Consider the following 57671-nt stretch of genomic DNA (forward strand, 5'->3'; position numbering starts at 1 on the left):
CCAGTTTGGTCATGACACTGGCCGGTGCTTGTTTTTCAAACCGCTCTAGAACCTTTTCCCACATAGTTTCGTCGTCCTGACTGGGTTGTTTGGGGGATTTTAAACCAAGACCTTGAAAGGCATGGCTGTAAGAGCGGAACCAATAGCAGCCATAACAAAAATAACGGATATGCCCCCCAACGCTACTGCAAGTTGACAAACAACCCCCCATCCACCAGCAACGAAGCCCCGGTCACATACCGCGCCATATCCGAGGCCAGAAACACAATGGGCCCCGCAACATCATCGGGCTCCCCCAACCGCCCCAGCGGCGTACGCGACGTCATGTACGCGAGCTTCTCCTCATCCGCCAAATCCTCCTTGTTGATGTCGGTAGCGATCGTCCCCGGCAACACCGAATTACAGCGAATCCCATAGGGCCCCAACGCAATCGCGCACGACTGCATCAACGAATGCAGCCCGGCCTTGGTCGGCGTGTAATGCGTTTGCATCCCGCCCCCCACCAACGCACTGATGGAACTGACCGCTATAATCGCCCCACCCGTGCCTTGGTTCTTCATCTGATTGGCCGCCGCCTGCACCGCAAAATAGGCCCCATTGAGATTGGTATTCACCGTCTTCAGATACACCTCACGCGGCATATCCAGAAACGAGTGAAACGGACAAATCCCGGCATTGTTGACGAACACATCAACACTCCCAAACGCCTTCAGCGCCCCAGCCACCAGCTTGTCACCGGTATCCGGATCAGCCGCATCACCGCCCACTTCGACCGCCCGCCCACCAAACCCCTTGATCTCCTCGATCAACGAAAACGCCGCCTCGGTGCCCTGGCCACTGCCACTATGGCCAATCACCACACGCGCCCCCTGACGCGCACATTCACGGGCAGCCGCGCGCCCAATACCCCGGGAAGCACCAGTAATAATCACGGTTTTATCTGTAAGTAACATAACTAAACTCCTCGAAAACAAACGGCCTCAGCCGAGATAGTTGCCGTAACCGACCATGGCGATAGCGCCCAGAATCACCGCGATACCGGCAACCAATACGCTTTTGTTGGTAGCACTGGTGCCTTGCCATTCACGGAAATACAGACCCCAGCAGTTGGACACGATGATGATGAAAGACATATGCAGCACCCACGAACTGGCGTCGTTGTGCAGGCGACTTTCGCCCATGCCATAGAAGAAAAACTGCAGGAACCACAAGGTCCCGGCACACGCCACCAGCAGGTAGTTGCTCAGCAGCGGAGTGCTGCGATCGGTGTAGTTATGGAACGTACGGTTGCGCCAGTTCAGCCACAGGCACCAGATGCCGTTGGTGGTCAGGCCGCCCCACATGATCACCATAAAGGTCACGTTGTTCTGGAACAGGCTGTTGGCACCATGTTCAACGGCGGCGGCAGCCAGCGGACGCCCGGCGGAAATGCCGTAGCTGAAGCACGCGCTCAGTACGCCCGAGATCACCGCCACCAGCATGCCCTTGGTCACCGAGAACTCGCTGATGCTGGCGAACTTCACCGCCTCCGGCACTTCCCGTTCCTTGATCAACCCGGCCTTGCCACACACCGCGATGCCCACCAGTGACACCGCCACACCCCACAGCACCCAATGCCCACCCTGGGAGGCGAGCATCGAGGTCAGGGTGCCTTCGGTGGCGTCGGTGAACAGGTCGCGGTACAGCGCCGGCATCAACGCACCAAGGGCCGAGGTCAGGCCCAGTACCAGCGACATGCCCAGGGACAGCCCGAGGTAACGCATGGTCAGGCCGAAGGTCAGCCCGCCGATGCCCCAGAGCACGCCGAACAGGTAGGTCCAGAGCAAGGTGCTGCTGTCGGCCTGGCGCAGGATGTCGACCCAGCCAGGCACGGTCAGTTGCGCGGCAATCAGCGGCACGATCAGCCACGACACCAGGCCGCCGGTGATCCAATAGCTTTCCCAGGCCCAGCCACGGACCTTCTTGTAGGGGATGTAGAAACTGCCGGAGGCGAAGCCGCCGATGAAGTGCAGGATCACACCGAAGAGAATGATTTCCACGTGTTCGAATCCTTTTTTATTGTTGTGGTAAACGCTGATTCAGCCCGGGGTGAGGCTGAACATCGGGACCAGGTCCACGCTGACGGGCGAGGCGTCCGGGTGGCTTGGCATGATGTCTTGCATGTACTGCCACCAACGTTGCATCAGCGCGGTTTCGGGCAGGGCGTCGAGGCCGTGCTGGTCTTGGTGGGTCATCACGGCGAACAAGGCGTTGCTGGCCTCGTCGAGGAAGATCCGGTAGTCCACCACGCCAGCATCGCGCAGGGCTTGGGCGAGTTCGGGCCAGATCTCGGCGTGGCGCCGACGGTACTCATCGTGCAGGCCAGGGTTGAGGTTCATGCGAAAGGCTCGGGTCTGCATTACTCGCCTCCGTGGGGTGGCGTGGGGCTGTAGATCCGCACTGCGTTGTGCAGGAAGAACTTGCCCTGTACGTCCTCGGGTTTGTTCGCCATGCAGGCTTTCACCAGGCCCAGGGTGGTGGCGAAGTTGGCCAGGTGATCGCTGTTGGGCCAGTCGCTGCCAAAGAAGCAGCGGTCTTCGCCGAAGGCTTCCCACAACACGGCCAGACGGTCGTTGTAGAAGGCCGGATCAAGGATCAATCCATGCGGGCCGACCTGGGGGATTTCCGCGAGTTTGGCGAACACGTTGGGCCGCTCTGCCAGGCGCATCAGGTCGGCGTGATACGTCGCTTCTTCACCGGCTGGAACGCTGGCATTGGGCAGGTGATCGACGATGATTCGAAGCTCCGGCAGGGCATCGCTCAAATGCAGCAGGCCTTTGATCAGGCGCGGGTTGGGGTTGGCACTGTCCAGGCCGCGCCCGCATTCGGCGAGGCGGCGCAGGCCGTCGATGAAGCCGGGGCGCGTCTGGTCTTCGAGCAAATCGCGGTTCCACAGGTTGCCGTAGCGCAAGCCCAGGAACAGCGGTTCATGGGCCAGGGCATTAAGGTCTGCCGCAAAGTCGCTGTGCAGCGGGTCCAGGTTGCCGACGAAGCCGAGCATGCGCGGGTCGCTGCGCAAGGTTTCCAGCAACCAGCGGTTGTCGGCGCGCCATGGGCTGGCTTCCACGGCAATGGCGCCGATCACGTTGTGGTCAGCGGCCAGTGCCCAATAGTCCGCCGGCAAATGCACGGCATACAGCGCGTTGCCCGGTTCGGGCCAGGGAATGCCCTGGGGGCGGTGCGGGTCGAACAGGTGCAAATGGCTGTCGATGATCGGCCCGCTGTAAGGGGTAAGAGGCATTGCGCAATCCTTGTCGGAAGAATTGATAGGGAAGGGCCCGCACGCTACCGCGCAAGAGCCCGTTGCACCACCTCAGCCCTGCAAGTACACCGCATGGGTATGGGTGTACTCATACAGGCCGTGCTTGCCATCGGCGCCGCCGATCCCGGATTTGCGCACGCCGGCATGGAAGCCTTGCATGGCTTCGAAGTTCTCGCGGTTGACGTAGGTTTCGCCGAACGACAACTCGCGTACCGCCTGCATCGCCTTGCCCAGGTCGCGGGTGTAGATCGAGGAGGTCAGGCCGTAGTCACAGTCGTTGGCCATGGAAATCGCTTCATCCAGGTCATCGACGATCTGGATCGGCAGCACCGGGCCGAAGATTTCTTCGCGCATGATCTCCATGTCGGCGCGGCAGCCGGCCAATACCGTGGGCTGGAAGTGAAAACCCTGGCCCAAGTCGGCGATCTGCCCGCCGCTGACCAGCGATGCACCCTGATCCAACGCGGTGCGCACCTTGCGGTTGACGCTGTCCAGACCCTGGCGGTTGATCAGCGGGCCCATCTCTACATCGACCTGGGCGATGGGGTCGCCGTAGCGGGTGGCGGCCATCGCGGCGCTGATGCGCTCGATAAACTGGTCGGCAACCTTGCGCTCTACATACACCCGTTCGGCGCAGTTGCACACCTGGCCGCTGTTGATGATCCGCGAGTCACGAATGGCTTTTACCGCGAGGTCCAGGTCGGCATCAGCGAGGACGATGGCGGGTGCCTTGCCGCCCAGCTCCAGGTTGAGCTTGGTGATATTCGGCGCGGCGGCGGCCATGATCCGCGAGCCGGTGGCAACGCTGCCGGTGAAGCTGATCATGTCCACGCCCTTGTGGGCGGTGAGGGCGCCGCCAACGCGGCCGTCGCCGCACACTACGTTGAAGACCCCGGCCGGCAGGTCGGTTTCGGCCACCAGCTTGGCGAACTCGAAGCAGTTGTTTGGCGTTTCTTCGCTGGGTTTGATCACGATGGTGTTGCCGGTCAGCAACGCCGGGGCCATCTTGCGGGCAATCAGGAAGAACGGGAAATTCCACGGCAGGATGCCGGCCACCACGCCCAGCGGTTTGCGGAACAGGAAGATGTTTTCGTTGGGCCGGTCGCTGGTGATGATCTCGCCTTCAATACGGCGCGCCCACTCGGCCATGTAGTCGAGGTAATCGGCGGTGAAGTTGACTTCCACTTCCGCAAGGCCCGTGACCTTGCCTTGCTCCAGGGTGATGGTGCGCGCCAGGTGGGTGACGTTTTCCCGCAGCTTGGCGGCGATGCGGCGCAAGTGCCCGGCGCGTTCGATGGCCGGTTTTCGCGCCCAATCCTTTTGTGCATGACGGGCAGCGGCCAGGGCCTGGTCGACGTCATCAAAGGTGGACGCCGGGACCTTCGACAACAGGGCGCCGGTGGCCGGGTTCAACACATCAAGGTGCGCATCGCTTGGGGTAAAGCGGCCGTTGATGAAGTTCTGGTAGACCGGTACGGATGACATGCTTAGCTCCTCAGTAAGTACGTGACGGCGCCTGGGCCTCGGCGGCTGGGCGATAGCGGGCCAGGGTCGCCATGGCGCCCTGGCGCAGCAGGCTGATGTCGATGGCCACCGCAATGAACTGGCAGCCCCAGGCTTGATAACGACGGGCGTCGTCTTCGTTGGGCGCGAGGATGCCGCAGGCTTTGCCGGCCGCCAGCGTGGCGTTGACCGCGTGCTGGATGCGTTCTTGCACCTCGGGATGCCCGGGGTTGCCGGCGTGACCCAGGCCAATGGACAGGTCGGCCGGGCCGATAAATACCGCGTCCACGCCTTCCACCGCCGCAATTGCCGCGACGTTTTCAACGCCCAGGCGCGACTCCACCTGCACAATCAGGCACAGCTGTTCATGGGCAGTGTTGAGGTAATCGGCCACGCCGTCCCAGCGGGTGGCGCGGGTCAAGCCACCGCCGACGCCACGAATGCCGTGGGGCGGATAGCGCATGGCGCGCACCAGGGCCTGGGCCTGCTCGGCGGTTTCCACCATCGGGATCATCAGCGTTTGGGCGCCCACGTCCAGCAGTTGCTTGATCAGGTTGGCGTCGCTGCTCACCGCACGCACCACCGGCGCAGTGCCGTAGGGCGCCACGGCCTGGAGCTGGTTGAGCACGCTGGGCACGGTGTTGGGGGCGTGTTCGCCGTCGATCAGCATCCAGTCATAACCGATGCTGGCGACGATCTCGGCGGCATAGGCGGTGGCGAAGCCGGCCCAGATCCCGTATTGCGCGGCGTCTTTGCGCAGCGCGGCCTTGAAAGCGTTGTGGGGCATGTTCATGGCAGGAGTCCTCAGCGGTTATACGGACGATGCAGCTGGCAGTCGGGGTTCAGGTCCACGCCAAACCCAGGCTTGTCCAGCGCTGACAGGCGCATGCGGCCATTCACCGGTACCGGTTCGCCGAGCAGTTGCGGGTGGAACATCGGCACCACTTCATCGGCCTTGGGCGCCATCATCAGGAACTCGGCGAACGGGCTGTTATGACGGGTGGCGACAAAGTGGTAGCTGTAGACCGACGAACCGTGGGGCACCACCAGCGCGTTGTGGGCATCGGCCAGGGCGGAGATTTTCACCAGTTCGGTGAGGCCGCCGCACCAGCCCACGTCCGGCTGGATAATGTCGCAGCAGCCCATCTCCAGCAGCATGCGAAAGCCCCAGCGGGTGGCTTCGTGTTCGCCGGTGGTGACCAACATGCCTTTGGGCACGTTGTTGCGCAGGGCGGCATAGCCCCAGTAGTCGTCGGGCGACAGCGCTTCTTCGATCCATTTCAGGCCGTATTCGTGGGCGCCGATTGCCAGTTTGGTGGCGTAGTTCAGGTCCAGGCTCATCCAGCAGTCGAGCATCAGCCAGAAGTCCGGGCCGACCCGCTCGCGCATGGACGCCAGTTCCTCGAGGTTTTTGCGCAGGCCTTCTTCGCCTTCCGAAGGGCTGTGGTGCAGGGGCATCTTGCCGCCGATAAAGCCCATCTTCTGCGCCAGGTCCGGGCGGGCGCCGGTGGCGTAGAACTGCAACTCGTCCCTCACCGCGCCGCCGAGCAACTGGTGCACTGGCTCCTGGCGGATCTTGCCGAGCAGGTCCCACAGTGCCAGGTCGACGCCGGAGATCGTGTTGATCACCAGGCCTTTGCGCCCGTAATACAGGGTGGACTGGTACATCTGGTCCCAGATTTTCTCGATGTCGGTGACGCGGGCGCCTTCGAGGAAGCGCGCCAAGTGCTTCTCGACGATATACGCAGCGGGCTCGCCACCGGTGGTCACGGCGAACCCGACGGTGCCGTCACTGGCCTCGATTTCCACGACGAGTGTGCCAAGCACATTGATCCCGAAACTGCGGCGGCTCTGGCGGTATTCGGGGTATTTGCTCATGGGGGTGCTGATGTGGTCGTCGATCCAGTGGCCGTCTGCCTGGTCGTGGTAATCCGCGCCGCCGCCGCGCAGCACAAAGGCGCGCACGTGCTTGATAGTGATGTTACCCATGGTGTGACTCCTTGATTAAACAGTGGCCGGCGTGTTCGTCACTTTTTGGCCTGGCGAATGGATACCGAGTACCAGCAAGGCTGCGAGTACAGTGGTGGCGGACAGCAGGTAGAGGCCGGCCGCAGGGGAGTTAAAGGCGGTTTCTGCCCAGTTCTTCAGCACCGGCGCGATAAACCCACCGAGGGCGCCGAAGGAGTTGATCAGGGCGATACCGGCGGCCGCTGCGCTGCCGGCCAGGTAGCTGGACGGAAAGGTCCAGAACACCGGTTGCACGGCAATAAAACCCGAGGCGGCAAAACACAGGGCGAGCATGCCCAGCAGCGGGTTGGCGAAGGTCACCGAGCAGGCAATCCCGGCGGCGGCCATTAACAGGGTCAGCGAGGCGGTTTTGCGGCGCTCGCCAGTGCGGTCGGAGTAGCCGGGAATCCACCAGGCGGCGAACAGTGCACACACCCACGGAATCGCCGAAACCAGGCCCACCATCAAGCCGACCTTGGTGCCCAGCAGGCCGCCGACCTGAGTTGGCAAGTAGAACACCACGCCATACACGCTGGCCTGGATCAGCAGGTAAACCAGGCACAGGTACAGCACGCTGGGCTGGCACAGCACGTTGAGCAGGCTGCGGCCGTGGGTGGTCTTGTGCTGGTCTTCGTGGTCCAGCAGGTCCTGGATCTGGCGACGTTCTGCAACGCTCAGCCATTGGGCATCGGCGGGGCGGTTGTCCAGGTACCAATAGGCCCAGATGCCCACCGCCGTGGCCATCAGGCCTTCCACGACGAACAGCCATTGCCAGCCGTGCAGCCCGTAGAACCCGTCCAGCTCCAGCAACAGACCGGACAGCGGGCTGCCGAAGATGAAGGCCAGTGGCGCGCCAAAGTAGAAGAACCCCATGGCCTTGCCGCGTACCGCAGAGGGGAACCAGTAGGTGAGGTAGAGGATCACGCCGGGGAAGAATCCGGCTTCGGCCACGCCCAGCAGGAAGCGCAACACGTAGAAGCTGGTTTCGTTGTGGGCAAACATCATCGCGGCGGACACCAAGCCCCAACTGACCATGATCCGGCACATCCACAGGCGGGCGCCGACACGGTGCATGATCAGGTTGCTGGGTACTTCCAGCAGCGCATAGCCGACAAAAAACACCCCGGCGCCAAAGGCGAAAGCGGCATCACTGAGGCCCGTGTCGGCCTGGAAGGCTTGTTTGGCGAACCCGACGTTGGCGCGGTCGAGGAAGGCCATGATGTACATCAACAGCAGGAAGGGCAGCAGCCGCCAGGAAATCTTGGCGAGCAGAGACGCAGGCAGGGTCTTCATTGTTCAGTCCGGTTGTTTTGTTCTTATGGGGAGGACTGTACGGCGCCCGATCTATGCGCTACAAATCGAATCTCGCTTACAACTGATAACCTCAGGGTATCGATGACAAGGAAAAAAATGAGTAGTCCCGCGATCTCCCGCAGCCTGTTCAACCGTCTGCGCTACAAGCATCTGCATATGCTGGTAGCCCTGAGTTCCAGCCAGAACCTGCACCGCGCGTCCCAAAGCCTGAACATGTCGCAGCCGGCGGCGACGCGCATGTTGCGCGAGATCGAAGACATGTTTGCCTGCGACCTGTTCGAGCGCCTGCCCCGTGGCATGCGCCCCACGGCGCTGGGCAAGGAGCTGATCCGCTTTGCCGAATCGGCCCTGAGCGGCCTCGACCGCTGCGCCGAGGAACTGATGGTGCGCCAGCAGGGCGGCTACGGGTATTTGTCGATCGGCACCATCATGGGCGCGGCCCCCGACCTGGTGATGGACTCGATTGCGCAGATCAAGACGCTCAACCCGCAGATGCGCATTCGCATCATGGGCGACACCAGCGACCAGGTGATCCAGTTGCTGGAGCAGGGCCGCATCGACCTGGCCATTGCCCGGCGCAACGCCGCCACCGACAGCGAGCATTACAGCTTCGAACCCCTGGGCAATGAACGCATGCTGGCGGTGGTGCACGCCGGCCATCCCCTGGCCCAGCGCGAACATCTGCCGCTGGCGGAACTGGTCAGCGACTGGCCGTGGATCCTGCAACCGCAAACCAGCCCGGCGCGCATCGGTTTTGATGAGGCGCTGCAACACCTGGCACTGCCGCAACCGGCGGACATCATCGAATGCAGCTCGGTGTACTCCATGCAGCAACTGATTCAACTGACTGACGCGATCATGGTGCTCTCGGAAAGCGCCCTGCGCGATTACCTGAAAATGGGCCTGGTAGTGGCACTGCCGGTGGCGCTGGAGGTGCAGCTCGCACCGTTCGGCATCATGCTGCGCAAGGGCGACCCGGTGAGCCGGGAACTGGGGTTATTTATCGACATACTCAGGCAAAAGGGCGCGATGCTTTAAACACTCTGTGCAAAAGAACGTGGTGTGTCGGCGGGATATTAATTAGAATTAATCTCATTTGAGATTAACTCGCGCCGCGCAGGTTACTTGCCATGAATGATGCTGTATTGCCGACGCACTTCGCTGAACCGAGTCTTCACACCTTGTACCGCGACCATCGCAGCTGGCTCGAAAGCTGGCTGCGGCGCCGTTTGGGCAATGCCTGGGATGCGGCCGACCTGAGCCAGGACACGTTCCTGCGGGTGCTGGCCAGCGCCCAGCCGATTGCGCAATTGCAGGAGCCCCGGGCCTACCTGGTGACGGTGGGCAAGCGCTTGCTGATCAATTTCCACCAGCGGCGCAGCCTGGAGCAGGCGTATCTCAACGCGTTGATGCAGTTGCCCGAGGCTTGCGTACCGTCACCGGAACAGCGCTGGTTGCTGCTGGAAACCCTGCAAGCCCTGGATGAGCTGCTCGACGGTTTGCCGCCGGTGGTGCGTCGCGCGTTTCTCTGGAGCCAGCTGGAAGGCCTGGGCTACCGGGAGATTGCCGAGCGGCTCAAGGTCTCGGAGCGTACGGTCAAGCGCTACATGGCCCAGGCGTATGAGCATTGCCTGCTGGTGGAACTGTGAGCCGCACCGCACCCGATCTTGCCCGCGCGGCGGCGCAATGGCTGGCGCTGCTGGAATCCGGTACCGCTACCGAGCGTGATCACGCCAGCCTGCAACAGTGGCGCGACAGCCATCCCCAGCACGAACAGATCTGGCAAAAAGCCCAGTTGCTGCGCCAGCGGTTCACCGACTTGCCGCCGGCATTGGCCATGGCCAGCCTCGATCGCCCGCAACCGGGGCGGCGCGCGGTGCTCAAGCGTGCCTTGGGTGTGGCGGCGCTGGTGCCGGCTGCGTGGTTGCTCAGCCGGCAATTGCCGATCGACGTTTGGCGCGCCGACCTGCACACCGCCACTGGCGAACGCAAGCGGGTGCCGCTGGCCGATGGCAGCAGCCTGCAACTCAATACCGCGAGTGCGGTGGATGTGGTTGTGGCCCGACGCCGTGTGACGCTGGTGGAAGGGGAAATGGCGTTGACCGTGCCTGGCGCCGGCGCGCTGACGGTGCAGACGCGTTATGGCCAGGTGATCGTCAGCCAGGCTGAAGTGTGTGTGCGGCAGTTGTCTTCCGGGTGCCTGGTGTCGGTGCTCAAGGGCGCGGTGCAGGTGCAGGATCTGCGTGGGCAAATGGCGACCTTGCAAGGCGGGCAGCAGGCACGGTTGCAGGCATCCGGGATGGGCGCTGCGGTGGCGTTTGATGCGCAGCAACTGGGGTGGCGCGACGGCGTGTTGACGGCGCAGAACCAGCTGTTGGGCGATTTCTTGCGGGAGTTGGAGCGGTACCGGCCAGGGGTGCTGCGTTGGGACCCGAGCCTTGAAGCGCTGCGGGTGACCGGGAGTTTTCAGTTGGCGGATACTGACCGTATCCTTGCGTTGCTGGCGTCGACAATGCAGCTGGACGTGCAGTCCCGCACGCGATATTGGGTGACGCTGACGCCGCGTAAAACGCTTGCCTGATGCGATCTAAAGAACACTGAAGACCCAATGTGGGAGCGGGCTTGCTCGCGAATGCGGTGTGACAGTCGACATCTACAGCGACTGATCCACCGCCTTCGCGAGCAAACCCGCTCCCACATTTTTGATCTCGGCGTTTTCAGATCACATGCGCCCGTTGCAGTTCGGTCAACGCCAATGCCTTGAGCCGCGACAACAGAGGATCCCGCCGGTCCCGCGGATGCACCAGCTCCACCGCCAGTTCCTGGCGAATACTGCTCGGCCGGTTGTCCATCACCAGCACCCGGTCACTCAGGTACAGCGCTTCGTCCACATCGTGAGTCACCAACAGCAGGGCGATCCCATGGTGCTCAGCCAATTGCAGCAGCAGATCCTGAAGCTTCATGCGGGTAAACGCATCCACCGCGCTGAACGGCTCATCCAGCAGCAACACTTGCGGTCGCGAATACAGCCCGCGAGCAATCGCCACCCGTTGCGCCATCCCGCCAGACAACGCCTTGGGCAATGCCTGGGCAAAGCCGGTAAGCCCCACCTCATCAATCAACTGCGTAACCCAGGCTTTGTCATAGCCGTCGTCATCGCTGAAGCCGATGTTTTGCTCAACCGTCAGCCAAGGCATCAGACGCGGTTCCTGGAAGACAAACGCGACCTCGCCACCGCCTTGCAACAGTTCACCCTGATAGTCCTTTTCCAGCCCGGCGACGATGCGCAGCAAGGTGCTTTTGCCGCAGCCGCTGGGCCCCAGCAAACTCACCGCTTCCCGCGGTTGCAACGCCAGGTGGACGTTGGTCAGCACCGTGGTAGTGCCGAAGTTCTTACGCTCGACGCGAATATCCAGCAGCGGTTCGCTCATGCTCAATGCTCCGGACCTTGGCCGTTGAAGGTGTCGCGCCAGGCCAGGCAGCGTGTTTCCAGGGCGGCCAGCAGGCCGTCGCTGATCTTGCCCAGCAGCGCCAACACGATGATCGCCGCCAGCACAATGTCGGGCCGCGAGGTTTCCCGGCCATCGCTGAGCAGGTAACCCAGGCCCTTGGTGGCGGCGATCAACTCGGCGGCCACCAGGAACATCCATGCCAGGCTCAAGCCGCTGCGCAAGCCGGTGAACAAACCGGGCAGGGCGGCGGGCAACAGGATGCGGCGCACCAGGCGCGTACGGCTGAAGCCATACATTTGCCCGACTTCCACCAGTTTGCGGTCGATGTCGCGAATCGCCGCGACGCCATTGAGGTACACCGGGAAGAACGCGCCGATGGCAATCAGCACGATCTTGGAGGTTTCATCAATGCCCAGCCACAGCAGCAACAGCGGCACCCAGGCCAGGCTCGGGATCGAGCGCAGGCCGGCGAAGGTCGGCTCCAGGTACGCCTCGGCCTCGCGGCTCAAACCGACCCAGGCGGCAAACACCAAGGCCAGGCTGGCGCCGATGGTGAACCCCAGCAGCACCCGCAACAAACTGGCGCTGATGTGTTTCCACAGTGCACCTTCGGCGAGGTCGGTGAGGGTCACGGCGATTTCGCTGGGGGCCGGCATCTGGTAGGACGGCAACCAGCCGATGCGCACTACCACCTCAAGGATCACCAGGATCAGTACCGGCAACGCCAGGCCCTTGAGCCGCCGTGGCCAGGCGCTGCGCTGCGCGGTGAGGGTGGGCGCCAGTGCGACGGGCAGGGCTTCGCTTTTGCTGCTCATGACGCTCCCCTTATGGACGAGGCAAGGCCTGGCCGAAGCTTGGGTCGATCAACTGGTCGATTACCTGGTCCACATTCACCCCACGGCGCACCAGTTCTTCTGATACCAGAATCGGCGCGGCGGCCTTGGACGACACGACGTCCTGAGCGGTCAGCAACGGGCTGCTCAAGTCGGTGCGCGACAGTTGCAGCTTGGCCACTTCCAGGGGCAGCCCGGATTCGTCAGCCAGCAGTTTGGCGAATTCGTCGGGGTGTTTCACCGCCCAATTGCGGGCTTTTTCATAGGCGCCGAGCACCTTGGCGATGGTCTGTGGATGCTCCTTGGCGTACTTATCGGTCACGCTGACCACGCCGTAGCTGTTGAAGTCCTTGTTGCGGTACAGCAGGCGCGAACCTGCCTGGATTTCGCTGGCGGCCATGTGCGGGTCGAGACCGGCCCAGGCGTCGACATCCCCTTTTTCCAGGGCGGTACGGCCATCCGGATGTTGCAGGTGCACCAGCTCCACGTCTTCCTTGGTCAGGCCGGCTTTCTGCAGGCTGCGCAAGGTGAACAGGTAGGGGTCGGTGCCTTTGGTGGCGGCGATTTTCTTGCCCTTGAGGTCGCTGACGCTCTTGAAGGTCGAATCCTTGCGCACCACCAGTGCGGTCCACTCGGCGCGGCTGTACACATACACCGACTTGATCGGGCTGCCGTTGGCCCGGCTCAACACCGCCGACAGGCTGGCGGAGGAGGCGAAATCGACGCCGCCGCTGTTGAGGTATTCCAGCGAGCGGTTGCTGCCCTGGCTCAATACCCAACCGACCTTGGTTTTTGGCAGTGCTTCTTCGAGCCAGCCGAAGTGCTTGAGCACCAGGCTCACCGGGGAGTAATAGGCGTAGTCCAGGTGGACTTCCGCGGGGTCGGTTTCTGCCGCATGGGACACAGGTTGCAGGCTGAGGGCGAGGGCGCAGGCGCCCAACAGGGTGTTGACGAAGGGTTTCATGGAACAGCTCCGGGCAAGGCGGGAAAGAGAAGGCTTTTCTTATATTCAGAAAATTCATATGGCATGTTCCATCATGCGTTATTGGAATATGCAGTCTCTGTGCCAGCAGTCGCGGGGCCGGTTTTATTGAGAATTGGCGGGGAGGTGCTGTGATTGGGGAGGGCACTTTGTTGAATCACTGTTGGCTATGCAACAGCTTGCATATGTTTTTATGGAATAAATAAAGAGTTATTTATTCCTTTTGTTGTTTTCACGAATAGGGCACTTTGAGTGCCTGCGCATTCGTGCGGATTGACCCAACAGACCAAAGGAAAGCCGACATGACCATTAAAGCGATCAACGTGCGCAACCAGTTCAAAGGCGTGATCAAGGAAATCCTGATCGGCGAAGTGGTGTCCGAGATCGACGTGCAAACCGCGTCGGGGATCGTGACGTCGGTGATTACCACGCGCTCGGTGCGTGACCTGGAATTGAAAGTGGGCAGTGAAGTGATTGCCTTTGTGAAGTCGACCGAAGTCTCTATCGCGAAGTTGTGAAACCCATCTAAATGTGGGAGCTGGCCAGCTCCCACGCCGCTTCATTGAGGGGCTGCGCCTTAACGGTGACGCAGGCTGCGTTCCAGGCGGGCAATGCCTTCTTCCAGCATGGCCCGTGGGCAGCCGAAGTTCAGGCGCACGAATTGCTGGCTGTCATCGCCAAACTCCAGGCCGGCGCTGAGGCCGACTTTCGCCTGCTCGAGGAAAAACCGTTGCGGGTCATCCAGGCCCAGGGCGCTGCAATCCAGCCAGGCGAGGTAAGTGCCTTGTGGCGCATGCATCACCACGCCGGGCAGGCGGGTTTGCACGGCGTTCAGCAGGTAATCGCGGTTGGCTTGCAGGTACGCCACCAGCGCTTGCAGCCAGTCGCCGCAGTCGCTATAGGCCGCACGGGTGGCTTCCAGGCCCAGGGGGCTGACGCTGTCGACCATGCCGCAGCGCGCGTGGTTGAAGCGCTCGCGGATCTCGGGATTCTGGATCACCGCAAAGCAGGTCTTCAGACCGGCGACGTTATACGCCTTGCTCGCCGACATCAGCGTGATGGTGCGCTGGGCGATCTCGGGGCTGAGGCTGGCGGTGGGAATATGCCGGCGGCCGTCAAAACACAGCTCGGCGTGGATCTCATCGGAGACGATCAGCGCGCCCTGGTCCAGGCAAGCGGTGGCCACGGCCAGCAGCTCTTCGCGGGGGAAGACCTTGCCCATCGGGTTGTGCGGGTTGCTCAACAGCAACGCACCGGCGCCAGTGAGTGCCTCACGCATCGCAGGCAACGGCGTGAGGTACTCGCGCTCGGCGCTCAACTCAAACGGCACTTCGATCTTCGGCAGGTTCCAGTGGCCGGGCGCCAGGCGAATCGGGCGATAGTTGGGGGTTTGCAACACCACCGGTTGCCCGGGTTGCACAAACGCATGCAGCGCCATGTTGAAACCAGGCTCTACACCCGGCAAAAACAGCAGCTCATCGGGCTGTACGCGCCAGGCGTACTTGGCCCACAGGTCGGCGACGATCGCTTCACGCACGCCATCGCAGGCCACGCTGTAGCCCAGGATCTGCTGATCAAGGCGTTGGTGCAGCGCCTGAAGCACAGCCGGTGGTGCGGCGATGTCCATGTCGGCAATCCACATCGGCAGAACGTCTTGCGGGTAACGACTCCACTTGGTGCTGCCGGTGCCGAGGCGGGAGTGGATCTTGTCGAAATCAAAGCTCATGGGTGGCTCGTGTCAGGGAGGCGGGCGTGGAAATGGCGCTGATTCTAGCGCCATTAATTTTATAGGCCACCATTTGCGCATCTTCATTCGCGACATCCGCCCCAAGCTTCTACCCTGAAGGCATAGCCCTCAGGACGCCAAGCGCTCATGTACAAAGACCTGAAGTTCCCGGTTCTGATCGTACACCGCGACATCAAGGCCGACACCGTTGCCGGCGACCGCGTCCGGGGCATCGCCCGGGAGCTGGAACAGGAGGGCTTCAGTATCTTTTCAGCGGTGGACTACGCCGAGGGTCGCCTGGTGGCCTCGACCCATCACGGCCTGGCCTGCATGCTGATCGCCGCCGAGGGCGCCGGGGAAAATACTCATCTGCTGCAAAACATGGTGGAGCTGATCCGCCTGGCGCGTGTGCGGGCGCCTAACCTGCCGATCTTCGCGCTGGGTGAGCAAGTCACCCTGGAAAACGCCCCGGCCGACGCCATGAGCGAACTCAACCAACTGCGGGGCATTCTTTACCTGTTTGAAGACACCGTGCCGTTTCTCGCCCGGCAAGTTGCGCGTGCGGCCCGCACTTACCTGGATGGCCTGTTGCCGCCATTTTTCAAGGCCCTGGTGCAGCACACGGCGGATTCCAATTATTCGTGGCACACGCCGGGCCATGGCGGTGGCGTGGCTTATCGCAAGAGCCCGGTGGGGCAGGCGTTTCATCAGTTCTTCGGGGAAAATACCCTGCGTTCGGACTTGTCGGTGTCGGTGCCGGAGCTGGGCTCGCTGCTGGATCACACCGGCCCGCTGGCCGAAGCCGAGGCGCGGGCGGCACGCAATTTCGGGGCTGACCACACCTACTTCGTAATCAATGGCACATCCACCGCCAACAAGATCGTGTGGCACTCGATGGTTGGCCGTGACGACCTGGTGCTGGTGGACCGCAACTGCCACAAGTCAGTGTTGCATTCGATCATCATGACCGGCGCCATCCCGCTTTACCTGTGCCCGGAACGCAATGAACTGGGGATCATCGGGCCGATTCCCCTGAGCGAGTTCAGCCCCGAGTCGATCCGCGCCAAGATCGAAGCCAGCCCGCTGACGCGTGGCCGACCCGCCAAGGTCAAGCTGGCGGTCGTCACCAACTCCACCTACGACGGCCTGTGTTACAACGCCGAGCTGATCAAGCAGCAACTGGGCAATAGCGTCGAGGTGCTGCACTTTGACGAAGCCTGGTACGCCTACGCGGCGTTTCATGAGTTCTTCGCCGGCCGTTATGGCATGGGCACCTCACGCACGTCGGACAGCCCGTTGGTGTTCACCACCCATTCCACCCATAAGTTGCTCGCCGCGTTCAGCCAGGCATCAATGATCCATGTGCAGGATGGCGGTGCGCGCAAGTTGGACCGTGACCGCTTCAACGAAGCGTTCATGATGCATATCTCCACCTCGCCGCAGTACAGCATCATCGCCTCCCTGGACGTGGCCTCCGCCATGATGGAAGGCCCGGCGGGGCGTTCGTTGCTGCAAGAGATGTTTGACGAAGCCCTGAGCTTCCGTCGTGCCCTGGCGAACCTGCGCCAGCACATTGCCGCCGAAGACTGGTGGTTTTCCATCTGGCAGCCGCCGTCGGTGGCGGGCATTGACCGGGTGGTGACGGCAGACTGGCTGCTGCAACCCCAGGCCGACTGGCACGGTTTTGGCGATATCGCCGAAGACTACGTGCTGCTGGACCCGATCAAGGTGACCCTGGTGATGCCCGGTCTCAACGCCGGCGGGGCCTTGAGCGAGTGCGGAATCCCCGCGGCGGTGGTCAGTAAATTCCTCTGGGAGCGTGGGCTGGTGGTGGAAAAGACCGGCTTGTATTCATTCCTCGTGCTGTTTTCCATGGGCATCACCAAAGGCAAGTGGAGTACCCTGCTCACCGAATTACTGGAATTCAAGCGCAGTTATGACGCCAACGTGAGCCTCGCCAGCTGTTTGCCATCCGTGTTTCAGCAGGGCCCTGTAAGGTATCAGGGCTTGGGTTTGAAGGATTTATGCGACCAGTTGCACGGCTGTTACCGCAGCAATGCCACGGCCAAACACCTGAAACGGATGTACACCGTATTGCCCGAAATCGCGATGAAACCGGCCGACGCCTATGACCTGTTGGTCAAGGGCGAAGTCGAGGCAGTGTCCATCGACGCTTTGCCAGGACGCATCGCGGCGGTCATGCTGGTGCCTTATCCACCGGGTATTCCGTTGATCATGCCGGGGGAGCGTTTCACCGAATCGACTCGCTCAATCATTGATTACCTGGCGTTTGCCAGGACGTTCGATAGCAGTTTCCCGGGCTTTGTCGCCGATGTTCATGGACTGCAACACGAAGATGACGGCAATGGTCGTTGTTACACCGTCGACTGCATCAAGGGTTAAGTAATGTTTATGCAAGCTGTAATGAACCCCAAGTACCCAGGCCTCAGTGTCCGGGTGGCTGACGAAGGATTTGACGCCTATGTGTGGGGGAACGACTTCAGCTTTGAAGTCAGCGCCTACGGCGTGCCGGAAATGGGCAAGCGCGTCGATCAGTGGACGGTGGAGCGCATCGTGCCTTACCGCAAATGCTACGGCATCGACCCCGAAGAGTTCGCCAGCTTCCGTGACGCGGCCGACAGTGCGGTGTTCATGGCTTACCTGGATGACCGGCCCGTGGGGCACATCGTGGTCAGCACCAACTGGAACGGCTTTGCCCATGTCGATGAGCTGGCGGTGGTTTTGCCTGCGCGGCGCCACGGGGTGGCCAAGGCGTTGCTGGACGTGGCGCAGTTCTGGAGCCGCAAGAAGAACCTGCCGGGGATGATGCTGGAAACCCAGAACAATAATCTGGGTGCCTGCCGGTTGTACGAGCGCAGCGGGTATGTGATGGGCGGGATCGACCACCTGCGCTATCGCGGGATCGATCCGCAGACGCGCGAAGTGGCGATTTTCTGGTATCGGTTGTTCAAATCGGAATTGGAGGCGGTCTGAGCCAATCAGCTCGCCAGCAGGCTTTCGGCCTTCTCGGTGACAATCTCCAGCAACGCATTCAGGGCGGGCGACGCTTCGCTGTCCTTCAGGGTCAACGCATATAAGGTCACCAACATCGGTGGTGACAACGGGCAAGCGTCCAGCCCGGCTTCCCGCGCGCCGGTGGCGGTAAACGGGTCGACAATCGCCAAACCTTCCCCGGCTTCGACCATGCTGCGCATCATCTGGTACGTCTGCACCCGCGTCTGCACCACCGGCAGCGGGCGCAAGGCTTGCAGCTTGCTGTCCAGCAGGCGGCTCAGCGGGTCCTGGCCCTCAAGCCCGATCATCGACTGCCCGGCCAGCTCCTGTAGCGCAATGTACTTCTGCCGAGGCTTGAGCCAGCCGTGGGGCGCGAGCAATTGCAGTTTGCCGTGGGCCAATGGCGTGCTGTGGATCTGCGGGTGTTCCGGGTCGTGCAGGCTGAGGCCCAGGTCTGCTTCATGCAGCAGCAGGCTTTTGACGATGTCCCGGGTGGAATGGCTGGAGAGGTTGCACGGCGTGTCTTGAAAGCGCCGGCGCAGTACGGCGATCGCCTGGGGCAGCAGTTGATTGGCCAGCGGCGGTGTGCACAGTGCACGCAAGGGCGGAGCATGATGGTGCTTGAGGCTGCTGGCCAGGCGCTGCACCGGCTCAAGGGCGGCGTAGAGGCGGGCGATTTCGCCCTGCAGCTCCAGGGTCTCCCGGGTGGCCTGCAAGCGTCCACGCACACTGGCGAACAGCATGAAGCCCAATTGCAGCTCGGCATCCTTGAGGGTCGCGTCCACATCGGCCACAGGCAGTTGCAACCATTCGGCGGCGGTGCCGAGGTGTCCGGTCTGCAAAATCGCTTGAATGACTTCGATATGACGTAAACGCATGGCCGGAGTCTATGTTCAGTGCGACGTGGATTCAATGGCTTAGGCCAGGGCATGGAAAAAAGACCCGGCTCAGGAACGGTCCAACTAGACTTGCACGATCAACACCCCTGGCGCCTGCAACCAACAGGTCACACAAAGGGCGTATCAACCAAGGGATTCATGGGGGAGCCTTATCGATGCTCGGTAAAACAGACACGCGCGGGTTTTCGTTGTGGGACCTGCTGGTGGTGGTGCTGGTGGTCGGCGTGCTGGCGATTGCGGTCGGGCCGAGGATATTTGGCGATGTGACCCAATCGGAAATCGCCACGGCCAAGGTCCAGTTGAACGTGCTGGGCAAGGCGGTGGAGCAGTTTCATCAGGATGTGGGGCGTTATCCCACGGATGACGAGGGCTTGGCGGTGTTGATTACCCAGCCTGAGAACGAGGCGAAGTGGAAGGGGCCATATCTAAAGGACGATATCCTCACGGATCCTTGGGGTGTGGCGTATCAGTACCATTTCCCCGCTACGCAGCCGAACCCCCCCTTTGAGCTGTTTTCATTTGGCAAGGACCGGACGCTGGGTGGTGAAGGCGATAACGTGGATATTGCCTATGGTGAATAGAACCTTCGCCAACGCAGGCTTTGCACGGCGTGCCAGGAAATGGCTGTTGGCAGCAGTGGCGGTGGTGGCGCTTGGTGTCGTGGTCAACTATTACGTGGAAACAGACCCGACAAACCTCGCGTTTCAGGCGTTTTTTCGAGCTTCAACCCGGGTGGGGTCGCTACATGAAATGGCCGCTGGGCCTGGGCCTGGTACTGATGGGATTTATAACCATGCTGATGGGCGTGAATGGCTGGTGACACTGAAACCTGTGATCCGTCCCGGCCCAGTCACCATGCCATGTATGGCCAGGACTGAGCAGGTACGCATCCAAGACTTTGCGTTGCGGCGGGGTCTTATGAAGCGTGGGTCGTTGCGGATTCGCGGGTGATGATAGTGCCCGACTGAATCAGCCTGAACTCATCGCCATCCAGTTTTTCTACGCGGTCGCCAATGGCCAGCTTGTAGGTGGTGGAGGGCGCCGAGCCAGCCATGCCGTCGAGGGGCGGGTTGGATTCCTGGAACTCATGCACGGAATAAACGCGACCTTCCGCGTCTCTGGCATGGAACTGTCCGACAAGTACTGCTGCCATCTGTTTAGAACCTCTGGAGATAAACACTCGATTTGCGGTTCTGTAGACCGTAGGAGAGCGGGGTAGTTTACCTATGGAAAAAAAATACTATTCGTTGACTTTTTCAGACATTACTTACAAGTCCATCTGCGGTGTGAGCGTCCCTGGGGATTGCAAAAACGCGCTGGTGATAGCGCCGCGCAGGCTCTATAACTACAAGCTCCTTAAGTCAGAAACCGGGAAACCCCAATGAGCAAGGTCTACACGATTGCCGTACTGGTCGGCAGCTTGAGAAAAGAGTCGATCAACCGCAAGGTCGCCCTGGCATTGGCCGAGTTGGCGCCTGCCAATCTCAAATTGAACATTGTTGAAATTGGCGATTTGCCGCTCTACAACGAGGACATCGACGGTGCTGCACCGCCGGCAGCCTACAGTACTTTCCGCCAACACGTGCGTTCATCCGACGCGGTGCTGTTTGTGACCCCCGAATACAACCGCTCCGTGCCGGGCGTATTGAAGAACGCAATTGACGTCGGTTCGCGGCCTTATGGGCAAAGTGCCTGGAGTGGCAAGCCAGGCGCGGTGATCAGTGTGTCGCCTGGCGCCATCGGCGGTTTTGGGGCCAATCACCATTTGCGCCAGTCGCTGGTGTTCCTCGATGTGCCGTGCATGCAGCAACCGGAAGCCTACCTGGGCGGCGCGGGCAGTGTGTTCGACGAGTCGGGCAAGGTGTCGGAAAAGACCAAGCCGTTTTTGCAGGCGTTTATTGATGCCTACGGGAAGTGGGTGGAAAAACAGCACGCATAAAAACTGTAGGAGCGAGCTTGCTCGCTCCTACAGTGAGTGGGGTTATCTGAGCCAGTTGGTTTTCGCCAACTCGATCACTTCATCGCCGCGCCCGCTCATCACTGCCTTGAGCATGTACAGGCTGAAGCCCTTGGCCTGTTCCAGCTTGATGCTCGGCGGCATGACCAGTTCCTGGGTGGCGGTGACCACGTCCACCAGCACCGGGCCGTCGTGGGCCAGCGCACGGCGCAGGGCCGATTCCAGGTCTTCAGACTGCTCGACGCGAATGCCGAGGATGCCCATGGCGTTGGACATGGCGGCAAAGTCCGGGTTTTTCAGCTCCGTGCCGGTGTCCAGGTAACCCGCAGCTTTCATTTCCATGGCGACAAAGCCCAGGGACGAGTTGTTGAACACCACGAGTTTCACCGGCAGATTCAACTGCGCCAGGGTAATGAAGTCGCCCATCAGCATGGTAAAGCCACCGTCGCCGGACATCGAAATCACCTGGCGGCCTGGAAATGCCGCTTGTGCGCCGATGGCCTGGGGCATCGCGTTAGCCATCGAGCCGTGGTTGAACGAACCGATCAACCGGCGCTTGCCATTCATTTTCAGGTAGCGCGCCGCCCATACGGTAGGCGAGCCCACGTCGGCGGTGAAGATGGCGTCGTCATCCGCCAGCTCACTGAGCAGGCGCGCGACGTATTGCGGGTGGATCGGCCGGCCCGCCTTTGACGGTTCTGCCAGGTCATCCAACCCTTGGCGCGCTTTTTCATAATGCTTGAGCGAGGTTTCCAGGAAGCTGCGATCGGTCTTGCGGGTCAGGCGCGGCAGCAGCGCCTGGATGGTCTCGCTGACGTCTGCAGCAATCCCCAGGTCGAGCGTGGCACGCCGGCCGAGTGCCTGCGGGTTGCGGTCGACCTGGATGATCTTCGCATCGGTGGGGTAGAACTGGCGATACGGGAAGTCGGTGCCGAGCATGATCAGCGTGTCGCAGTTGAGCATGGCGTGGTAGCCGGAGCTGAAACCGATCAGGCCGGTCATGCCGACGTCGAACGGGTTGTCCCACTCCACATGTTCCTTGCCGCGCAGGGCGTGAACCACCGGCGCACCGAGGGCATCGGCCAGGGCCACCACCTCATCGTGGGCGCCGGCGCAGCCACTGCCGCACAGCAGGGTGACTTTGCCGCTGTGTTCGAGGATATCGGTGAGGCGCTCCAGGTCCTGTTCCGCCGGCAGCGTGCGCGGGGCCAACAGGGCCGGCCAAGGTTTGAACTTATCTTCCACTTCCAGCAGCGACACATCGCCCGGAATCACCACCACCGCCACACCGCGATTGAGGATCGCCGAGCGCATGGCACGGTGCAGCACGTGGGGCATCTGCTCAGGGTTGGTCACCAGCTCGATAAAGTGGCTGCATTCCTTGAACAGCTCCTGGGGATGGGTCTCCTGAAAGTAGTTCAGGCCGATCTCGGAGGAGGGGATCTGTGCGGCGATGGCCAGCACCGGCACATGGTTGCGATGGCAGTCGAACAGGCCGTTGATCAAGTGCAGGTTGCCGGGGCCGCAGCTGCCGGCACACACGGTCAGCTCGCCGGTGGCCGCGGCTTCGGCACCGGCGGCAAACGCGGCCACTTCTTCGTGGCGCACATGCATCCACTCGATGCTGTCCATGGTGCGCAGGGAGTCGGTCAGGCCGTTGAGGCTGTCGCCAGTCAGGCCCCAGATGCGCTTGATGCCCGCCTGTTCAAGGGTGGTCGCCAATTGCTGGGCCAGGGTGATTTTCGCCATGAATAACTCCAATCGTCAGTGAGTGTAAAAAGCTGCTGATCACTAGAGGACAGTTCCATGGCGTTGAATGCTCCCTGGTCAATGTGAAGAATTGGTCATCGCAGCTCGATATTGACGGGTGCGCCGGGCGATAAACAGTTGGTCCTTGATCAACGCCAGCAGCGGCGCCACCCCGGGTTTCGGTTGGCGGCCACGGCTCAGGCGGCGTAGCTGATACCGCACCACGGCCATACTCGCGAGGCTGGCCAGGGGTTTGCGCTTCCAGCGGATCGGCGGCAGTTGCGGGTTGAGGTCACGGCCTGCGCGCCATTGCTTGATCAGGTGCGGCTCCAGGGTCAGCGCGGTGGCGATCCCGGCCATGGCGATGCCGCTGTCCAGTACTTGCTGGACGATCGGCAGTCGCCGGATACCGCCGGTGACCATCACCGGCATGCTGGCGACTTTCGCCAGGTCGCTGGCCATCTCGATGAAATAGGCTTCGCGGGCCAAGGTGCGCCCGTCGCGGGCTTCACCCTGCATGGCCGGCGCTTCGTAGCTGCCACCGGACAACTCCAGCAGGTCGACGGCCAGCGGGTTGAGCAACTCGACCACGGCGCGGGCGTCGGCGGCGTCAAACCCGCCGCGCTGGAAGTCGGCAGAGTTGAGTTTCACGGCCACGCAAAAATTCGGGCTCACCACCGCCCGCACGGCCTTGATCACTTCCAGCAGCAGCCGCGCACGGTTTTCCACGACACCACCCCAGCGGTCCGTGCGCTGGTTGCTCAAGGGCGAGAGAAACTGGCTGAGCAGGTAGCCGTGGGCGGCATGAATCTGCGCCCCGCTAAAGCCGGCTTTTTCCGCCAGGCGCGCGCTGGTGGCGAAGCGTGTGATGACATCCTGGATATCGTCCTCGGTCATGGCCTTGGGCTGGGCGAACATCTTCGAAAAACCGCCAAGGTCGAGGGGTACCGCCGAAGGCGCCAGCGCCTGCTGGCCGAGGTTGGCCATGGTCTGGCGGCCCGGATGGTTGAGCTGCACCCAAAACTGCGCGCCCTTGGCCCGGCCAATCGTTGCCCACCGGCGAAACTTGTCCAGGTGGTGCTCGTCTTCCAGCACCACGCCGCCGGGGCCGGTCATGGCGCGGCGGTCGATCATCACGTTGCCGGTCAGGATCAGGCCGGGTTCGCCTTCGGCCCAGGCTTGATACAGGCGCATCAGGGCCTCGGAAGGCGCCTGGTTCACATCCGCCATGTTCTCCTCCATCGCCGCCTTGGCGATGCGGTTACCGATGACCTGGCCGTTGGGCAATTGCAACGCTTCGAAGGGCGACATGCTTGACTCCTCACAATGGGAGCGCTCAGGCTAAGCTTAAAGGTAACTTTAAGGTCAATGGGGTTGGCTATGAATATTGGTGAACTGGCTGAACTCAGTGGGTTGGCGGCCTCGAAGATTCGTTTTTATGAAGCTCAGGGGCTGATTCAGGTTGAGCGGCAAACCAATGGCTATCGTCGTTATGCACCTCAAACCCTGCAGCGATTGCAGTTGATCCAAGGCGCGCAGCGGGCGGGGTTCAGCCTGCAGGAACTGAAGGGGCTGATGCCGGATGCCTCGCCGAGTGAGGCTAGGCGTGCCGAAATTGTGCTTGGGCTTGAGCGCAAGATCGAAGAAATTGAAGCGATTCAGGCGGGCCTGGAGCAGAGCAAGGCAGAGTTGCGGGCGATGATCGCGACAGTCAAGGCCCACCCGGAAGGTGAGCCTTGTTTGATCAGCGGGAGTTCCCTCCCGCGTGCAAAGGTTACCAGTCGACTGCATAACTCAGGCTAAACGTGCGGCCTTCTGCATTCGGGTAGGGCGCGCGGGCGTTGGCCTGGGCAAACATGTTTTGGTAGTTGCGGTTGGTCAGGTTGTAGACCCCGCCCTCCAGGCGACCCACCGGCAAAGCTACCGAACCCAGCAGGTCGAACAGCGTGTAGCCCTTGATATCGCGACCGTTGTTATCGTCGAAGGCTGCGTCATAGTTGGCCAGTCGCATGCCTTGCAGGCGCAGGTTGTAGTCGCCACGGTCGTAACCCACGAACGCAGTCGTCTTGGCGGGTGAAATGCGCGTGGCAGGCAGGTCGATCCATTTGCCGTTCTGGTTGGTCTCGCCCTTGGCGTAAGCGTAAGTGCCGCCCACCGACCATTGATCCGTCACGTTGTAGGTCAGTGTCGTTTCCGCGCCGCGCACGCGCTCTTTCTGGTTTATCAAGCGCAGTACGCGGTCGTTGGCGTCATAGAACTGGGTGACGTCCGAGGTGTTCTCATACGCGGTGACGCTGGCCTGCCACTTGTCCCAGTTGCCACGCCAGCCCAACTCATAGCTGTTGACCTTGAGTGCCTGGGCATTGAGTTTCTGGATGTCGTAAGTGCTGTTTACGTCGCGCAGGAAGCGCTGGATATCCGGCAGGGAAAAGCCCTGGCTGAAGTTGGCGAACACGTCCTGGTTTTCGCTCAGGTGGTACACCGCGCCGAGGTTGTACAAGGTGTCGTTGTATTTCAGGGTGCCGCCGGGAAGGGTCGCACGATTGCCTGTCTGGACGATTTCCCCGTAGGCAATGCTGTCGGAAATCTCGCTGTCGATCCATTCGCGACGTACACCGCCACGCAGTGTCCAGTCGCCAATGTCGTAGGACAGTTGACCGAAGATAGCTTTGTTGGTGGTGGTGATGTCCGGCCCCATTTCAAAGGTTGTGCCGGTCTTGGTGTAGCTCAGCCCATTGACCCTGTATTGGTCACCGCGCTGGGTTGAGGTTTCGTGATTGTAATCGGCACCCCAGACCAGTGTGCCAGTGGCCGGGCCGATGTCTGGCATAGCGCTTTCGATGGCTGCCCGCAGGCCGTATACGTCCTGCACGCTATTGTTGTCGGAAATCCCGGCCCTGCCCCGTGACAGGTCCGGAAAGAACAAGGCGTCGGCGCGCCGCCAGTAGCTTTCGACCTGCAAGCCCTGGCCATAGAAGTCTTTGTCGGTGTAGTTGAGGTTAACGGCCTGGTTGTGGGTGAACGGTTGGTCATCCAGGTCCAGGCCTTTTACCGCGACGGCTTCGCTGGTGATGCGCGGGTTCTTGGTGTAGTGGGTGTCTTGTTGGTCTTTGTAGTCCTGCAGCGACAGGCTGATCTTCTTGTCGGCGTCCAACTCGTAGCCGAAGCGACCTTGCAGGTCGTAGGTGTCGGTGTCCATGTTGCTGCCCTGGGACGTGTCCTGGGGGATGCGGCGTCCATTACCGTCAAATTGATCGTTGCGTTGTACGCCGTTGGCCGATACGTACCAGTCCAGCGCGTCCTTGCGCCCGGTGGCGCTTTGGAACACGTCGTAGGCAAAGCCCTTCTTGTTGAGGTTGTTGCCGGAAGTCAGGCCAATCTTGCTGCGAAATGCCAGGTCCTCACCGTTGTTGCGCTTGGTGATGATGTTGATGATGCCGCCCGATGCACCCGCTCCGTAGACACTGCTGGCGCCGGATACCACTTCGATGCGCTCGATGCTTTCCGGGGCAATGCTGTTGAGTTGACGGAAGTTGTCTCGCGTCGAGTTCTGGGAAACCCCGTCGATCAGCACCAGGGTGTTACGCCCGCGCAGGGTCTGGCCGAAGTTGCTCATGCCACCGGTAGAGGGGGAAATACCCGGGACCAGTTGTCCGAGGATGTCTGATACGCGTCGTCCCGCACCGGTTTGCCGGGTGATCTGCTCTTGATTGATCACCTGCACAGAGCCCGGAATCGAGGCGATGCTGGCCTCGCTGCGCGTGGCGGATACCACCACTTCCTGCAACTGCATGGCGTTGGGCGTGGTTGGCGCCGGCTCGGTTTGATCGGCCCACGCCGGGGTGCTCAACGAGCCGATAAAGGGCAACAGGATGGACAGTTGTATTTTTTTCATTTTTTTCTTTTTTAGTGTTGAGAAGTGTTAGTTGAGGAAACGGTCGTTTCCGGCATTTTTGAGAAAGACCGAATGGCGCGGATGCCCAGTGCAGCCAAGGCGTACGTGAGAGCGACCAGCCAGAAGCTGTGCGCCAACCCAATGACTCCCATGCCGATGCCTCCGATCAGGGCTCCACATAACGCGCCGGCTTTGGCGGCGCTGTTGCCCAGGCCCAGCGCGAAGCCTTGCTGGCTGGACGCGACAGTGTTGGCGATCAACGTATAAGCGACGGGCAGTAGTGCCCCTTGCCACACGCCCCACAGCAATCGGCTGGCAATAAAACCTATCCATTCACTGGCTACGGCGGTAAAGGCCAGGGTCAGGGCACAGGCCCAGGCAACCCATTCGATGACGCGCAGGGTGTGCGCCGGTTGGTGGCGGTCGAATAGCCGACCCCACAGCGGCGCGGACAGCGCGAGCGTGGCAGCACTGGCGGCATAACTGGCGCCGATCAACCAGGCTGGCGCGTGCAGGATGTCGGCCACGTACAAGGCATAGAACGGCTGCGGCATCATTTTGGCCGCCTGAATCAGCACGATGACGCCGAGCATTGCCCCCAGCCAACCCTTGGGCAGCTTCGTATGTGCCGGCTTTTGTTTGTGTGGTGCGCGCTGCGTGTCGCTGGGCAAAAGCACACTGATCGCAGCGCACAACAGGCAAATGGCGGTAGCGCTGTAGCACAACAACGCGAACCCCGAGACATCCATCAGCCAGCCACCTAACACCGGACCTGCCAGTGAGCCAACGGCCGTCGCCGATTGCAGGCGGGCAAGAATCTGCCCGCGTCCCCCGTCGCCACAGCAGGCCAATGCGTAGGCTTGGGCCGCCGCAATAAACCCGGCGAGCGCCCCTTGTGCGACCCTGATGCCTACCAATAACCAGGGGTCGAAGGTGATTGCGGCCAGGGCCTGACACACTGCCAGCGCCAGCAACGCCCGAATGATCATTGGCTTGTGGCCGGTCCGGTCACCCAGCCGCCCCCAGGCGGGAGTCAGCACCATCGCTGCCATCATCGGCCCGGCGTACACCAGTGAAGACAGCAGGCCGGTGTACTGGGCATTGGCGACGCCGAGCAATTTCTGGATCTGCAAGGGCCAGAAAGGGCCGCTCATTTCCATGGCACCCATGGACACCAGTTGAATGCAGACCAGCAACCGCAGGGCAGTGCTGTTAGTTGCCATCGGCTTGAACGCTCAGCGGGTTGCGCAGGCGTCCGACGATATCGGCATGGCTCTCCAGCAAGCGCATACGCATGAACGACTTGGCCGGCCAGTCCTGTTCCAGCAAGGCTTGGCGTTCCGTGGCCCAGCGCTGCGGTTCGACCTGGTCGCGCAGGTCGTCGAAGCATTGGCTGACCTGTGTGGCCAGATCACCCCATAGCAGCGCCTGGGGGATGTCGAATTCGCGAGCGCCGAGGAGCACCAGCTCGCCCAGATGGCACATGAAAACCGTGTGCAGCAGCTTGTCGCGCACGAAGCCTGCGTCGTCATACAGCGTCATCTTCGGGTCATGCAATTCGATATCCAGGCCCTGGGCGTGCAAGGTCTTGCGGTCGATACGGATATCACCGAAGTCACGCAACAGCAGGCGGCTCAATTGTCCATCCGCAGCCATGATCATGAAGCTGTTCTGTTGGTGAGCTTCGAAAGCTACCCCGTAGCGCAGGTACATATTCAGCAGGCCAGGCACTGCAATCGAAATGTAATCACGGAAGAACGCTTGCATGGCGCCGCTATCGTCTTTGCCCTTGGCCAGCTGCACCCACTGTCGCAACAGCGGTCGGCCGTGTTGGTCGACGGCAAACAGGCTGCCGACTGGAACGGCTATCTCCCCGGGTTGCAGCTGGTTCAGCGGGTTATCCCGGTACAGCACCGCCAGGTGCCGGGAACGTTCGTCGTCTGCTGGTTGCGGTTTGAAGTGCACGCCGATGCGCTCGGGAACGATGCCGAGAATCTTCTGAACCTGCGGTTCGCGTGCCAGGATGGTTTGCATCAAATGGCTGATACGCGGGCCCATGCGCGCCGAGCGTGGCGAAACGGTGCGCTGCACGCTGGTCAGGCGCAGTGAAACGGGCAGTTTGACCATCGGTGCCTCACGGCTGCCTTCGGGTAATACGGTGCGGAATGACATGGTGGGATGTGCGGTAAACGCGACAATATCGGTCAGCACCAACAACCGGTCACCGATCTCGTTGGCAAAGGTCTGTGGCAGCTCCTGGCGTGCCTGCCACGGGTGCGCAGGCAGCGGCAGGTAGTCTGCGGCCTCAAGGCCTTGACGCGTCAGCACAGCCTTCAACTGCTGGGCCGCCTGTGGAAAGTGGCTTTGCCACCACTGCCAGTAGTCTGCGGTGCCTGCCAGTGATTCGACATGGGCAAACTGGCGATGCAGCGCGCAGAGGACCACCGGAAAGCGGGCTTCGAACTCCGGTGAAAAATCGATGACTTGATCGGTGCTCAAGCCAAGCTTGGTCTTGTAGTTGGGGTGCCATGGGTGGCCCAGGGTGCCCCATTGCTCAAGCAGCGAGGTCGGGTTGGCCACGCGTGGATCGTCCTTGAGCCAGCCCAGCAAATTGTCGCGATGCACCGGGTCCATGGCCTCGTGCAGCTGGAGCGTCCATTGCTCATGGAACGCCAGGCACAGCGTGTCGTTGGTGAAGCTATCATCGAGTTCTTCATTGAGGCGGCGCAGCACCTCGGGAGCGGCAGGTGCCTGGAGGTCCTTGTTGAGCAGGGTAAGCAGCTCTGAAGGAAACTGGACTTTGTGGGGTGGATGCTCATCGCTGTGTGCAGTGATGTCGCCACGCAGGTCCCAACTGCTCATGCGCCCCGGCAGCAAATGGTCGAAGCACAAACGGGTTTGGTCGCCAAGGGTCAACCAGCATCGCTGGTGGTCGTCATACTCAAGAGCGTTTGCGTTCAGTAACCCCTCACGAAACAGCGCCTGAATCAAACGCTGGAAGCTGCGCTCGGCAGCCGGTGCCAAGGTGTTGATCAGGGAGTCGAGTGTGATGCGGTGGGCTTGGAAGAGGGGAGTGCCGAGTGCCTCGCTCCAGCGAGTCAGTAGCAATTGCGGTTTTGTGCTGTATTCGTACTTCAAGTGGTAGTCCTTTTGCGCAGCCTTGAGTAAAAGCAGGCGGAGGATACCGAGTTAAAATGCGGAAACCAATGATAATCATTGTTATTCGCGGCTTTATATTTGCATTCTGATACAGCCGCCGGGCCTTTTCGAGGTTTGACTAAACTCCTCTAGCCCGCGGATTCATTGACCTTTGTGCGTGGTTTACATGTTTTGAAGGAGGCTCTGTATCGAAGTGTAAATATTCCCTACGCAGATACAGGACTGGTCTTACGGAACATTTTCGACCGTTTCGGGTTGCCCGATTTTCAGCGCACATAAAAAAACGCCGCGTACCTTACGGTAGGCGGCGTTCGTTTACAGCAACAAAACCTTAGGCTTGAATCACAGGAATGTTGGCGTTTGCAGCAGCTTCACGGAACTCGGCGATCTGGTCAAAACTCAGGTAGCGATACACGTCGCTGGCCATGGTGTTGATCTTCGCAGCGTATTCCATGTACTCCTCGACGGTCGGCAGGCGACCCAGGATGGAAGCCACCGACGCCAGCTCAGCCGAAGCCAGGTAGACGTTCGCGCCGTCACCCAGGCGGTTCGGGAAGTTACGGGTCGAAGTCGACACGACAGTCGAGTTCGGCTCTACACGTGCCTGGTTACCCATGCACAGCGAGCAGCCCGGCATTTCCATGCGCGCGCCAGCCTTGCCGTAGATGCCGTAGTAGCCTTCTTCGGTCAGTTGGTGAGCGTCCATCTTGGTCGGCGGCGACAGCCACAGACGGGTTGGCAACTGACCCTTGACCTGATCCAGCAGTTTACCGGCAGCGCGGAAGTGACCGATGTTGGTCATGCACGAACCGATGAACACTTCGTCGATCTTCTCGCCTTGTACCGACGACAGCAGACGGGCGTCGTCCGGATCGTTTGGCGCGCAGAGCACAGGCTCTTTGATGTCGGCCAGGTCGATCTCGATGATTTCAGCGTATTCGGCGTCAGCATCGGCAACCATCAGCTCAGGGTTGGCAACCCAGGCTTCCATCGCTTGGGCACGACGTTCCAGGGTACGCGCATCGCCGTAGCCTTCACCGATCATCCAGCGCAGCAGGGTGATGTTGGAGTTCAGGTATTCGGTGATGGATTCTTTCGACAGCTTGATGGTGCAACCGGCAGCCGAACGTTCAGCCGAGGCGTCGGACAGCTCGAAAGCTTGTTCGATGCTCAGGTTGTCCAGGCCTTCGATTTCCAGGATGCGGCCGGAGAAGGCGTTCTTCTTGCCTTTCTTCTCTACGGTCAGCAGGCCAGCCTGGATCGCGTAGTAAGGAATGGCGTGAACCAGGTCACGCAGGGTGATACCAGGCTGCATTTCGCCTTTGAAGCGCACCAGGATCGATTCCGGCATGTCCAGAGGCATTACGCCAGTGGCTGCGGCGAACGCTACCAGGCCGGAACCGGCCGGGAACGAAATGCCCATCGGGAAACGGGTGTGGGAGTCACCACCGGTACCGACGGTGTCCGGCAGCAGCATGCGGTTCAGCCAGCTGTGGATGATACCGTCGCCTGGACGCAGCGATACACCGCCACGGGTCATGATGAAGTCAGGCAGGGTGTGGTGGGTGGTCACGTCGATCGGCTTAGGGTAAGCCGCGGTATGGCAGAACGACTGCATTACCAGATCGGTCGAGAAGCCCAGGCACGCCAGGTCTTTCAGTTCGTCACGGGTCATAGGACCGGTGGTGTCCTGGGAGCCGACGGTGGTCATCTTCGGTTCGCAGTAGGTGCCTGGACGAACGCCAGCCACGCCGCATGCCTTGCCGACCATTTTCTGCGCCAGGGTGTAGCCCTTGTCGCTTTCAGCCGGAGCTTCCGGCAGTTTGAACAGGGTCGAAGGTGGCAGACCCAGCTCAACGCGAGCCTTCTCGGTCAGGCCACGGCCGATGATCAGCGGGATACGACCGCCGGCACGGACTTCGTCCAACAGAACCGGGGTCTTCATTTCGAAGGTGGTCAGGACTTCATCGCTGTTGTGCTTGGTGACTTTACCAGCATGCGGGTACAGGTCGATCACGTCGCCCATATTCATGTTGGTAACGTCGAACTCGATTGGCAGTGCGCCAGCATCTTCCATGGTGTTGTAGAAGATGGGAGCGATCTTGCTGCCGAAGCAGAAGCCGCCAGCGCGCTTGTTCGGCACAAAGGGAACGTCGTCGCCGAAGAACCACAGCACCGAGTTGGTGGCCGATTTACGCGACGAACCGGTACCGACCACGTCACCGACGTAGGCGATCGGGAAGCCTTGGCCGCGCATTTCTTCGATCTGCTTCATCGGGCCGGTTTTGCCTTGCTCATCCGGCACGATGCCTTCACGGGCCATTTTCAGCATGGCCAGGGCGTGCAGCGGGATGTCAGGACGGGACCAGGCGTCCGGGGCAGGGGACAGGTCGTCGGTGTTGGTTTCGCCAGTCACCTTGAACACGCGCAGGCTGATCTTGTCGGCCAGGGTCGGGCGGTTCTTGAACCACTCGCCATCAGCCCAGGACTGGATCACGTCTTTGGCGTGCTGGTTGCCGTTCTTGGCTTTTTCCGCGACGTCGTGGAACGCGTCGAACATCAGCAGGGTGTGCTTGAGTTGGGCGGCAGCGACGGGGGCCAGTGTGGCGTCGTCCAGCAGCTCGACCAGGGTCACGATGTTGTAGCCGCCTTGCATGGTGCCGAGCAGTTCAACAGCGCGTTTCTTGTCGATCAGGGGAGAAGTGGCTTCGCCCTTGGCCAGGGCAGACAGGAAACCGGCCTTGACGTAGGCAGCTTCGTCAACGCCTGGTGGAATGCGGTTGGTGATCAGGTCAACGAGGAATTCTTCTTCGCCAGCCGGGGGATTTTTCAGCAGCTCGACCAGGCCTGCGGTTTGTTCGGCGTTAAGCGGCTGGGGAACGATACCCAGGGCTGCACGCTCTTCGATATGTTTGCGGTAGGCTTCAAGCACAGTTATTACCCTCATCAGTGGTCCCACGGGACGCTCATCCAGAAATGCACGGCACGCATGCGCTCAGGGGCTTTTTGGGCCGTAGAGCCAGCGCTGCCGGCAATCCTCACAGAAGCTGCTTTCAAAGTTTTACGCCTGCAGAACGGAGCTGATGAGGGTTGGCGCTGGCTATTTACCGGGTAAATAACCATCGCCAACACCGTTCTTTAGGAACGACTGTGCTCGTGACGCTTTGAAAACAGCTTCCAACGGATTATTGGCGCCTTACAAGGCCGGATGATTCTACGGCAAAAAATTTCTAAAGGTAAGTTGCCTCGCCAAGTTTGCAGGGTGATGAACCTTAGACAAAGGGCTAACATGTGTGGCTGTTTCGCTGATTTGTGCGTTGTCGACCATGTCTAACCAAACCATCAAGACCCCCTGCGTCGGGCTGTGCTCCACGGTTTACGGCGATCTTGTGTGCCGGGGGTGTAAGCGGTTTCACCATGAGGTGATTCAGTGGAACGGGTATAACGAGGAAGAAAAACGTGCGGTTTGGCTAAGGCTGGAACAGTTGTTGGTGCAGGTTATGGCGGGGAAGCTTGAGGTGTTTGACCCCAAAATGCTGCGTGGGCAGCTGGAGCAGCGCAAGATTCGGTTTGTGCCGCATCAGTCGGAGTACTGCTGGGCCTATCAGTTGATTGCCCGGGGTTCGCGGGTGATCAGCAATCTGGAGGCTTATGGGATGGTGCTGATGCCGGAGTTTCGGGAGTGGAATCTGCCTGACCTGCGGGATGCGATTGACCGGGAGTTTTTTATTTTGTCGGAGGCGCATTATCAGCGATATATCGCGCCTGGGTTTCTCCGGGATGCGTTTGGGAGGTGATGTTTTTGCTGGGATTGAGTACATATCCGTTGCTGCGGTAACGGCTACTTAGGGTTCCGCTCTTACAGCGGGTCACTTTTGGCAAACGCCCGGAATGCCGGCCCAGCCAAAAGTAACCAAAAGGTCTTTGCCCCACCACTCGGTGCCTCGCCTAGGCTCGGCATGCCGGAACGAAGGCACCGCGAAGCGGGTCGCTGCGACGGGCCATCGTGGTTGACGGGGCCCGCAGATCAAGATCGACAGCAGATCAAAAGCACGGCGGCCTGAAAGCCGACCTGAGTGTTAGAAGCAAAGGCCAGATCCAGAGCGAAAGCAGAACTGCTTTTATGTGGGAGCGGGTTTGCTCGCGAAAAACCTGAGGGCGCCGCGTTGAATCAGAAAACCATCGTCATCGTTGACGACCTTCGCGAGCAAGCCCGCTCCCACATTTGAACCGTGCCCGCTTTAGTTTTTGATTTTGCTTCACCACACTCAAGCCGGCCGGTAGGCCGCTGTGTTCTTGATCTGCTGTTGATCTTGATCTTAGGCGCCCCGTTAAACCACGCTGGCCGAACGCAGGTAGTACAGAGTGAGGGCGCACCGAGCATTAGCGAGGTGCCGAGTGGTGGGGCAAGAGCCATTTGGTTACTTTGGGGCTTTTTTTCCAAAGTGACCCGCTGTAAGAGCGGAACCCATATCAAAAACCACCCAAAAAACGGATATGTACACACCAAAGGGCATCACCCGTTAGCCAACTCCTCCAGATGATCCATCAACTCCTGCGGCTTAAGCACCAACACATCACTGTCCACCGCATCCAGCACCACCTCCGCCGTATTCCCGATCAACGCCCCCGAAATCCCCGTACGCGCCACCGTACCGATAATGGTCACCGCCGCCTGCCACTTATGCGCCGCATGAGGAATCAATACATCCGCCGGACCTTCCTCGATATGCAGATGCGTGTCGTCAATATCAAACTCCGCCTGAAACGCCTTGCACTGCTCTCGATAGCGCGCCTCGATCGTCTCCTTGAGCTGAAACACCGGATCCGCCGCCGACAGCATCGGCGACGGATGCGCACTGATTACATGCAACTGCGCCTTGGCAAGGCTCGCGATATCAAACCCATGATCAATGATCGAGTTATGCAACGCCTGATGCTCTGCATCGGAATTCCCCACATCGATGGCCGCCAAAATCACCCCGCCAGCCCACGGCTTGGACGTCTTCACCAGCAACACCGGAGTAGGGCAGTAACGCATCAGCTTCCAGTCCGCAGGCGTCAACAGCGCCTTTTTCAGCGGGCTGTCGGCAAAATGCTGCTTGACCACCAACCCACAACCCTCGGCCTGCTGCACGTCGATGATCGTTTCATGCAGGCTGTCATTCCACGCCTGCTCGGTGGTGACGCTGTAGCCATCCTCCTGCAAACCCGACTTGAGCAGGCTCAGCATCGCCGAATGCTCGTGCTTTTTGTCACACACCAACAAATGCAAATGTGCCCCCGTCACACCGGCAATCAGCTTGGCGCGCTTGAGGGCCAGGCTTTCCGAATGCTCGGGCTCGATGACCACCAGGATGCTGCGGATGGCTTGCATGGTCGGGTTCTCCAAAAAGGGTGGGCGTGGAACAACTATAGTTGCTGCCGGCCACACGTCATGTTGATGCACATCAAGCCCGGTGGCTGGCGGTCTGCGGCGTGGTCGGTATAATCGGCGCCCTTTTGCGAATCTTTGCCCGTGAGCCCGATGAACCTGCCAGAAATCCACGAATTCCTCGGTTGCCGCACCCCCGACGGCTGGGTCCAGGCCGCGTTGGCCGACCAGGAAACCTTGCTGATCGACCACAAGAACTGCGAGTTCAAGGCCGCCAGCACCGCCTTGAGCCTGATCGCCAAGTACCATTCCCACGTCGACCTGATCAACCTGATGTCGCGCCTGGCCCGCGAAGAGCTGGTGCACCACGAGCAAGTCATGCGCCTGATGAAGAAGCGCAAGATTGAACTGCGCCAGCTCTCCGCCGGCCGTTACGCCTCGGGTTTGCGCAAAGTGGTGCGCAGCCATGAGCCGGTCAAGCTGGTGGACACCCTGGTGGTCGGCGCGTTTATCGAAGCCCGCAGTTGCGAGCGTTTCGAAGCGTTGGTGCCGCATTTGGACGAAGATCTCGGCAAGTTCTACTTCGGCCTGCTGAAAAGCGAAGCGCGACATTTCCAGGGTTACCTGAAGCTGGCTTACCAGTACGGCGACGCCAAGGACATCGCCCAGGTCATCGACCGGGTGCGCGCCGCCGAGCAGGAGCTGATCGAGTCACCGGACGTCGAGTTCCGCTTTCACAGCGGCGTGCCGGCCTGACGCAACCGCTACACCGATCAACACGGTGATCCCGGCCAGCAGCAGGATCACCGTCTGCGCCCCCAGTGGCGCCGCCAGCAGCGCAATCAACAACCCGGCCAGTGGCTGCGAGAGGTTGTTGAGCAAGGTCAACACACCCACCGTCTTGCCAAAGTCCTGGACCGGGATCACCCGTTGGCGAGTGCTGCGGATGTACACGTTGAACATCTTGTCGAAACCGGTCACCAGCAGGAAACCCGTGGCATACGCCCACATATTCGGGCTGATGGCGGTGATCAGTGCACCCACGGCAATCATCGAGTACGACAAACCGCCCAGCACCTTGAGCGGCAGGGAAGCGCGCGCCAGGTAGAACAGAATGGCGATGGTCACCACCGCGCCCGCCGCCTGCAATCCCGCGTAGGTGTCTTTACCGGCGGCGTATTGACCGATGACCATCGCGGCGGAGGTCGCCAGGGTCACACCGATAATCAGGTTCACGCCCACTGCCAGGGCGATGATCTTTTTCAGTTCCGGCAGGTCGCGGATGTGCCCGAAGGCGATGCGCAGCGGTTGCAGCCAGATGTCATTGTGCTGCTCGAAGGTCTCCAGGTTGACCGTGGTATTGCGTTGCCAGATGCGCATCGCCACGTCCGCCAGCAGGAACAACCCGGCAACCCCCAATACCACCCAGTGCCACGCCCACACTTCGAGCATCAGCGCCGCCACCAATGGGCCCAGCACCAGCCCGGTCTGGTCGGCAATCTGCGAGTAGGACAATGTCTTGGCATAGCTGTAGTGCTTGAAGATGTGTGGCAGCAACACTTCCCGGGCCATGATGCCCTGGGTGGTCAACACGCCGCACAGTGCCGAAAGGATGACGATCCAGTAAATCCCGTCGAACATCCCGTACAGCAGCACCGACACTACACAGGCCAGCGCCCGATAAACCTGGCTGATATGCAGGATGCGCACGGCCGGATACTTGTCACACAATGCCCCGCACACCGGGAACGACAGGTAGCGCGGCAAGGACTCGACAAAAAATGCCAGGCCGGCCCACGACACACTGTTGGTGGTCTGGAACACGATTAACGGCACGATGAACAGCAGAATCTGGTCGGCCAGCCGCGACAGAAACAACGAAATGAAGAACGCCAGGTAATCCTTGCGCATACAACTCCCTGTGAATGGCGTTAAAGATTGCAGGCTATTTGTTAAAAACTCTTAAAAGCATGAAGCTTCGTCGGCCAGTGATGGCCAGCTGCTTTAGTTGGCCAGCTTGCCACCTATAATGCCCGCACTTCAATCCGCGCGCGCACTGGAAATTTATGGATAACTTGGGTCTCGGCAAGGTATTGCTCGTGGAGGACGATCAGAAGCTGGCAGGGCTGATCGCCCATTTCCTGTCCCAGCATGGCTTTGAGGTGCTCGCCGTGCACCGCGGTGACTTGGCGCTGGCGGCCTTCCTGGAGTTCAAGCCCAAGATCGTTGTGCTCGACCTGATGCTGCCTGGCCAGAGCGGCCTGCATGTGTGCCGCGAAATTCGCAACGTATCCGACACGCCGATCGTGATCCTCACCGCCAAGGAAGACGACCTGGACCATATCCTCGGCCTGGAATCCGGCGCCGACGACTACGTGATCAAACCGATCAAACCACCGGTGCTGCTGGCCCGCCTGCGTGCCCTGCAACGCCGCCAGACCCCGGAGCCCACGGTGCGCGGTTCCCTTGAATTCGGCCGGCTGGCCATCGATCGCAGCTGCCGGGTGGTAAGCCTGGGCGGCGAGAAGATCGACCTGACCACCATGGAGTTCGAACTGCTGTGGTTGCTGGCCAGCGCCGCCGGGAAGATCCTCTCGCGCGATGACATCCTCAACCGCATGCGCGGGATCGCCTTTGACGGGCTCAATCGCAGCGTCGACGTGTACATCAGCAAGCTGCGCGGCAAGCTCAATGACAACCCTCGGGAACCGGTGTGCATCAAGACCATCTGGGGCAAGGGCTACCTGTTCAACCCGTTCGCCTGGGAGGTCTAGATGTTACGGCTGTTTCTGCGTCTGTATATCATCCTGGCCATTGGCTTGGCGGGGGCGATCTGGCTGGTGAACTACACCTTCGATGAGCTGCTGCCGGAGGCCAACGAGACCTACAACCGCGAAGCCCTGCGCGGCCCGGCGTATGGGCTGGTGGAGCAATTGCGGCCGGTGGCGGGTGAAGCGCGCGCCGCCCGCTTGGCCGAGTTGCAACCGCATTACGGGTTGCGCCTGGCGCTGGTGCAGCGTGATCAACTGGCGATGACCGAGAGTGAGAAACAGTTGCTGGCCGCCGGGCAATTGTTGGTGCGGGGGGACTTCATGGAATTCCTGGTCGACATTGATGGCGGCTCGCAAATGCTCGAAATCAAACTGCCTGAAGAACCCAAGTGGCTGTACCTGTGGGCGTATGGCTTCCTTGGCCTGTGCTTGGCCATCGTCCTGTATTTTTGGGTACGGCCCCATTGGCGTGACCTGGAGCACATTCGCCTGGCGGCGCAACGTTTCGGCGACAACGACCTCGGGTCGCGCATCCTGCTGCCGCGCCGTTCCACCGTGCGCGAGCTGGCGGGGCACTTCAACCAGATGGCCGAGCGTATCGAGAGCCTGATCGCCAATCAGCGCGAGCTGACCAACGCGGTCTCCCACGAACTGCGCACGCCGATCGCGCGCTTGTCGTTTGAACTCGACCAGCTCAAACAACAGGCCGACCCTCGCCAGAGCCGCGCGCTGATCGCCGACATGTACGCCGACCTCGGCGAGCTGGAAGAAATGGTCTCGGAACTGTTGACCTACGCCAGCCTGGAGCGCGGTGCCACGCAGATCACCCGGGAAAGCATCGAGGCACACAGCTGGCTCGACAGCGTGATCGGCAGCGTCGCCCTGGAGGCTGAAGCGGCGGGGGTGCAGTTGCTGCTGCGCACCTGTGAAGTCGACTACATCCGCATCGAGCCGCGCTTTATGGCGCGGGCGGTGATCAACCTGTTGCGCAATGCTATTCGCTATGCCGACCGGCGCGTGGAAGTGTCGCTGGTGAAGTTTGGTGCCGGCTATGAAGTGCGGGTCAATGACGACGGCCCCGGCGTGCCGGTGGAAGGTCGGGCGAAGATTTTCGAACCGTTCCTGCGCCTGGATGCCAGCCGCGACCGCCGCACCGGTGGCTTTGGCCTGGGCCTGGCACTGGTGCAGCGGGTGTGCCAGTGGCATGGCGGGCAGGTTGAAGTGCTGGACTCGGAGTGGGGCGGGGCGTCGTTCCGCATGACGTGGGCGTATGTCGAGTAACCCTCTCGAAGGTTAAGAAGCTCAAATGTGGGAGCGGGCTTGCTCGCGAAGACGGTAGGTCAGTCGCCGGATGCATTGACTGAAACACCGCCTTCGCGAGCAAGCCCGCTCCCACATTTTGATTGGGTTATCACATTAAAAGGTGTACTCGACCATCCCCATCACCGACGTCTGCAACCGTCGCTCCACAATCGGGCTTTGGCCGGCCTTGTCTGCCAGGTACTGCACATCCAGCAAGGTCGAGAATGTGGTGTGGTCGCTGATGGGCAAACTCCACACCAGGTTCATCCCGTTGCTGATATTGCCGCCGCTGGCCTTGTAGGCCTTGAAGCGACTCTGCGCGGCCTGGCCGGTGGTCACGCCGTACCAGGTCTGCATGTAATTACTGTCGCCAAAATGGCTGCTGAGGCTGACGTCCAGCGAACCGTAGTCGCCGTCATACAGGTTGGTGCCCAGGCTCAGTTCCAGGTGAGTGAATGCCTTGCCGGAATCCTTGTGATCATCCTCCTCGAGCGCATGCTCCAGGGTCGCGCCCATAATCACCCCGCCAAGGTTATAGCTGGCGCTGACACCCACCTGGGCACGCGTCTTGATCTCGCCCATGCCCTTGAGTTTCTTCGAGCCCGGGCGGCCGGTTTTGCTTTCATCCTTGCGAGAGCCACTGGCGCCGACGTAGGCGCTGAAACTCGCGCCGCCGCCGTCATAACCCCAGCCCAGGCCCTTGTCGGTGTCGAGGAAAATCCCCCACGGGCTGACGACTGCCGCCCCCAGCACCGGCGCGGTCACCCGCTCGTCGCTGCCGCTGTAGCGGGGCAGGTTGGCCACGCCGGCCTTGAGGGTGTATTCCCAGTCGTCGGCCAGCAGGGTGTCGGCACTGGCCAGCAGGCACAGGGACGTCAGGGACAGGCACAGGTGTTTTGAACGCATGATGGTCTTCATGTGGGGTCAGAGACTCAAGGGGTTGTGGGGGGGATCGGTACGTTTGAAGTGGTAGCCGGAGGCACTCAGGCCGTTGACCTGGCGGCTCACGGTGTCGCCCAGGCCATAGCCGTTGCCGGCCAGTACCGCGTGGGCGTTGTCCACCGGCAGCAGGATGTAGTCGGTCAGCGGCTCGTCGTGCAGTTGGCCGCGGATCACCAGGAAGCCGTTTTCCAGGCGCACGCTGATGCCGCTCAAGGGCGCGTCGGGTTCATGGGTGTTGAGCACCTGGTAGGTGCCGATGGTGTCGGCCCAGGCATTGCTCAGCGGCGTCTGTTCGATGCGTTCGCCCACGGGCACGCGCTGGCCGTGGCTGCGGGCGGTAAGCATCTGGCGCCCTTGTACCGTCACCACATCCAGCTGCACGCGGCCCAGTTCGCCGAGGTCCTTGAGCCAGAAACCGAGGAATTTCTGCTGCGCCCGCAGCCAGCCCTGGCCGTCGCGCAGCAGTTCGAAACGGGTGCCGGCCAACTCGCCGTACAGCTGACCGTTTTCGTCCTTGATACGGAAAACACCCCAGGCTGTGGCATAGAAACCCGCCAGGCGCTTGCGGTCGATGGCGGCGGGCACCTGGCGGATTTTCAGGCCGTGGGTCGGTTGCTGGCAGTCGTCGGCACACACCGGGTCGCCGGTTTGGGCCTGGAGCATCAGGCGCAGGGTGTCGGTGGTCAGGGACACCACCATTTCCTCGGCGTTGCTGTCGTTGGCCATCACCATCACGGCCAGTTGCTGGTCCGGCAGCACCGTCAATTGCGCGGCGAAATCATCCCCGCCACCGCTGTGCTGGAAGGTGCGGATGCCGGGGCCGACCGGCTCATCACCGCAGGGCGCGAGAAACCATCCCAGGCCCATCTGGCAGTCGAAGTCCAGGGCGTTGCCGGTGTTTTGTTGGGTGAACATTTCGTCGATCGACTGGCTGCCCAGTATCTGTTTGTCTTTGTAGCGGCCCCGGGCGAACAGCATTCGCACGTAGTGGCTGAGGTCCTTGGGGCTGGCCCACAAACCACCGGCGGCGAGGTCGCGCACCTGGGCATCGGCGCTGGCGGTGCCGTCTTCATAACCCAGGGCGCGGAAGCCCGGTTGCGCGCCGGTGCCGACGAAGCTCGACTGGTACATTTCCAGGGGCTTGAGCAGGCTGCTTTGCAGCCGGGTTTCGAAGTCTTGCCCGCTGCTGCGCTCGATGGCGGCACCGGCCAGCGTGTAGCCGAGGTTGGAATAGGCCACTTGAGTGCCCGGTGGTGTGCTGAGCCACACCCCTGAAATGCGCATCGGCATCTGGCCCATGGCGAAGGTAGTGCGCACGTCCCGCAGGTGTTCGCTGGGCAGGCCGGACTGGTGGCTGAGCAGGCGGCGCAGGGTAATGTCGCGGTCGGCGGCGCCCTGATCGGAATGAAAACGCGAGCGTACGTAGAATTCCCGCAGGGTGTCCTGGATCGGCGTGTCGAGGGCCAGGCGCTGTTGCTCCACCAATTGCAGGGCGGCGGTGGCGGTGAACAGTTTGGAGATGGCGCCGGCACGGAACGCGGTGTTGGGGGTAACTGGTTTGCCCAGGGCTTTGTCGGCGAGGCCAAAGCCATGGGCCCAGATCAGTTCCTGGCCATTGACCAGTGCGATGGACAAGCCGGGTACGTTTTGCCTGGCCATTTCACCAGGGATGCGTTTTTGCAGGTAGCGGATGATTGCGCTGTAGTCGCCCTTGGGAATGGGCGGCGGTGCCGGCGGTTGGCCGTGGCAGCCGATGCTGCCCAGCAGGCAACCCAGCAGCGGGATACTGCGCAATGTACGAAACATGATGAGCACCCGAGGGGTGGTTTGGATGCTCGAATGCTAGGGGTGGGCCGTCCATGAGTCTTTGTGAGCTTTGTCGCGAAAGTGTCAAAGACTGTTAACTGGAGTCGACCCAAGCCGGTTTGCTTCATTGCTGGATCTCCAGCGTCAGCTATACCTACAGCTCGGTGTTCCTTCGATAACAGCCAAGGAGTTCTATGATGAAGCTAGGATTAATGATCGGAACGGTATTGATTGCCTCGGTCGGGGTGGCGGGGTGTTCCAGCAAAGTGACGCAGCCGGACGAATACTCCGGGTTTCTTTCCGACTACAGCAACCTGAAGGAGGCCAAGTCGCCGTCGGGGGCGGACGTGATGCGCTGGGTGGATCCCAACCTGAACCTGAGCCGCTATACCGCGGTGTACATTGAGCCCACCCAGTTCTATCCCAAGCCGCAAGCCAGCACCAAGATCCCTGAAAGCACCTTGCAGGGCATCAGCACCTACTACAGCCAGGCGCTCCAGCGCGAACTGGAAAAGTCCTTGCCACGGGCCAACGGGCCTGGCCCGGGTGTGATCGTGGTACGGGCGGCCATCACGGCGGTCAGCAGCAAGACCGAAAGCCTCAAGCCGTATGAGTACATTCCCGTCGCCCTGGTGGCCGCAGCCGTCAGTACGGGCGCCGGGATTCGTGACCAGGAAACCACCCTGGGCACCGAAGCTCAATTTCTCGATGGCGCCAGCGGCAAGGTGGTCGCCCAGGTCGTGCGCAAAGGCACCGGCAAGCCGTTGTCAAACGACTCCCAGGTGATGAAAGCCGATGACGTGAAAAGCGTCATCGACGGTTGGGCTTCGGACCTGCATCAGTCGTACCTGAAGCTTAAAAAGGGTTAAGCCTCAAAAGGTGCTGCGCGCCGGCTTGTTGTAAAAGCTGAGCAAGACGTCGTAGCGGTGGGTGACGAGGGCAAAGTCGTCACTCAGTTGCTGCGGCGTCGCATGTTCGTGCCAGTGTTGTTGCAGGGTTTGCAACGCTTGCAGGTACGCGTCTGCCGACGGTGCGATGGTGTGCCAGAGGTAGTTGGCAAACTCGTCCCGTGGTTTGCCGGGATGCAGGCGCACATAGTCCTTGCCCTGCGTGCTGGCCTGTTGCACCGCGTCGATCAGCGGCGCGAGGGTTTTTGGAGTCAAGGTGGTGAGGTACGCCCCTTGCTCCAGCTCGTCCACCGCAGTACGTGCGGCAATCATGTAGTTGAGCAGGTGCCAATGGGTGTCCTGGCCAAAACGCGCCTGCAGCAGCGCCAGTTGCGCAGGGCGCAGGCGCACGTCCTCACGTTCCAGGCGCTTGCGCAGCTCGGTGGAGGCGGTCATATAGGCATCGCCCTTGATGACCATGGCTTGTGCTACCTGGCCCTGTGGCGGTTGAAAGCGCGTCTGGCCCAGCCGCTGGTAGAAGTCGAACGAGTTGGTCAGCGGCGTGGCGGCCTGTAAGGCCAGCACGTAGCGCCCGGCCGCATTGATCAGCGGGCTATCGGGTTCCAGGCGCTCAAGCTTGCCGGTGATGCGTTGGGCGCAGATATCGTTTTGCAGCTCGCGGCCCAGGGCTTCGTCGTGGTCGCCGAACTCCTTGAGAATCCGGTCCATCTGCACGAGCGACTCGTAGGTTTGCTCGTCGAAGATGGAGGGCCGGTACCACTGCTGGTGGGTGTAGCCGTAATAGAACAGGCGCCAGTCCCGGTCGACGCGGTTCATGCAGTCGACGATCGGTGCCAGGGCGCTGGCCTTGGCGGTTTCGGGGCCGTCGCGCTTGTCCAGCCACAGTTGCACTTGCGCCACCTGCTTGCTGGCGCCGGCCAGGCCCAACAACCCCAGGCCCAATGTCAGGGCGATGGGGATCAACCATTTCGGATTCATCGTTTGGCCTCCTGGCCGTACCATTGCGCCTCGGTGGCGGGGGCGTGGCATTCCTGGGCGGTGGCCGGCAGGCGGCTGCACAGGCGCTCGGTCCATTGCTGCAAGCCCTGGTTGCGATTGACCTGGTGTTGGCTGTCGAGCATTTTCAATCCGCCATACAGCACCACGCACGCGGCGATGCCCAGGGCGATCATGCGGGTTGGCCATTGGGCGTTGCCGGCTGTCCATGGGGTGTGGGTTTTCAGAGTGTGCCGCTTGAACAGGCCGATGGCCGCCAGCACGAGCAGCAGCGTGACGCTGGCCGCCGGGCCGATTTTATAACCGGCCGCCGCCATCATCGCCGCGCCCGGCAGCAGGTCGCGCAGCGGCAGCAGCGGCAAGCGCGTCGGGCTCAGCCAGCGGGGAAGCAGGGCGCCCAGGCGTTCATCCAGCACACGATACTGGTGGGCCAGCGGGCGCCACACGTGCCACCCCACGAACCCGCCCATCACGATGGGTATCGACCACAACAGGCCGATGCCAAGGGTTCGCAGCAGGTTGCCGGCCAGGGATTCGGCATGTATCAGGGCACCAACCATGCAGCCCACGACAGTCGCCAGCACCAGCGGCCAACTGTCGAACGTACGTTCCCAGCCTTGCCAGAAGTAGGGCGTGCCGCCTGGCATCGAGGCCGCCACCGTGGGGTGGTCGGCATAGATATCGGCGCTGAGGCGTTGGCACGCGGCCCAGTCGTCTTCGTTCAAGCGCTGGGCAAAGGCGCGGCGTTGACCCAGGGTCATGGGCGCCAGCAGCAGGCGCGCGGCGCGTTGCTGCGGGGTGCCGGGAGGCTCGGCTGCCAGCTCGCGTTGTCGGGCGATAAACAGCGGGCTTTGCTGGCGCCGCAACAGTTGCGGCCAATCGCCGGGCGGGCAGGTATGGTCGCTGCCGCCGTGCCAGCCCTGGCCGGCGCACACCGCTTCAAACACCGTCGGGGACCAATAGCGGGTGTCCAGCAGCAGCTTGGCCAACCAGCTGTTAAACCACTGCGCGTGGGGATTCTTGTCAATCCAGGGCTCACACAAGCGTGCTTCATAGGCGGCCAGGAAGCCTGCCTCATCCTGCTGTTCCAGGGGCAGGCGCAAGGACTTTTGCAGGGCCGCCTTGCTGTGCATCTCCAGGGCTTCAATCAGTACGTCGGGCAGTTCCAGGCGTTGCCAGGCGCTCAGCCACTGGAAGGTTTCAAAGGCCCATTGGCGGTCATCAAGGCTGACTTCGTGGGTGTCGACGATGCGTTGCAGCAGCGTGACTTCAAACGCGAGCCCGGTGCCGGTAGCCAGTGCTTGCTGATACTGCTGTTGCAGAGTCTCGGCAACGACGGCAGTGGGTGCTTGCTCAACGGTCGTCAGCTGATCATCTTCCTGCTGCCATTCGCTCCAGCTCAGCGCCTGTTCATAGGCTTCACGCAGGCGCTGGAAACCCTCGGGGTCGTCATCCGGGCGGGTTTTCTTCAGCTGCGCGGCGTATTGGCGTTTGATCGTGCGGGTGTCGGCATCAGGGGACAGGCCGAGGACGTTCCAGCAACTCATGTGCGGTGCAACTCCATGAACAACGGCATCGCCCTCCTGGCGGGCGATGCAATGGAGCGCACCTTACCTGTTTGGCGCGAATCTGTCCTTCCCTGACATCAGTGCTTGCGTGGTGCGGGTAAACGCTGGCGAATGACTACGTGAAACCATCGCTCTACGCCTTGGAAATGACTGAAGTCAGGGTGCTGCGGTGCTACGTGATCAGGCGCTATTTGATCGGTGTGAGCGGTGGCTGCTTCCATTGGCCGTTGCCCACTTCAGGCTTGGGCAGGTAAATGCGCAACAGGGCGTAGAACGGGCCGGGCGGTGCTGGCAGCCAGTTGCTTTGTTCGTTTTTCGGTGGCTCGTGGTGCGCCACCAGCAGCGTCAGGCCGCCATCGGCGTCGAGCTTGAAGTTGGGCAACATCCGCGAGTTGAGCAGGTAGCGCTTCTTCAGGTTAGGCGCCAGCAGCTTGTTTTTTGCGTCGTACATGGTCAGTGACCAGAACGCGTCAGTCGGCGGCAACTGGTCCTTGGCGAAGTGCAGGGTGTAGCTGTGGCGGGCGCCGTTGGCCGGTTTGCCTTCGCTGTCGATGGAATAGCGCATATAGGCAGCTTCGTCGCTGGAGTTGCCGAACATATGGGTGCTGGCGCCAGCGTAGCGGTACAGGTAATTGTTCTGCAGGTGGTCACGGTTGCCGAACAGGTCTGCGCCGGACACTTGCTGGGTATCGATCTTGTCCTTCTTGAACGCCGCAAACTCGGCCTTGCCGTCGGCAATCCCGTCTTCCAGGGCTTTGCGTTGCTCAGCGGTCAGGGCCTTGAGGTCAAACGGTTTGCCGGCTTCGACGCCGATTTTGGCAAAACGCGCCAGCACATCCTTTTCACTGTCCTGAGGGGCTGCATAACCCAGCATGAAGTTCAGGTAGCGGAACAGGTGCACGCTGTCGCTCATGGTCGGGGTTGGCTTGGGCCAGGCGATTTTCGGCGGTTTGGTCGGTTTTGGCTGGTTTACATAATTGCTGAGGGTCTGGACCTTGTAGCCGCCCTGGATCAGCTTGACCTTGCCCAGGTCCTTTTCATCGAACAACTGCGTACGGTAAAGCGCGTAGGCGATATTGCTTTCGCTGTACACCACGCGGTCGATGTTGGTGGGCTGCTGACCCTTCCAGCCAGGGCCGGCGATCATGTAGTGGCCACCGTTGTTGCCGGTGCTGCGGGTGCCCAGATAGCCGAAGTTCTGCGTGTAGAGGTCGATCAACTGCACCGAGTAATAGCGGTCGTCTTCGATTTTTGGCAGGGTCAGCACTACAGGCTCGGCGCGCAAGTCCAGCCAGACGAAAGAGTAGGGCGTGTCCGGGTTGGGGGTGAGGAACGCCGTGTCTTTGGGCGTGAACACTTGGCCGGTGTTGCCGATATGGTTGAACGGCGCCTTGAAGTTCGGCCCGGTCTTCTCGACCGCCTGGGTATAGAGAGTCTTGTACATCTCCACCACCGGGAAGCCATAGAGGTAGGCTTCCTTGGCGATGGCCCGGGCTTCACTCGGCGTGGCGGTGAAATCGGCCCAGGCGCCGGTACTCATGAGAATCGAGAGGCTCGCCAACAGCAGGCGCGTCGGAGTTCGAATCATGTTGTTGCGTCCTTACTGAATCAGTCTGATGTTGTCGAGTTTTCTGCTGTTATCAAAGCAGGCCTCGCTGGGCGCGTACAGTCGCAACTGGCTGAACCTGTGCGTGTCGGGCAGAGTTTGCACTCAGTTGCTCAGGAAGTCTTTTGGCACGTGAGGTCCAACACAAAGATCTATCGATCAGTCGGCATTAACGAGATCAAAATGCCGCCCGTGAAAGGCGGCATCAGGGGGAGCGGTCAAGGCAGCATGGATTTTACTTTGTCACGCAGTTGATCAATCGAGAACGGTTTGCCAATCACCTGAGTGCCAGGCGGCACATCGATATTCTCGGCATAACCACTGGCAAACAGAATCGGCAGGGCGGGGCGCAGTTCGCGGGCCTTGGCGGCCAGCTCTACGCCACTCATGCCCGGCAGGCCGTGGTCGGTCATCATCAGGTCGATGGTGTGTGCGGTGTCTGTGATGATGTCCAGGGCTCTTTCAGCGTCTGCCGCTTCAAGCACCTGGAACTCCAGCTCTTCGAGGACATCGACGATTAGCATGCGCACGATGGCGTCGTCTTCGACTACAAGGATGGTGGAGCTAGCGGCGGACATAATGAGGTTTCCCGAGAAGTGGAGGGTGCAGGTCTTGATCAGTCGAAAGACCATCCTCTAATGAGTCGCGTCAATCTCGGCAAGTTCCCGAAACAGGGTAGGCATTGTGCCGGGAATGAGTAGGAATGTCCCGTTTAGGGCGTAGATGCGCGGGAGTTTTGAGGGGGGCAGAGAAGGTGCAACCGAAAACGCCCCTGCCGAGCGCGATAACCGGGCAAGGCAGGTGGCGTATTCCACGATTGGATCGGAGCGTTTATACGGGCGCGGATACCAATTCGGTGACGGCTGCCTTGTCCAGATTGGCCGAATCAAAATCAGTCTCTTTAAACTCGCTGACACTGTATTCGCGAACGCCGCGCTTTGATCCGTAAGGGGATAACGACGTGCCAATTCCTCCGCTATTCAACGTTTTTTCCATGCCTTCTTGCATGGACCTCAGGGTTTCGAACTTTACCATTCCTGAGTTGGGCTCGTAGAAGAACCAGGAAGTACGGTCATTTTCGACTTTGATTCCTGCAATCATTCCATGGTTTTTGTCGCCAATTCTCAATGTTTTCGACGTGGGAGAGTTGGTCAGGTCTTCAATGATGTCTTGAGGGCTTTTTTTCTCGAAAGGTCCCATGTGAAAGGTGTGTTTATTGTTTACGGAGTTTTGAAAGTCTCTCAAGCCACGAATAAATTTTTCAGAGGCAGGTGCTGTAGGAGCGGCTGCAGCCCTGTAGATATTTTGCATGAATTGGTCTTCTTTCCCGAGGTGAATGGCTTGTGCCATGGCATTTGACAGGCCTGCGCATTCACCTTTTGAGGCCAGGTCAACATGCGCAAGGTAATACTCCTGGGAGACAGGGATCACTTGCACCCCGGGGGCAGCTACGTCGTGCCTTAGAACCGCCGATGCATACTTGGAGTCCTCAATTCGCTTGTTCTTTATTTCCTTGGCCAACATACCAACCTCTTCCGGTGTTCGATTGGGTTTTGAGGCCAGCTCTATAAGCTCGGAGGTATCAATGTCCGGATAATAGTCGGGAATTTTTTCCGCGCCGCCGTTACTGAAGCCCCGTTCATAGGCTGGGCGGTTAGTTGGGGTGGTGGCGTCGTCCAGATTCTTCTGGAGCCCGCCAAAGTGGGTTTCGATCGGTCCGCCCGTCGCGATGCCGCCCATCAGGCCACTGCCTTTAGGCTTGAAATCATTGAGGGGCGGCCCGTATGGCCGATTTTTGACGGGATCGAAGCGATACCACTGATCGTTCCGGTGTATGGCGACGCCCTCGATACTGTGCCCTCCTGCTTTAAAGGAGCCGATCAGCGCCTGCCCGTGTTCTTTGCTGACGGCCTGCAGCAAGTCATAACTGCCCGTAGCACCCCGTAGCTTGTTGATTTGCTGCAGGCTTTGCGAGGCTATGGCGCCGAATCCCTTGCCCACCAGCCCGGCCCCGCCGACAGCCAGGTCTCCCAGGCCTCCCAAGGGATTAAATGCGCTGACGGTGGCGGTCCCGATGATTTTGGCGCCCTTTAAAATCCTGGCCGCGCCGGAAGCTGCGGAGCGCCCGACTTTGGCCACCTTCACGGCGGTTCCCACCCCGGCGGTGAGGAACCCGAATACATCCAGCGCCAGGTCCGCGGCACCCTCGCCGTAGTTGCCCTTTTTGAAATTGACAATCGCCGAGCGGAAGGGAACCAGGTCCAACAGGAATTGTTCGACGGGTTCGGCCCTGGCCCTTTGATCGTCATAGGTCGTGCGCCCGAGGGCTTGTTGCTTGATCTGGGGGTTGTCGAGATCAAAGTGCTCAACGAACGCATCGGCGATGTACTTGGTTCGCGTGGAAGAGAAGCTATTGGGCGGCGCCTCACTCGACGGGGTCGTTTCAGCCCGCTGGTGCGCTTCACTGCCTTTGGGTGTGAACACTTTGGTCTCAAATACCCGGTTGGCCGTCCTGGAGGTTTTCGCCTGCACCCGTTCGACGCCCACAGGTTCAATGGTGCCCTTGTCGAAATTGATTGCATAAGCGACCGGGTCTTTACCCTGTTGCTCAATCCTGACCAGCAACTCCTGGTTTTTCGGGTCTGGCGTATCGGAAGGCAGAATGCCCATGCCCAAGGTATGGGAGGACTCTTGGTAAAAAGTGATCGCACCATATTCAAGGTTTTTTCGGTCACCGATCGGGAGTTTGCCGATCAGGTGTTGGAGGGTTGTTGTGAGCGCGGCCTTTTTGTCTTTGATGGTCGCGCCGAACTGCTGCTCGAATTCATCGGCAGCACCGAACCTGGGGTTGGCATTCAACGCGGCCAGGTGCGGGATGATTCGATCGTCCGCAGAATGAAACTGTGCCGGGTTGGGCAAGTCCATCATGGCAATATCGAGCAGCGAGTGTGTGCCGGTCAGGCGTGTTCGGTTGCCGGGCCCGGCGTGGCTGAGGGTGGATATCAGTTTTTCTTCAAACAGCGGGCCCAGGTCGCCAAAGCGCTCGATCAGCTTGGCCAGGGCGAGTTCTTTGCGGGTCGGGATGTCTTTGTCCAGTGAGTGGGACGCGGTCATCCGCTGTTTCTGTTGCGTATTAAAGGTGTCGTTGAGTGCGTTCAACTCCTCGCCGGTATAACGCTCGTCATCCTTCTTGCCGAGTACGCCATTGGCCACGCCCCAATCCACCAGGGCGGCTTTTTGCGCCTGCTGGGTGACTGCCAGGTTTTGCAGGTTGGCATTTTCAGCGGCCAACATGACCTGCACAAAGGTCATGTTCGGTACCCTGCCTGGCGTCTGGGCTTCGATCGTCACAGCAGCGACGGCCAGGCTGATCCAGGCCGGGCTGCCGTATGTCACGCTGGGGGGAATATCCTTGATAAGAAACTCGGGCGCCCTGCGTGCCAGTAGCAGATAGGCGCCCACCTTGGCCATTTCCGGGGTGGTTTTGCCCGCAGTGCTCAGGTGGCGGCTCAAGCCCTCCAGCACCGCGGATGCCGGTTTGCCCCAATGGGCATCCTGGGCCAGGTCGAAACCGGCCACCTTGTTTCGGTGAGGCTTGGCGGTCGACTCTGGGTCCAGCAGCAGATTGATGGCCGTGAGGGTGTATTCATTCACGCTGGTGTCGGTGGCAACACCCTCCAGGCCGGTCTGTATCGACTGCCCCAGTGCCTGCCCCCGAGGGGAACTGATGAGGTGTTCCAGCGCTTTGGCAGGGTCGTTCAATGCGTCGCCGGAGAGCGGCTGGTTCCTGTTCAGAAACTCCAGCACACCGATGCTCACGCCTTCTTGCGGCAAGTTCGGATTCTTTTGGGCAAAACTGTTAGCGGCGGCCACCACCGAGTGCTGCGCACTGGCGCCGATGGGAACGGGCCAGGACAAACCGCCACCAAAGCTGCCAAGCGGGTGCTGCTGTGCACGGTCACCGATAGCCCTGGCATGACCGGTCAGTTGGAAGTGGTTGGTAGGCAAGCCCAGGCCAGTGCCCTTGAGAAACGACTCTACGGTTGCGGCATTGCCGGCCTCCGTCGGGAAGGAGGAGTCGGGGTGCACGTCCATAGGCGTGGTTTTCAGCGCCGTCAACACGGCATGAGGAGTGGCGTCCTCTCCCAGCCTGGCCGCGATTTCGTTGAGTTTTTGCCCCATTACCTGCAGGTTCTTCCTGTCGCCTAATGCGGCCTTGAGGCCTGGTTTCTGCGGGTGTGCAGTGTGGGAGCGGGGAGGCGGCGAGGGGGGATTCTCGACTGCCGATTCCGTCGTTTCCGGCGGGATGTTTGATGGCCCGGCTGTGTTATCGGCCAGCGGCGCGTGGAGTGTGGGCAAAGAGGGTTGCTGGAGTGAGACGGTGCCGGGGCTAAGCATGGTTGGGTACCTTTCTGGAAGTCGGATACGCGCCTTTTTAGAGGAGGTTCCCTGTTCCCGAGGCGCCCCGATTGGGTGGGCGTCTTCGCCGTCGTGGTTCCTGTGGTGGTCGATTGACTGTGTAAGGAGCAAAGTCAATTGCTGACTGTTAAAACCATCGTTCTTATGCTTATCAAAGGTTTGCGTAATGTTTTTGAGCGTCGCTGGCAGAAAAATAGCGTTCAGGCGCAACTTTGGGGCAAACTCCTCGTTTTTCCGCATTTGGCCAAGGCATGCCCATGATTCCCGCGTCGTCAGTCGATGAGAAAAGCTTCCGTAAACTGCTGGGCCGCAACGTGGCGTTACCGCTGGGTGTGGGCGTGCTCAGCGCGGTATTTTTCGTTTGCCTGATCACCTACCTGTTGTCGGTTATCCAATGGGTGGAGCACACCGACCGGGTCATCAACAACCTCAACGAAACCTCCAAGCTGACGGTGGACCTGGAAACCGGCATGCGCGGCTTCCTGATCACCGGCGATGAGCATTTCCTTGACCCTTACGAAGTGGCCAAGCCGCGGATCATTTCCGACCTGCGCAATTTGCAGGCGTTGGTGGCGGATAACCCCGAGCAGGTCGATCGGCTCAAGCGTCTGGAGTCGCTGCAGGTCGCCTGGAATACCTACGCCCAGTCGATGATTGATATGCAGCGCCAGAGCGGTGATTTTCGCACTGCGGTGAAAGCCGGGCGCGGCAAGAGCCTGACGGACGAAATCCGCAAGGAGTACGACCGTGCGGTGGCGATGGAGCAACAGTTCCGTATCACCCGTAATGAAGACGTCACCCGCACCACGATCATCAGCGTCAGCCTGTACCTGGTGTTTGTACTGGGGTTAAGTGGGTTCCTGGCGTACGTCGGAAGAAAGAATTTAGTTTCTCTTTCAGAGAGTTACGGCGCAAACCTCGCGTCACAACAGATGATCGCCAAGCGCCTCGAACAGCAAGCCTGGCTACGCAACGGCCAGACCGAACTGGCCGAGCAGGTCCTTGGCCAACTGACGTTGAACCTGCTGGGCCGCAACATCCTGCAGTTCTTCGCTCAATACATGGGCTCTGCGGTGGCGGCGTTGTACGTGCGTGAAGAGCACGGCGGCCTCAAACGCGTGGCCACCTATGGCTTCTCCCGCGAGCAGGAGCAACAGGAACAGTCGATCTACAGTGATGAAGGCATCGTTGGCCAAGCGGCCCTGCAGGATCGCCTGATTCGCCTGGACGACGTGCCGGTGGACTACTTCAAAGTCAGTTCGGGCCTGGGTGAAGGCCCCACACGCAGCGTTCTCGTGATGCCGACCAGTGACGACGACCGCGTCAACGGCGTGATCGAGCTGGGGTTCCTGCGCCCGCTGGATGAGCGTGACGCGGAGCTGCTGGAACTGATTGCCGGGAATATTGGCACCTCCATAGAAGCCGCCCGTTATCGCCAGCGCCTACAAGAAGTGCTGGCTGAAACCCAGCAACTCAACGAAGAGCTGCAAGTGCAGCAGGAAGAGCTCAAGACCGCCAACGAGGAGCTGGAAGAACAATCACGCATCCTCAAGGAGTCCCAGGCCTACCTGGAAACCCAGCAGGCAGAGCTGGAGCAGACCAACGAGCAACTGGCCGAACAGACCCAGACCCTGGCCGAGCAGCGCGACGCCATGGACCAGAAAAACGTCCAGCTCAACCGCGTGCAGATCGAGCTGGAAGAGCGTGCCGACGAGTTGCAGCGTTCCAGCAAGTACAAGTCCGAATTCCTCGCCAACATGTCCCACGAGCTGCGCACGCCGCTGAACAGCTCGTTGATCCTGGCCAAATTGCTGGCCGAGAACCCCCAGGAAAACCTCAGCGCCGAACAGGTCAAGTTCGCCGAGTCGATCTATTCGGCCGGCAACGACCTGCTCAACCTGATCAATGACATCCTCGACATCTCCAAGGTCGAGGCCGGCAAGCTGGAAATGCGCCCGGAGAACACCAGCGTTGCGCGCCTGGTAGATGGTTTGCGCGGAATGTTCGAGCCGCTGGCGGCCGACCGCAAGCTCGGGTTCCAGGTGGAGGTGCAGCAAGGCGCGCCGCACATGCTGTTCACCGATCGCCAGCGCCTGGAGCAGATTCTGAAGAACTTGCTGTCCAACGCGATCAAGTTCACTGAGAATGGCCAGGTCAGCCTGTCTGTCTCCCGTCAGCCGGGGGAGGGTATCGCCTTTACCGTGCGCGACTCGGGGATCGGTATCGCCCCGGACCAGCAGGAAAGCATTTTCGAAGCGTTCCGCCAGGCTGACGGCACCACTAACCGCCGTTATGGCGGCACCGGCCTTGGCCTATCGATTTCCCGCGACCTGGCCAGCTTGCTCGGCGGTTACATCAGCGTCACCAGCGAACCTGGCCAGGGCAGCCTCTTTACCCTGGTGTTGCCGGAGCACTACGTAGAGCGTGACGAAGACGCCCCGGTGATCGAACCGCCGCGCACCGTCGTGCCTGCGCCCGCGCCGGCACCGATCAAAGTGTCGCCGATGCCGATCACTACCGAGGCGCTGATCCCGCGCTTTATCGACGACCGTGACAAAGCCCCATTCACCACCCGTTGCATCCTGGTGGTGGAAGATGAGCCGAACTTCGCGCGCATCCTCTTCGACCTCGCCCATGAACTGGGTTACCACTGCCTGGTGGCCCATGGTGCAGACGAGGGCTACGCCCTGGCTGAGCAGTACATTCCCGACGCGATCCTGCTGGACATGCGCCTGCCAGACCACTCCGGCCTGACCGTGCTGCAACGCCTCAAGGAACACGCCGGGACCCGCCACATCCCGGTGCACGTGATTTCCGTGGAAGACCGCGTCGAAGCCGCCATGCACATGGGCGCCGTCGGGTATGCGGTGAAGCCGACCACCCGCGAAGAGCTCAAAGATGTATTCGCCCGCCTGGAAGCCAAGCTGACGCAGAAGGTCAAGCGCATCCTGCTGGTGGAAGACGACGACCTGCAGCGCGACAGCATTGCGCGCCTGATCGGCGACGATGACATCGAGATCACTGCCGTAGGCTTCGCCCAGCAGGCATTGGACCTGCTGCGCACCAATATCTACGACTGCATGATCATCGACCTCAAGCTGCCGGACATGCTCGGCAACGAGCTGCTCAAGCGCATGTCCACCGAGGACATCTGCTCGTTCCCGCCGGTGATCGTCTACACCGGTCGCAACCTGACCCGCGATGAAGAGGCCGAACTGCGCAAGTATTCGCGCTCGATCATCATCAAGGGCGCACGTTCCCCTGAGCGCCTGCTGGACGAGGTGACACTCTTTCTGCACAAAGTCGAATCCCAGTTGTCCCATGAACGCCAGACGATGCTGCGCACCGCCCGCAGCCGCGACAAGGTGTTCGAGGGGCGCAAGGTGCTGCTGGTGGACGACGATGTACGCAATATCTTTGCCCTGACCAGTGCGCTGGAGCACAAGGGCGCGATTGTGGTGATTGGCCGTAACGGCCGCGAGGCGATCGAGAAACTCAATGAAGTCGAGGACATCGACCTGGTTTTGATGGACGTGATGATGCCGGAGATGGACGGTTACGAGGCCACGGCCTTGATCCGCCAGGACCCGCGCTGGCGCAAGCTGCCGATCATTGCGGTGACGGCCAAGGCCATGAAGGACGATCAGGAGCGCTGCCTGGCGGCAGGTTCCAACGATTACCTGGCCAAGCCCATCGACCTGGACCGGTTGTTTTCGTTGATTCGTGTATGGCTACCCAAGATGGAACGGATTTAATTGGAAAGAAGCACTGACATCGAACTGCGCTTGTTGATTGAGGCGATTTACCTCAAGTACAGCTATGACTTTCGCGATTACTCCGGGGCCTCGGTCAAGCGCCGCGTGGCCCATGCCCTGCGTCAGTTCGACTGCAACACCATCTCGGCCTTGCAGGAACGGGTGCTGCACGACCCCACGGCGTTCATGCAGTTGCTGCAGTTCCTGACCATTCCGGTCAGTGAGATGTTTCGTGACCCGTCGCACTTCCTGGCGATTCGCAAGGAAGTGGTGCCACTGCTCAAGACCTACCCGTCGATCAAGATCTGGATCGCCGGCTGCAGCACCGGGGAAGAGGTGTATTCCATGGCCATCCTGCTGCGTGAGGAGGGCTTGCTGGAGCGCACCATCATCTATGCCACGGACATCAACCCCAGCTCCCTGGAAAAAGCCAAGCAGGGTATCTTCTCCCTGGAGAATGTGCGCGCGTACACCCACAACTACCAGCAGGCCGGTGGCCAGCGTTCATTTGCCGACTACTACACGGCGGCCTACGATTACGCGATCTTCGACAAAACCCTGCGCGAGAACGTCACGTTCGCCGACCACAGCCTGGCGACCGATAGTGTATTCTCAGAAACTCAATTAATTTCGTGTCGTAACGTACTGATTTATTTCAATAAAAAGTTGCAAGATAGGGCGTTTGGGTTGTTCCATGAGTCGCTGTGTCATCGTGGCTTCCTGGTGCTGGGCAGTAAGGAAACCCTGGATTTTTCTACCTATAGCAAACAGTTCGAACCCCTGGTCAAGCAAGAACGGATCTACCGAAAATTATGAATGAAGCTGCTGCCAGCCCGGCATTCGGGATCGAGGCCATTGTGATCGGCGCTTCCGCAGGCGGTGTCGAGGCGTTGCTGGGCGTTTTTGGTGAGTTGCCGGCAAGCTTCGGCCTGCCGATCATCACCGTGCTGCACCTGCCGGACGAGCGCCGCAGCCAGTTGGCGCAAGTGTTTGACCGGCGCGTGTCGATGAAGGTGGTAGAGGCGCGCGACAAGGAAGTGATCCAGCCCGGCACCCTGTATTTTGCCGGCCCCGGCTATCACCTGTCGGTGGAGCACGACCGTAGCTTGTCACTGAGCCAGGAAGACCGCGTGCACCATTCCCGGCCAGCCATTGATTACCTGTTCGATTCGGCCGCCGACGTGTACGGCAAGGGCCTGCTGGCGATCCTGCTGACCGGTGCCAACCAAGATGGCGCCCGGGGCCTGGCCCACGTCAAACAGTGCGGCGGTACCACGGTGGTACAGGACCCTTCAGAGGCTCGCGTCGCCGTCATGCCCCGGGCCGCCCTGGCGTTGCATACACCTGACCATATCCTCACCTTGAGCCGCATCGGCACTTTGCTGGCTTCCCTGGAATCCTCCCCATGTTAAGTACTGTCCAGGCCAAACTGCTGATCGTCGACGATCTGCCGGAAAACCTGCTGGCCCTTGAAGCGCTGATCAAGCGCGAGGACCGTCAGGTCTATAAGGCATTGAGCGCCGACGAGGCCTTGTCGCTGCTGCTTGAGCACGAGTTCGCCATGGCCATTCTCGACGTGCAGATGCCGGGCATGAACGGCTTTGAGCTGGCCGAGTTGATGCGCGGCACCGAGAAGACCAAGAACATCCCCATCGTGTTTGTCAGCGCTGCCGGGCGTGAACTCAACTATGCGTTCAAGGGCTACGAAAGCGGCGCCGTGGACTTCCTGCACAAGCCGCTGGATATCCATGCGGTCAAGAGCAAGGTCAATGTGTTCGTCGACCTGTACCGCCAGAGCAAGGCGATGAAGCTGCAGGTTGAAGCCCTGGAGCAAAGCCGCCGCGAGCAGGAAGCCTTGCTCACGCGCTTGCAGGCCACCCAGGCCGAACTTGAGCAGGCCGTGCGCATGCGCGATGACTTCATGTCGATCGTCGCCCACGAAGTGCGCACGCCGCTTAACGGGCTGATCCTCGAAACCCAACTGCGCAAGATGCACCTGGCCCGGGACAACGCCGCGGCGTTTACCCTGGACAAGATGCACGCCATGGTCGACCGCGATGAGCGGCAGATCCAGAGCCTGATTCGCCTGATCGAAGACATGCTCGACGTCTCGCGCATCCGCACCGGCAAGCTGTCGATTCGTCCTGGGCGCTTTGACCTGACGCAGCTGGTGCACAACCTGCTGGAAAACTTTGCCCCGCAAGTGGCGGCGGCCGAGTCTTCGGTGAAATGGGTCGAAGAAGGGCCGGTCGAGGGCCACTGGGATGAATTCCGTATCGAGCAGGTGGTGTCCAACCTGCTGACCAACGCCCTGCGTTACGGGGCCAAGAGCCCGGTGGAAGTGCGGGTGTATGCCGAGCATGGCGAAGCGCGGGTTGAGGTGCGTGACCATGGGATCGGCATCAGTGAAGACAACCAGAAACGCATCTTCC

At 60.7% G+C, this 57671-nt stretch carries 48 protein-coding genes (1 of these 48 running past the window's edge); 18 read left to right on the forward strand and 30 right to left on the reverse strand.

Annotated elements, in window-relative coordinates:
* The 9 genes from CEC48_RS31680 to CEC48_RS10730 form a co-directional block, all read right to left on the reverse strand.
* Positions 1–199: hypothetical protein (locus CEC48_RS31680; RefSeq protein WP_218192529.1), on the reverse strand; the 199-nt coding region annotated here is incomplete at its 3' end.
* Positions 183–953 carry an SDR family NAD(P)-dependent oxidoreductase gene (locus CEC48_RS10695; protein WP_088423703.1) on the reverse strand — a complete coding sequence of 257 codons (771 nt, stop codon included), beginning with the start codon at positions 951–953 and terminating at the stop codon, positions 183–185. The genes CEC48_RS31680 and CEC48_RS10695, both read right to left, overlap by 17 nt.
* A gap of 27 nt (positions 954–980) precedes the next feature.
* Positions 981–2039 carry an L-rhamnose/proton symporter RhaT gene (rhaT, locus tag CEC48_RS10700; RefSeq protein WP_088423704.1) on the reverse strand — a complete coding sequence of 353 codons (1059 nt, stop codon included), beginning with the start codon at positions 2037–2039 and terminating at the stop codon, positions 981–983.
* A 39-nt stretch (positions 2040–2078) separates the two neighbouring features.
* Entirely contained in the window at positions 2079–2399 is a 321-nt protein-coding gene (gene rhaM / locus CEC48_RS10705) for an L-rhamnose mutarotase (protein WP_088423705.1), read from the reverse strand.
* Complete coding sequence (locus CEC48_RS10710; RefSeq protein WP_088423706.1) at positions 2399–3280, reverse strand: amidohydrolase; 882 nt, start codon at positions 3278–3280, stop codon at positions 2399–2401. The genes rhaM and CEC48_RS10710 overlap by 1 nt, the downstream gene beginning before the upstream one ends.
* 72 nt (positions 3281–3352) lie before the next feature.
* On the reverse strand, positions 3353–4786 hold the full coding sequence (gene aldA, locus CEC48_RS10715) for an aldehyde dehydrogenase (protein ID WP_088423707.1): 1434 nt from the start codon (positions 4784–4786) through the stop codon (positions 3353–3355).
* Positions 4787–4796: 10 nt separating this feature from the next.
* Entirely contained in the window at positions 4797–5597 is an 801-nt protein-coding gene (locus tag CEC48_RS10720) for an HpcH/HpaI aldolase/citrate lyase family protein (protein WP_088423708.1), read from the reverse strand.
* An 11-nt stretch (positions 5598–5608) separates the two neighbouring features.
* Positions 5609–6793, reverse strand: coding sequence for an L-rhamnonate dehydratase (gene rhmD / locus CEC48_RS10725; RefSeq protein ID WP_088423709.1), 1185 nt, complete (start codon positions 6791–6793; stop codon positions 5609–5611).
* A gap of 15 nt (positions 6794–6808) precedes the next feature.
* Positions 6809–8104 carry an MFS transporter gene (locus CEC48_RS10730; protein WP_088423710.1) on the reverse strand — a complete coding sequence of 432 codons (1296 nt, stop codon included), beginning with the start codon at positions 8102–8104 and terminating at the stop codon, positions 6809–6811.
* 117 nt (positions 8105–8221) lie between these two features.
* On the opposite strand from CEC48_RS10730, the gene CEC48_RS10735 reads away from it, so the two are divergent.
* The 3 genes from CEC48_RS10735 (at position 8222) to CEC48_RS10745 (ending at position 10706) form a co-directional block, all read left to right on the forward strand.
* A complete protein-coding gene (locus tag CEC48_RS10735; protein ID WP_088423711.1) occupies positions 8222–9163 on the forward strand; it encodes a LysR family transcriptional regulator in 942 nt (313 codons plus the stop codon).
* Positions 9164–9255: 92 nt separating this feature from the next.
* Entirely contained in the window at positions 9256–9774 is a 519-nt protein-coding gene (locus tag CEC48_RS10740; protein WP_088423712.1) for a sigma-70 family RNA polymerase sigma factor, read from the forward strand.
* Positions 9771–10706 carry a FecR domain-containing protein gene (locus CEC48_RS10745; RefSeq protein ID WP_088423713.1) on the forward strand — a complete coding sequence of 312 codons (936 nt, stop codon included), beginning with the start codon at positions 9771–9773 and terminating at the stop codon, positions 10704–10706. Before CEC48_RS10740 ends, CEC48_RS10745 begins: the two co-directional genes overlap by 4 nt.
* Before the next feature lie 136 nt (positions 10707–10842).
* On the opposite strand, the gene CEC48_RS10750 is transcribed toward CEC48_RS10745, so the two are convergent.
* The 3 genes from CEC48_RS10750 to CEC48_RS10760 are packed head-to-tail and all read right to left on the reverse strand — an operon-like array spanning position 10843 to position 13374.
* Positions 10843–11556: an ABC transporter ATP-binding protein gene (locus CEC48_RS10750; protein ID WP_088423714.1), complete on the reverse strand. Its 714-nt coding sequence runs from the start codon at positions 11554–11556 to the stop codon at positions 10843–10845.
* Between the two features lie 2 nt (positions 11557–11558).
* A complete protein-coding gene (locus tag CEC48_RS10755) occupies positions 11559–12392 on the reverse strand; it encodes an ABC transporter permease (protein ID WP_088423715.1) in 834 nt (277 codons plus the stop codon).
* A gap of 10 nt (positions 12393–12402) precedes the next feature.
* Positions 12403–13374 (reverse strand): aliphatic sulfonate ABC transporter substrate-binding protein, encoded by a 972-nt coding sequence (locus CEC48_RS10760; RefSeq protein WP_088423716.1) that lies wholly within the window; start codon positions 13372–13374, stop codon positions 12403–12405.
* A 320-nt stretch (positions 13375–13694) separates the two neighbouring features.
* On the opposite strand from CEC48_RS10760, the gene CEC48_RS10765 reads away from it, so the two are divergent.
* Positions 13695–13910, forward strand: coding sequence for a molybdopterin-binding protein (locus CEC48_RS10765; protein WP_003217010.1), 216 nt, complete (start codon positions 13695–13697; stop codon positions 13908–13910).
* Between the two features lie 59 nt (positions 13911–13969).
* Here the strand turns inward: CEC48_RS10765 and CEC48_RS10770 are convergent, their stop codons facing one another.
* On the reverse strand, positions 13970–15118 hold the full coding sequence (locus CEC48_RS10770) for a MalY/PatB family protein (RefSeq protein WP_088423717.1): 1149 nt from the start codon (positions 15116–15118) through the stop codon (positions 13970–13972).
* A gap of 147 nt (positions 15119–15265) precedes the next feature.
* Between CEC48_RS10770 and CEC48_RS10775 the strand changes: the two genes are divergently transcribed.
* Together CEC48_RS10775 and CEC48_RS10780 are read left to right on the forward strand one after the other, a co-directional pair.
* A complete protein-coding gene (locus CEC48_RS10775; protein ID WP_088423718.1) occupies positions 15266–17521 on the forward strand; it encodes an Orn/Lys/Arg decarboxylase N-terminal domain-containing protein in 2256 nt (751 codons plus the stop codon).
* Positions 17522–17542: 21 nt separating this feature from the next.
* Positions 17543–18112: a GNAT family N-acetyltransferase gene (locus CEC48_RS10780; RefSeq protein ID WP_088423719.1), complete on the forward strand. Its 570-nt coding sequence runs from the start codon at positions 17543–17545 to the stop codon at positions 18110–18112.
* 5 nt (positions 18113–18117) lie between these two features.
* Here the strand turns inward: CEC48_RS10780 and CEC48_RS10785 are convergent, their stop codons facing one another.
* Entirely contained in the window at positions 18118–19011 is an 894-nt protein-coding gene (locus tag CEC48_RS10785; RefSeq protein WP_088423720.1) for a LysR substrate-binding domain-containing protein, read from the reverse strand.
* 176 nt (positions 19012–19187) lie between these two features.
* Between CEC48_RS10785 and gspG the strand changes: the two genes are divergently transcribed.
* Positions 19188–19613, forward strand: coding sequence for a type II secretion system major pseudopilin GspG (gspG, locus tag CEC48_RS10790; protein ID WP_088423721.1), 426 nt, complete (start codon positions 19188–19190; stop codon positions 19611–19613).
* 335 nt (positions 19614–19948) lie between these two features.
* Here gspG and CEC48_RS10795 read toward each other — a convergent pair whose 3' ends face one another.
* Positions 19949–20185 carry a hypothetical protein gene (locus CEC48_RS10795; protein WP_088423722.1) on the reverse strand — a complete coding sequence of 79 codons (237 nt, stop codon included), beginning with the start codon at positions 20183–20185 and terminating at the stop codon, positions 19949–19951.
* Between the two features lie 228 nt (positions 20186–20413).
* Between CEC48_RS10795 and CEC48_RS10800 the strand changes: the two genes are divergently transcribed.
* Complete coding sequence (locus CEC48_RS10800) at positions 20414–20971, forward strand: NADPH-dependent FMN reductase (protein WP_088423723.1); 558 nt, start codon at positions 20414–20416, stop codon at positions 20969–20971.
* A 42-nt stretch (positions 20972–21013) separates the two neighbouring features.
* On the opposite strand, the gene poxB is transcribed toward CEC48_RS10800, so the two are convergent.
* Together poxB and CEC48_RS10810 are read right to left on the reverse strand one after the other, a co-directional pair.
* Entirely contained in the window at positions 21014–22738 is a 1725-nt protein-coding gene (gene poxB, locus CEC48_RS10805) for a ubiquinone-dependent pyruvate dehydrogenase (RefSeq protein ID WP_088423724.1), read from the reverse strand.
* 78 nt (positions 22739–22816) lie between these two features.
* Positions 22817–24049, reverse strand: coding sequence for an NADH:flavin oxidoreductase/NADH oxidase family protein (locus tag CEC48_RS10810; protein ID WP_088423725.1), 1233 nt, complete (start codon positions 24047–24049; stop codon positions 22817–22819).
* A 69-nt stretch (positions 24050–24118) separates the two neighbouring features.
* Between CEC48_RS10810 and CEC48_RS10815 the strand changes: the two genes are divergently transcribed.
* Positions 24119–24541 (forward strand): MerR family transcriptional regulator, encoded by a 423-nt coding sequence (locus tag CEC48_RS10815; RefSeq protein ID WP_088423726.1) that lies wholly within the window; start codon positions 24119–24121, stop codon positions 24539–24541.
* Here the strand turns inward: CEC48_RS10815 and CEC48_RS10820 are convergent.
* The 4 genes from CEC48_RS10820 to acnB all read right to left on the reverse strand — a co-directional run bounded on the left by CEC48_RS10820 (position 24513) and on the right by acnB (position 32724).
* Positions 24513–26633, reverse strand: a complete 2121-nt coding sequence (locus CEC48_RS10820) for a TonB-dependent receptor (RefSeq protein ID WP_088423727.1) — start codon at positions 26631–26633, stop codon at positions 24513–24515. The two genes, CEC48_RS10815 and CEC48_RS10820, sit on opposite strands and share 29 nt — an antisense overlap.
* An 11-nt stretch (positions 26634–26644) precedes the next feature.
* Positions 26645–27856 (reverse strand): MFS transporter, encoded by a 1212-nt coding sequence (locus tag CEC48_RS10825; RefSeq protein ID WP_088423728.1) that lies wholly within the window; start codon positions 27854–27856, stop codon positions 26645–26647.
* On the reverse strand, positions 27846–29771 hold the full coding sequence (locus CEC48_RS10830; protein WP_088423729.1) for an IucA/IucC family siderophore biosynthesis protein: 1926 nt from the start codon (positions 29769–29771) through the stop codon (positions 27846–27848). Before CEC48_RS10830 ends, CEC48_RS10825 begins: the two co-directional genes overlap by 11 nt.
* Positions 29772–30123: 352 nt before the next feature.
* Positions 30124–32724 (reverse strand): bifunctional aconitate hydratase 2/2-methylisocitrate dehydratase, encoded by a 2601-nt coding sequence (gene acnB, locus CEC48_RS10835; RefSeq protein ID WP_176438702.1) that lies wholly within the window; start codon positions 32722–32724, stop codon positions 30124–30126.
* Positions 32725–33118: 394 nt separating this feature from the next.
* Between acnB and CEC48_RS10840 the strand changes: the two genes are divergently transcribed.
* A complete protein-coding gene (locus CEC48_RS10840; RefSeq protein ID WP_088423731.1) occupies positions 33119–33589 on the forward strand; it encodes a DUF1289 domain-containing protein in 471 nt (156 codons plus the stop codon).
* A gap of 719 nt (positions 33590–34308) precedes the next feature.
* Here the strand turns inward: CEC48_RS10840 and CEC48_RS10845 are convergent.
* Positions 34309–35169: a universal stress protein gene (locus CEC48_RS10845; protein WP_088423732.1), complete on the reverse strand. Its 861-nt coding sequence runs from the start codon at positions 35167–35169 to the stop codon at positions 34309–34311.
* Positions 35170–35319: 150 nt separating this feature from the next.
* Between CEC48_RS10845 and CEC48_RS10850 the strand changes: the two genes are divergently transcribed.
* Positions 35320–35922: a tRNA-(ms[2]io[6]A)-hydroxylase gene (locus CEC48_RS10850; RefSeq protein WP_088423733.1), complete on the forward strand. Its 603-nt coding sequence runs from the start codon at positions 35320–35322 to the stop codon at positions 35920–35922.
* On the opposite strand, the gene CEC48_RS10855 is transcribed toward CEC48_RS10850, so the two are convergent.
* Positions 35878–37077 (reverse strand): MFS transporter, encoded by a 1200-nt coding sequence (locus tag CEC48_RS10855; RefSeq protein WP_088423734.1) that lies wholly within the window; start codon positions 37075–37077, stop codon positions 35878–35880. The two genes, CEC48_RS10850 and CEC48_RS10855, sit on opposite strands and share 45 nt — an antisense overlap.
* Positions 37078–37232: 155 nt before the next feature.
* On the opposite strand from CEC48_RS10855, the gene CEC48_RS10860 reads away from it, so the two are divergent.
* Positions 37233–37940: a winged helix-turn-helix domain-containing protein gene (locus CEC48_RS10860; RefSeq protein WP_017480435.1), complete on the forward strand. Its 708-nt coding sequence runs from the start codon at positions 37233–37235 to the stop codon at positions 37938–37940.
* On the forward strand, positions 37941–39218 hold the full coding sequence (locus CEC48_RS10865) for an ATP-binding protein (RefSeq protein WP_088423735.1): 1278 nt from the start codon (positions 37941–37943) through the stop codon (positions 39216–39218).
* Between the two features lie 135 nt (positions 39219–39353).
* On the opposite strand, the gene CEC48_RS10870 is transcribed toward CEC48_RS10865, so the two are convergent.
* Both CEC48_RS10870 and CEC48_RS10875 read right to left on the reverse strand, forming a co-directional pair.
* On the reverse strand, positions 39354–40157 hold the full coding sequence (locus tag CEC48_RS10870) for a MipA/OmpV family protein (RefSeq protein ID WP_088423736.1): 804 nt from the start codon (positions 40155–40157) through the stop codon (positions 39354–39356).
* A gap of 6 nt (positions 40158–40163) precedes the next feature.
* Entirely contained in the window at positions 40164–41987 is a 1824-nt protein-coding gene (locus CEC48_RS10875; protein ID WP_088423737.1) for a serine hydrolase, read from the reverse strand.
* A gap of 197 nt (positions 41988–42184) precedes the next feature.
* Between CEC48_RS10875 and CEC48_RS10880 the strand changes: the two genes are divergently transcribed.
* Positions 42185–42856 carry a DUF3313 domain-containing protein gene (locus CEC48_RS10880; protein WP_088423738.1) on the forward strand — a complete coding sequence of 224 codons (672 nt, stop codon included), beginning with the start codon at positions 42185–42187 and terminating at the stop codon, positions 42854–42856.
* A 3-nt stretch (positions 42857–42859) separates the two neighbouring features.
* On the opposite strand, the gene CEC48_RS10885 is transcribed toward CEC48_RS10880, so the two are convergent.
* The 5 genes from CEC48_RS10885 to CEC48_RS10905 all read right to left on the reverse strand — a co-directional run bounded on the left by CEC48_RS10885 (position 42860) and on the right by CEC48_RS10905 (position 51694).
* Positions 42860–43873: a DUF3829 domain-containing protein gene (locus CEC48_RS10885; RefSeq protein ID WP_088423739.1), complete on the reverse strand. Its 1014-nt coding sequence runs from the start codon at positions 43871–43873 to the stop codon at positions 42860–42862.
* Positions 43870–45438 carry a J domain-containing protein gene (locus CEC48_RS10890; protein ID WP_088423740.1) on the reverse strand — a complete coding sequence of 523 codons (1569 nt, stop codon included), beginning with the start codon at positions 45436–45438 and terminating at the stop codon, positions 43870–43872. Before CEC48_RS10890 ends, CEC48_RS10885 begins: the two co-directional genes overlap by 4 nt.
* 208 nt (positions 45439–45646) lie before the next feature.
* Positions 45647–47047, reverse strand: a complete 1401-nt coding sequence (locus tag CEC48_RS10895) for a DUF1254 domain-containing protein (protein WP_088423741.1) — start codon at positions 47045–47047, stop codon at positions 45647–45649.
* A gap of 236 nt (positions 47048–47283) precedes the next feature.
* Positions 47284–47643 (reverse strand): response regulator, encoded by a 360-nt coding sequence (locus CEC48_RS10900; protein WP_088423742.1) that lies wholly within the window; start codon positions 47641–47643, stop codon positions 47284–47286.
* Positions 47644–47896: 253 nt separating this feature from the next.
* Entirely contained in the window at positions 47897–51694 is a 3798-nt protein-coding gene (locus tag CEC48_RS10905; protein WP_141099665.1) for a hypothetical protein, read from the reverse strand.
* Positions 51695–51741: 47 nt separating this feature from the next.
* On the opposite strand from CEC48_RS10905, the gene CEC48_RS10910 reads away from it, so the two are divergent.
* The 4 genes in view from CEC48_RS10910 to CEC48_RS10925 are tightly spaced (each overlapping or abutting the next) and all read left to right on the forward strand, a layout consistent with a single transcriptional unit that may run on beyond the window.
* Positions 51742–55239 (forward strand): response regulator, encoded by a 3498-nt coding sequence (locus CEC48_RS10910; protein WP_088423744.1) that lies wholly within the window; start codon positions 51742–51744, stop codon positions 55237–55239.
* Positions 55240–56055 carry a protein-glutamate O-methyltransferase CheR gene (locus tag CEC48_RS10915; protein ID WP_088423745.1) on the forward strand — a complete coding sequence of 272 codons (816 nt, stop codon included), beginning with the start codon at positions 55240–55242 and terminating at the stop codon, positions 56053–56055.
* Positions 56052–56651, forward strand: coding sequence for a chemotaxis protein CheB (locus tag CEC48_RS10920; protein ID WP_088423746.1), 600 nt, complete (start codon positions 56052–56054; stop codon positions 56649–56651). Before CEC48_RS10915 ends, CEC48_RS10920 begins: the two co-directional genes overlap by 4 nt.
* Positions 56645–57671, forward strand: partial view of a hybrid sensor histidine kinase/response regulator gene (locus CEC48_RS10925; RefSeq protein WP_088423747.1) — the 5' portion only. The gene runs 167 nt beyond the window's last position; 1027 of the gene's 1194 nt are visible here — the first part of the coding sequence; the start codon lies at positions 56645–56647; the stop codon falls past the right edge of the window. The genes CEC48_RS10920 and CEC48_RS10925 overlap by 7 nt, the downstream gene beginning before the upstream one ends.

The organism is Pseudomonas sp. K2I15 (assembly GCF_002204795.1).
GTDB lineage: Bacteria > Pseudomonadota > Gammaproteobacteria > Pseudomonadales > Pseudomonadaceae > Aquipseudomonas.

Bases quoted from the DNA above. Each gene is read 5' to 3' on its own strand.
- CEC48_RS10695 (WP_088423703.1), bottom strand. From the start codon at position 953: ATGTTACTTACAGATAAAACCGTGATTATTACTGGTGCTTCCCGGGGT.
- rhaM (WP_088423705.1), bottom strand. From the start codon at position 2,399: ATGCAGACCCGAGCCTTTCGCATGAACCTCAACCCTGGCCTGCACGAT.
- CEC48_RS10710 (WP_088423706.1), bottom strand. From the start codon at position 3,280: ATGCCTCTTACCCCTTACAGCGGGCCGATCATCGACAGCCATTTGCAC.
- aldA (WP_088423707.1), bottom strand. From the start codon at position 4,786: ATGTCATCCGTACCGGTCTACCAGAACTTCATCAACGGCCGCTTTACC.
- CEC48_RS10720 (WP_088423708.1), bottom strand. From the start codon at position 5,597: ATGAACATGCCCCACAACGCTTTCAAGGCCGCGCTGCGCAAAGACGCC.
- rhmD (WP_088423709.1), bottom strand. From the start codon at position 6,793: ATGGGTAACATCACTATCAAGCACGTGCGCGCCTTTGTGCTGCGCGGC.
- CEC48_RS10730 (WP_088423710.1), bottom strand. From the start codon at position 8,104: ATGAAGACCCTGCCTGCGTCTCTGCTCGCCAAGATTTCCTGGCGGCTG.
- CEC48_RS10735 (WP_088423711.1), top strand. From the start codon at position 8,222: ATGAGTAGTCCCGCGATCTCCCGCAGCCTGTTCAACCGTCTGCGCTAC.
- CEC48_RS10740 (WP_088423712.1), top strand. From the start codon at position 9,256: ATGAATGATGCTGTATTGCCGACGCACTTCGCTGAACCGAGTCTTCAC.
- CEC48_RS10750 (WP_088423714.1), bottom strand. From the start codon at position 11,556: ATGAGCGAACCGCTGCTGGATATTCGCGTCGAGCGTAAGAACTTCGGC.
- CEC48_RS10755 (WP_088423715.1), bottom strand. From the start codon at position 12,392: ATGAGCAGCAAAAGCGAAGCCCTGCCCGTCGCACTGGCGCCCACCCTC.
- CEC48_RS10760 (WP_088423716.1), bottom strand. From the start codon at position 13,374: ATGAAACCCTTCGTCAACACCCTGTTGGGCGCCTGCGCCCTCGCCCTC.
- CEC48_RS10765 (WP_003217010.1), top strand. From the start codon at position 13,695: ATGACCATTAAAGCGATCAACGTGCGCAACCAGTTCAAAGGCGTGATC.
- CEC48_RS10770 (WP_088423717.1), bottom strand. From the start codon at position 15,118: ATGAGCTTTGATTTCGACAAGATCCACTCCCGCCTCGGCACCGGCAGC.
- CEC48_RS10775 (WP_088423718.1), top strand. From the start codon at position 15,266: ATGTACAAAGACCTGAAGTTCCCGGTTCTGATCGTACACCGCGACATC.
- CEC48_RS10780 (WP_088423719.1), top strand. From the start codon at position 17,543: ATGAACCCCAAGTACCCAGGCCTCAGTGTCCGGGTGGCTGACGAAGGA.
- CEC48_RS10785 (WP_088423720.1), bottom strand. From the start codon at position 19,011: ATGCGTTTACGTCATATCGAAGTCATTCAAGCGATTTTGCAGACCGGA.
- gspG (WP_088423721.1), top strand. From the start codon at position 19,188: ATGCTCGGTAAAACAGACACGCGCGGGTTTTCGTTGTGGGACCTGCTG.
- CEC48_RS10795 (WP_088423722.1), bottom strand. From the start codon at position 20,185: ATGGCAGCAGTACTTGTCGGACAGTTCCATGCCAGAGACGCGGAAGGT.
- CEC48_RS10800 (WP_088423723.1), top strand. From the start codon at position 20,414: ATGAGCAAGGTCTACACGATTGCCGTACTGGTCGGCAGCTTGAGAAAA.
- poxB (WP_088423724.1), bottom strand. From the start codon at position 22,738: ATGGCGAAAATCACCCTGGCCCAGCAATTGGCGACCACCCTTGAACAG.
- CEC48_RS10810 (WP_088423725.1), bottom strand. From the start codon at position 24,049: ATGTCGCCCTTCGAAGCGTTGCAATTGCCCAACGGCCAGGTCATCGGT.
- CEC48_RS10815 (WP_088423726.1), top strand. From the start codon at position 24,119: ATGAATATTGGTGAACTGGCTGAACTCAGTGGGTTGGCGGCCTCGAAG.
- CEC48_RS10820 (WP_088423727.1), bottom strand. From the start codon at position 26,633: ATGAAAAAAATACAACTGTCCATCCTGTTGCCCTTTATCGGCTCGTTG.
- CEC48_RS10825 (WP_088423728.1), bottom strand. From the start codon at position 27,856: ATGGCAACTAACAGCACTGCCCTGCGGTTGCTGGTCTGCATTCAACTG.
- CEC48_RS10840 (WP_088423731.1), top strand. From the start codon at position 33,119: ATGTCTAACCAAACCATCAAGACCCCCTGCGTCGGGCTGTGCTCCACG.
- CEC48_RS10845 (WP_088423732.1), bottom strand. From the start codon at position 35,169: ATGCAAGCCATCCGCAGCATCCTGGTGGTCATCGAGCCCGAGCATTCG.
- CEC48_RS10850 (WP_088423733.1), top strand. From the start codon at position 35,320: ATGAACCTGCCAGAAATCCACGAATTCCTCGGTTGCCGCACCCCCGAC.
- CEC48_RS10855 (WP_088423734.1), bottom strand. From the start codon at position 37,077: ATGCGCAAGGATTACCTGGCGTTCTTCATTTCGTTGTTTCTGTCGCGG.
- CEC48_RS10860 (WP_017480435.1), top strand. From the start codon at position 37,233: ATGGATAACTTGGGTCTCGGCAAGGTATTGCTCGTGGAGGACGATCAG.
- CEC48_RS10865 (WP_088423735.1), top strand. From the start codon at position 37,941: ATGTTACGGCTGTTTCTGCGTCTGTATATCATCCTGGCCATTGGCTTG.
- CEC48_RS10870 (WP_088423736.1), bottom strand. From the start codon at position 40,157: ATGAAGACCATCATGCGTTCAAAACACCTGTGCCTGTCCCTGACGTCC.
- CEC48_RS10875 (WP_088423737.1), bottom strand. From the start codon at position 41,987: ATGTTTCGTACATTGCGCAGTATCCCGCTGCTGGGTTGCCTGCTGGGC.
- CEC48_RS10880 (WP_088423738.1), top strand. From the start codon at position 42,185: ATGAAGCTAGGATTAATGATCGGAACGGTATTGATTGCCTCGGTCGGG.
- CEC48_RS10885 (WP_088423739.1), bottom strand. From the start codon at position 43,873: ATGAATCCGAAATGGTTGATCCCCATCGCCCTGACATTGGGCCTGGGG.
- CEC48_RS10890 (WP_088423740.1), bottom strand. From the start codon at position 45,438: ATGAGTTGCTGGAACGTCCTCGGCCTGTCCCCTGATGCCGACACCCGC.
- CEC48_RS10895 (WP_088423741.1), bottom strand. From the start codon at position 47,047: ATGATTCGAACTCCGACGCGCCTGCTGTTGGCGAGCCTCTCGATTCTC.
- CEC48_RS10900 (WP_088423742.1), bottom strand. From the start codon at position 47,643: ATGTCCGCCGCTAGCTCCACCATCCTTGTAGTCGAAGACGACGCCATC.
- CEC48_RS10910 (WP_088423744.1), top strand. From the start codon at position 51,742: ATGATTCCCGCGTCGTCAGTCGATGAGAAAAGCTTCCGTAAACTGCTG.
- CEC48_RS10920 (WP_088423746.1), top strand. From the start codon at position 56,052: ATGAATGAAGCTGCTGCCAGCCCGGCATTCGGGATCGAGGCCATTGTG.